The organism is Thermaerobacter nagasakiensis (assembly GCF_055396825.1).
In genome coordinates this window covers 287,934-345,604 of the sequence record NZ_AP043740.1, presented here as the reverse complement: position 1 = coordinate 345,604, position 57,671 = coordinate 287,934, and the positions used below count along the sequence as shown (strand labels likewise).

The following is a 57,671-nucleotide window of genomic DNA, read 5'->3' as shown; positions in this document are numbered from 1 at the left end:
GGCCGGTGCCCGTATCGTCCAGCCCACCCTGATGGACTTCCTGCGGTAACCGGGATGGACGTCGCGCGGTAACCTTCGGCCCTCCGTAACGGCGGCGCCGTGGAGTCCCCCGGCTGCGCAACCAGGTCTCCCCGGGAGGAACCCTAAGCCAGGTTGCGAAGGTTCCACCGAGGTGAGCACCGGGTGAGCGACGCGCAGCAGAAGGGACACGCAGACCGGAACCATTCCCAGTCCCAGCCCCAGCCCCAAACGGCATCGGTACCCGCCACGCCCATCCGCTTCGGCACCGACGGCTGGCGGGCGGTCATCGCGGAAGAATTCACCTTCGCCAACGTACGCCGGGTCGCCTGGGCCCTGGCGGATCACCTCGAGGCCACCGGCCGCGCCGGCCAGGGCGTGGCCGTGGGCTATGACTGCCGGTTCCTCTCCGACCGGTTCGCTGCGGCGGTGGCATCGGTGCTGGCGGCCGCCGGCATTCCCGTCCTCCTATCCCGCTCCGCCTGCCCGACGCCGGCGCTGAGCTGGGCGGTCGTGTCGCGAAAGCTTGGCGCCGGTGTCATGATCACCGCCAGCCACAACCCGCCCGAATACAACGGGTTCAAGCTCAAGGGCTGGTTCGGAGGCCCGGCCCTGCCGGAAGAAACCCGCCAGCTGGAGGCGATCCTGGCCCGCCAGGAAGCCGGGCGGGCCGGGGCCGCGCCGCCGGCCGGAATGGACCCGGAGGAAGCCCGGCGCCTGGGCCGGGTGGAAGAGGCCGACCTCGTGGGCCCGTACGTCCAGCAGCTGCGGAATCTGGTCGACTTCGAGAGGCTGCGGGCGGCCCGGCTCCGCCTGGTGGCCGACCCGATGCACGGGGCAGCCCGCGGGGTCTTGGCGGACCTTCTGCGGGAGGCCGGCGCCGAAGTGACCGAGATCCGGGGCGAGTTCAACCCCAGTTTCGGCGGTCTGGCCCCCGAGCCCATCGCCCGCAACCTGGGTCCGGCGGTGGAGGCCGTGCGGCGCCTGGGTGCCCAGGCGGCCCTGGTCACCGACGGCGACGGCGACCGGGTCGGGGCGGTGGACGCCACCGGCGAGGTGCTGGACGCCCAGCGCATCTTCGCGCTGCTGCTCCAGCACCTAGTGGAAGTGCGCGGCTGGAGGGGGTCGGTGGTCAAGACCTTCGCCGGCACGCGCATGGTCGACAAGCTGGCGGCCCGGTACGGACTGCCCTTCCATGAGACGCCCATCGGCTTCAAGCACGTCTGCGAATATGCCCTCAAGGAAGACGTCCTCATCGGCGGCGAGGAAAGCGGCGGCATCGGCATCAAGAACCACATGCCCGAACGGGATGGCCTTCTCTGCAACCTGCTGCTGGCGGAGATCATGGCGACCCGCGGCCGCACCCTGGGCGAGCAGGTGGCGGCCCTGATGGCGGAGATCGGGCCGCACTACTTCCAGCGCCGCGACCTCCACCTGACGCCGGAAGGGAAGAACCGGCTGATGGCCCTGCTGCGGGACGATCCGCCGGCCCGCCTGGCGGGCTGGCCGGTGGAGAAGGTCGACCCCCTGGACGGCTACAAGCTGATCTTCGGGCCGAGCCGCTGGATCCTCTTCCGTGCTTCCGGTACCGAACCCGTGGTCCGCGTGTATGCGGAGGCCGAATCGCCCGAGGAGGTCGGTGCCCTGCTGGACGACGGCCTCCGGCTGGTGGAGTCCGCGACCCGCTGACCGGCCGGTCTTGCACCGCGGGCACCACCGGTACCGCCGCCCCGCAGGCCCGTGGTCCGCGGCCTGCAGGCCCGTAGCCGGCCGCACGCAGGCCCGTAGCCCGCGGCCCGGGCGGGCACCGGCGGTTCTTCGAATGTTGCAGGGCGTGGTGGCCTGTTCGTCCGGAAAATAACGAAGAATGGATAGGCTCGGATGGTCCCTGGTAGGGAACGGAGGGCCGGTTATCCCCAGCCCAATGAACAAGGGGGTTCCGGCCCTTCGCCGCACAAAAGGGGCGAACTCGTACTTATCAACAGATCATCCACATTATCCACAGTGGCCCGGGGGCAGACTATCCACACAAGGAATCGCCGGGAGCGGTGATTGGTACCATACCTTGGAAGCGGGGCCCCGGCCGCAGGTACGCGGAGCGGGTAGGTTGAGTCCCCGCTGAGAACCGGGAGAGCCGGCCGCCCGCCGCCTTCGCCCGGTAGGAGGACGCCGGTCGGGTGCGGAACTACTGCAGTAGTTCAGGGGAAGGAGTGAGGGCTGTTGAACATCGCCATCTACGGCAAGAACATCGACGTCACCGAAGCCCTCAAAGAGTACGCCCGCAGGAAGGTTGGCAAGGTGGCCCGCTACTTCAACGGCGAACCCCTGCAGGCGCAAGTCACCCTGAGCATCGAGCGGGACCGGCACATCGTCGAGGTCACCATCCCCGTACCCACCAACGGCCTCCTGATCCGCGCCGAGGAAGAATCCGACGACATGTATGCCTCCATCGACATGGTGGTCGACAAGCTGGAGCGCCAGATCCGCAAGTTCAAGACCCGCCTGAACCGCAAGGCGCGTCGCCTCGAGGCCACCACCGGCCAGGTCGTGACCGAGCTGGACACCGCCGTGGACGAACCGGCGTGGCCGGAGGGAGAGGATGAAGGCCGGGTCGTCCGCACCAAGCGTTTCGCCGTCAAGCCCATGACGGTGGACGAAGCCATCCTCCAGATGAACCTGCTGGGCCACGACTTCTTCGTTTTCGCCAATGCCACCACCGGCCAGGTCAACGTGCTGTACCGGCGGCGTGACGGGCAGTACGGCTTGATCGAGCCGGAGTTCTAGGCCGGGGGAACGGGTCCAACGCGGCCACGGGCCCGGCGCCCGTGGCCGCGTTCGCTTGCGCCCGCGCCGCGGCCCCGCGGCCGATCCCGGATCGGACGGCCGTCTTCTGGTCCCCAGTTGCCGGGTTCTGGCTCGCGCCACCGATTGACCTCGAATCTCGCTCCCTCCGCTGCTCGCCCCGGGCCGCTGGCTCCCGGATGGGATGGGTGAGGTTGGATGCGCGCTGCGATTTCCAATTTCGACACTTCTCGTCTCCGTACGGGAAGGAGAAACCCGTATCCGCGGGTTCCGCTGGGGGAGCAGGGATTTTGGGACTATACCGGACCCGTGGGGGAGGTTAAGGTGGAGAAAGGCAGAATCGTCTATTCCTGACACCAGGGGCCGTCACCGCGGCCGGCGGGAGGATGCTACGGGTGTCGCAGCAATCGTCGTGGTCCGATCAGACCGCCCGGGCCATGGAGTCCGCGCTCCTCGGTCTGCCGGGCGTGCTCTCGTCCCATGTGGAGGTCGACGCCGGCGGCCGTGTTCAGGAAATCCACCTGCTGGCAGGACCCGGACGGGCCGAGCACCAGCTGTTTCGCGATGTCCAGTCCCTGATGGCCATCAGCTTCGGTCAGGACGTGGAGACCGGTGCCATTCACCTCACCCGGGTCGGTGCCGGTGACGAGTACGGGGAGTCCCGCTTGCGCCTTCTCCGTCATCGCCTGGAGACCGAGGGGACCCAGGTCGGCGTCGTGGTGGAACTCGGCAACGGCGAGCGGATCTTCCGGGGCGAGGCCCGCGGCACGCGAGGCCCCACTTCCGTCCTGCGGATGGCCGCCGCGGCAACGGCGCGAGCCGTCGTCGCCGCCCTCTACCGCATGGTGGAGGTTGAGGTGTTTGCCGTGCAGCGGGTACGGCTCGGTCACCGGGCGGTGGCCCTGGTGGGCATCACGGCCGGGGGCGGCATTCTGCCCGTGCAGGAATACGTGGGCGCAGTCCTCATCAAGCTGGACGAGACGGAGGCCACGTGCCGGGCGGTGCTGGACGGCGTGAACCGCTTCTTTGCCCTGGCCGGTCAGCTGGCACCGGAAGGAATCGGCGGTAAGACAACGAATGTGTGAAGCACGCCCGCTGGCACGGATTACCGGCCCCTGTTAGGACACGGACTTCCTGGGCGAATCCACCGTGCCGCGGCGATGTTTGTCGATACGAAGTTTTGACAACAGGTTTCGGTTACTGTGGCCGGGTTTTACGCAGCGTGGCCATGAGCGGAGCTCGCTTCCCGGCGGTCGAGTGACCGCCGCGGGGGCAGATCGAGCGGAGTGATTCTTCATGGCCCGCGTGATCAAGGTTCTGCTTCTTCTGGCGACCCTGGTTCTGGCTGCCGGTTCGAACGTCCAGGTTAGCTGCTGACCCTGGTCCGGCCACAGTAACCAGTCACTTTCAAAGGGGTGTGAACATGCTCTCCCTTAACCGTTATCCAACATTTCGCTACATAATTTATGTCCTAATAACAACATGCTTGGTTACTTGGGCCTCAAGCATGCTAGGTGAAGCTAAGCCATATCATGCCTTATTTTTATATCTTTTCACTCTTTTAGCAGAGGCTTTTCCTATCCAGATCCCTGCGATTCGCGGATCGGTATCGCTGAGCTTCATTCCTACTTATGTGACCATTATGTCGCAAGGGGTTTTACCAGGTGTCCTGGTTGCGACCCTTGGTACTGTTCGCCCGGCGGACTTTGCGGGTATGCCAAAGCGTGCCGTTCTATTTAATAGGGTCCAACTAGGTTTAGCAGCGGCCATCAGCGGGACTGTTTTTCACTGGCTGGTTAACGAGGAATCTATTACGGAGCCTTGGGTCGTATTTACTTTCGCGATAGCTGCTGCCGTATATTTTGCGACGAATATTGGGCTCTCCATCTTGTATTTAAAGAAGTTCAGCCAAACAAGTCTTGGAAAATTGGTCCACCAATTTAAAAACACGGTCGCGCTAAATTATCTTGCCTTAATGCCCCTAGCATATTTAATTGCCGTTATCGAAGAGCGGGTCGGCTTGTTCGGAGTTCTTCTCTTTATGTTGCCGCTCGTCATTGCTCGATTCTCCTTTCAGAGATATGTTGACATTCATCAGATGTTTCTTGGAACCATTCGTGCCCTTGCTCTTGCTCTTGAAGCCAAGGATCGGTACACGTATGGCCACGCCGACAGAGTGGCCAGGTTGGCTGTAAATATCGGGCGCCAGCTCAACTTGAACGATATTGAGTTGGAACAATTGCAGTATGCCGGAATCCTTCACGACATTGGCAAGATTGGTGTCCGTGACGAGATCTTGAACAAACCAGGCAAGTATTCTCCGGAAGAATACGAGGAGATGAAGAAGCACCCTGTTATTGGTGCCCGTATCGTAAGTGGTGTCAATTCCTTAGAGACAGTTGCCTACTGGATTCGCCACCATCACGAAAGATATGACGGTACGGGCTATCCGGATGGACTCAAGGGAGAGGAAATTCCTTTGGGTTCACGGATCATCGCTGTTGCTGATGCATTTGATGCTATGCTTTACGATCGTCCCTACAAGGCAGGTCGGCCCTTGCCCGAGGTGATTGATGAGTTAAAACGTTGTTCTGGAACGCACTTTGATCCAAAAATCGTGGATGTGCTGCTTGATCTGATATCGAACCCTGAACGGGTTGCCGATCTAACACGTCCTCCGGAGCTTCAATTCATCCAGTATCTCGCAACACTATACGGCTGGGTTCCCAGGTCGCCCAGGGATTATGTGGATGATGTCGCAGTAGCTGCCGAAGAACCCCTCTTGGTAGTGGACGATGATGCCTCGCATGATGCATACGTGCCGAGGCAGTGAGGGCCGGAACCGGGGTGATGGGTGCCGATGTTCCTTTTTGCCTTGGCTTTGGCCATGCTTGTTGGCTGGTTGCGAGGCGGCACCATTGTTAATGTGGCAAGACTCCCGTTGCGCTGGGGGCTGGCCGTGCCTGTGCCCTTTGCCATTCGCGCCGTGCTGCTGCACACCGAGGCTTCGAGCAATCCATGGCTCCATCATTGGTCACCCGTACTGCAGGGAATAGCTTATGGGTCAATGGTCATTCTTGCTCTGGTCAATCGCCACCTCCCCGGGGCAGCCTTCCTGATTACGGGAACCCTCGCCAATGCCCTCGTCATCATGGCCAACGGTGGGCGGATGCCGGTCAGTGAATGGGCGGTTCGGGTTGCCGCCGGGGGGGCGGACCGGGCTACGGCCCTCACCCTTCTGCGTATGGAGGACAGCCTCACCCACCAGCTGCTGGGACCGGGGACGCGGCTTCCCTGGCTGGCGGACATCATCCCTTTGCCTCGACCCTTCCCCTTCCCCTCCGTCGCAAGTGCGGGAGATGTAGTGCTGGCAATCGGCCTGATGTGGCTCATCCTGGCGGCCATGGGGAAGCGGGCCGGGACGGCCGTTGATGAATCGGGCCACCCTGACCCGGGCGCAGGTCCGGCGAAGCGGGCACTGGATCGGTGTGGCTCGCTATGACGAGGGTAGGCCAAACCGCCGGCCCAACCAGCGCCGGGCGCTTCCAGGCGTCGGGTGCTCTTCGGGCGTGGAGGGGGCCCGGGCACGTGGTAAAATAACTAGGACGTACAGGACGACGGGTGGACCGCGCCAGCCGGGTTCAGCCGGCCCTGCGGGGGATCCGGATCTGCGACCGGGCGTGACAGCATCCCCGCACAACGGCGTCCCCGCACATCGGGGCGCGCGCCGTGGCACCGGGTGACCGGGTTGAGCCGTGCCGCCCGCCATCCGTTCGGGCCGCAGGTAGCCCGTGGCGAGGAGGCCAACAAGGCAAACGATTGAGACGGGCTTACGAAAAGGCTGGGTCGGGCTTTAGAGGATACTGCAACCCGCAGTGAATCCGGCTCGATGGATCCGGCGCGATGCACGGTGCGGCCGCATTCCCCTATGCCGGTCGACCGGCTCAGGTGTTTGGGCCCGCTGAGGTGGACGCGGGCCGGATTCCGCGGCGTGAGAAGCTAGCGGCGGGTGGAGCGTCCAACCAGCGGGCGGTGGCGTGGTGCCGACCGACCGTGCCGGCGCGACTCCAGACGCCGGTTTTTTCTTCAGGAGATGAGAACGCCATGCTGGGGCTCTTGCGCAACCTGTTCAACTACAACGAGCGGGAGATCCGGCGCCTGTCGCGAGAGGTCGAGCGGATCAACGTCCTCGAGCCGGAGATGGTGCGTCTCACCGACGCCGAGCTGCGCGGCAAGACCGGCGAGTTCCGCCAGCGCCTGGCCGCCGGGGAGACGCTGGACGATCTTTTGCCCGAGGCTTTTGCGGTCGTCCGGGAAGCGGCCCGGCGCACGCTGGGAATGCGGCCCTTTGATGTGCAGCTGATGGGCGGCATTGTCCTCCACGAAGGCAAGGTCGCCGAGATGAAGACCGGCGAAGGCAAGACTCTGGTGGCGACCATGCCAGCCTACCTGAACGCCCTGCTGGGACGCGGCGTCCACATCGTCACCGTGAACGACTACCTGGCGCGGCGCGACGCCGAGTGGATGGGCCGGATCTACCGCTTCCTGGGCCTGACGGTGGGTGTCATCGTCCACGGGCTGAGCTTTGACGAGCGCCGCCGGGCCTATGCGGCCGACATCACCTATGGCACCAACAACGAGTTCGGCTTCGACTACCTGCGGGACAACATGGCGCTGTACCCCGACCAAATCGTGCAGCGCGAGCTGTATTACGCCATCGTCGACGAGGTGGATAGCATCCTGATCGACGAGGCGCGCACGCCGCTCATCATCAGCGGCATGGCCGACAAGCCCACCGAGCTCTACTACCAGTTCGCCCAGATCGCCCGCAAGCTGGAACGGGACCGGGATTACACTGTCGACGAGAAGGCGCGCACCGTCGCACCGACGGAGGAGGGCGTCCACCGGGTCGAGCAGATGCTGGGCGTCGAGAACCTCTACGCGCCCGACAACCCCGTGGACTACGCCCACTACCTGATCAACGCCCTGAAGGCCAAGGAACTGATGCGGCGCGACGTGGACTACGTGGTGAAGGACGGCCAGGTGATCATCGTCGACGAGTTCACCGGCCGCCTGATGTTCGGCCGCCGCTACTCCGACGGGCTGCACCAGGCCATCGAGGCCAAGGAGAACCTCAAGATCGAGCGCGAGTCCCAGACCCTGGCCACCATCACCTTCCAGAACTACTTCCGCATGTACCAGAAGCTGGCCGGGATGACCGGCACGGCGGCTACGGAGGAAGAGGAGTTCTCCAAGATCTACGGCCTGGACGTCGTGGTGATCCCGACGAACAAGCCCATGATCCGGCGGGACCTGCCCGACGTGATCTACAAGACCGAGGCGGCCAAGTTCCGGGCCGTGGTGGAGGAAATCGCGGAGTGCCACCGGCGCGGCCAGCCGGTGCTGGTCGGCACCATCTCCATCGAAAAGTCCGAGCGCCTCAGCGAGATGCTCAAGCGCCGCGGCATCCCGCACCAGGTGCTGAACGCCAAGTACCACGAGCGGGAAGCGGAGATCATCGCCCAGGCCGGCCGCGTGGGCGCGGTGACCATCGCCACCAACATGGCCGGGCGCGGCACCGACATCCTGCTCGGCGGCAATCCCGAGTTCCTGGCGCGCCAGCGCATGCGGAAGCTGGGCTATGAGCCCGACGTGATCAGCGCCGTCTCCGGACAGCTGGACCCGGACGACCCGGAGCTGGCCGAGGCCCGCCGCGATTACCTGCGCCTCCTGGAAGAGGCCAAGCGCGAGACCGAAGCGGAGCATCAGCGGGTGGTCGAACTCGGCGGCCTGCACATCATCGGGACCGAGCGGCACGAGTCCCGGCGCATCGACAACCAGCTGCGGGGCCGCGCCGGGCGCCAGGGAGACCCCGGCTCGTCCCGGTTCTACCTTTCCTTGGAAGACGACCTGATGCGGCTGTTTGGCTCGGACAGCATCCGGAGCATCATGGACCGCCTGGGTGTGGAAGAAGACGAGCCCATCGAGCATCCCCTGATCACCCGCGCCATCGAGAACGCCCAGCGCAAGGTGGAGCATCGCAACTTCACCCTGCGCAAGCAGGTGCTCGAGTACGACGACGTGATGAACAAGCAGCGCGAGGTGATCTACGCCGAACGCCGGAAGGTGCTGAGCGGCGAGGACGTGCACGAGCACATCCTGGGCATGATGGACGACATCATCCAGCATGCCCTGGACAACTACTGCAACGAGCACGCCCACCCCGAAGAGTGGAACCTGGAAGGGCTCGTGGAGTACCTGGAGGGCAACTATCTGCCCGCCGGCACCCTCAAGGCGGAGGAATTGGCCGACCTGGGCCGCGATGCGCTGGCCCAGGAGATCAAGGCCGCGTTCCTCCGGATCTATGAGGAGAAGGAGAAGGCCATCGGCAGCGCACTGATGCGCGAGCTGGAGCGGGTCGTGCTGCTCCGGGTGGTGGATCAGAAGTGGGTCGACCACCTGGCGGCCATGGACGATTTGCGGGACGGCATCGGCCTCCGGGCCTACGGCCAGCGGGACCCGCTGCTGGAGTACAAGTTCGAAGCCTTCGAGATGTTCCAGCAGATGATCGAAAGCATCAAGGAAGACGTGATCCGCATCCTGATGCACATGGAGGTCCGGCCGGGCCAGGCCGAGCTCCAGCGCCGGCGAGTGGCCGTGGGGGCCCGGGAGGAAAGCGGGCGGGTGCCGGTGTTCGCCCTGGCGGCGGGTGCCGGCGGAGAGCACGAGGGCGGTCAGGGCTTGGCCCCTGCCCGGGCCGGTGCCGGTCCCATGGGCGCGGCGGCCTCGCCGGCCCAGGGCCCGCGGGAGCCGGTGCGGGTGCAAAAGGTGGGGCGAAACGACCCTTGCCCTTGCGGGAGTGGGAAGAAGTATAAGAAATGTTGTGGCCGGACGGCCTGATGGCCGGCCCCGGCGGCGCCCGCCGGCGCGAGCGGGACCTGCAGGGGCAGGTGCAACGGCATCGCAGGTGCAACGGCATCAGGGGAGGATGAGAGCATGTGGGATGAGGTGCTGCGCCGCATCCGGGCCCTGCGCCCGCGGCTTGACGAATTGAGGGATGATCTTTGACCTCGCCGGGAAGCGGCGGGAGATCGAGCGCATCGAGCAAGCCATGACGGAACCCGGTTTCTGGGATGATCCGGAGCGGGCCCAGCACCAGGTCCGGCAGTTGAAGGTCCTCAAGGGGCCCGTGGAGCGCTACGAGGCCCTGGACCGCCAGCTGGAGGACCTGCAGGTGCTGGCCGAACTGGCAGCGGAGGAGGCCGACGTCTCGGTCATCCCGGAGCTGGAAGAAGGCATCGCGCAAGTGGAGGAGGGCCTGCGGCAGCTGGAGCTGGAGCTGCTGCTGACGGGGCCGTACGACGGGTACGACGCCATCGTCTCCCTGCACCCCGGTGCCGGCGGGACCGAGTCCCAGGACTGGGCCCAGATGCTCTGGCGGATGTATACCCGCTGGGCGGAAGACCGGGGCTACCAGGTGGAGGTCCTGGACCTGCTGGAGGGCGAGGAGGCGGGCATCAAGAGCGTCACCTTTGCCGTCCGCGGGCCCAATGCCTACGGTTACCTGCGTAGCGAGCACGGGGTGCACCGGCTGGTGCGCATCTCGCCCTTCGACGCCGCGGGGCGGCGCCATACCTCCTTCGCTTCGGTGGACGTCCTGCCCGATCTGGGGGACAGCCCCGAGATCGAGATCCGGCCGGAGGACCTGCGCATCGACGTCTTCCGGGCGGGGGGTCACGGGGGCCAGCACGTCAACAAGACCGAGTCGGCGGTGCGCATCGTGCACCTGCCTACGGGGATCGTGGCCACGTGCCAGAACGAGCGCTCCCAGCACTCCAACCGGGAGACGGCCATGAAGATCCTCAAGGCCCGCCTGGCCCGCTACTACGAGGAACAGCGCCTGAAGGAGATCGCAGCCCTGCGGGGTGACGTGGGCGAGATCGCCTGGGGCAACCAGATCCGGTCCTACGTTTTCCAGCCCTACACCCTGGTCAAGGACCACCGCACCGGGGTGGAAGTCGGCAACGTCCAGGCGGTGATGGATGGCCAGCTGGACGTGTTCATCAACGCGTACCTGAAGTGGGAGGCCGCGCGGAGCGGGAAACTGGGGGCGCGCAGCGGGGAGGGGCCCGGCCAGGCCCGGGATGCGGCGGCCGCCCGGGGTCAGGGCGAGTAGCAGGCTCCCGGCCCCCCGGGGGTGCCGGTCCACGGGCCGTCCATTCCCACAAGCGAGCCGGCCTCGGGAGGCGCGCCGCTGCCCGAGGTCAACTCCGGGCGGCGTCATACGATAACTGTACGGGAGGTCCACCGCCGGCCTCCCCTTTTTGCGTCTCCGCAGGACGCCGGGGATACCGATTTTCGGCCATGGTGGCGAATTCCACCCATCAGCGGGGAGGGTTTGACCCCGTAAGGTCGAAGTACGCCGGGCGCGGGAATTGTCGAGAGGTGGCACCCCCCGTGATCGAGTTCATCAATGTCAGCAAGGTCTACCCCAATGGCGTCACGGCGCTTCAGGACGTCAGCCTGCACATCGAACGCGGCGAGTTCGTGTTTCTGGTGGGGCCCTCGGGGGCGGGCAAGTCGACCCTGGTTCGCCTGATCTATCGCGAAGAGGTGCCCACCCGGGGCATCGTGCTGGTGGACGGCCTCAACGTGGGGCGGATGCGCCGCCGGGACGTGCCGTACCTGCGGCGGCAGATGGGCGTGGTCTTCCAGGACTTCAAGCTGCTGCCCAACCGGACGGCCTACGAAAACGTGGCCTTTGCCATGTTCGTCACGGGGCACACCCAGCGCCAGATCCGGCGCCGGGTGCCCGAGGTCCTGGAGCTGGTGGGCTTGCGGGACAAGGCCGGTGCCCTGCCGTCGGAACTGTCGGGCGGCGAGCAGCAGCGGGTGGCGGTGGCCCGGGCTGTGGTCAACCACCCCAAGATCCTGCTGGCCGATGAGCCGACGGGCAACCTGGACCCCGAGACGGCGTGGGGCATCATGGAGCTTCTGGTGGAGATCAACCGGCGCGGGACCACGGTGGTGGTGGCGACCCACGCCCACAACATCGTGAACGCCCTCAAGCGGCGTGTGGTGCGGGTTGAAGCCGGCCGCGTCATTGCCGATCAGACCCAGGGGGTGTACGAGCGTGCGATTTGAGACGCTCGGGTACTTCCTGCGCGAGGCGTTGACGGGGATCCGGCGCAACGGGTTCATGAGCTTTGCGTCGGCATCCACGGTGTTCGTTTCCCTGGTGGTGCTGAGCCTGCTGCTGGTGGTGGCGGCCAACGTCCGCCACCTGGCGGCCTACGTCGAGTCGCAGGTCGCGGTGGTAGCCTTCCTGGCGCCGGGTACCGGCCGCGCCGAGGGCCGGGCGCTGGAGCAGCGCATCGCCGGCATGGAGGGCGTGGCCGGCACCCGGTTCGTCACCCGGGAAGAAGCCTTGCAGGACCTGAAGGCGATGTTCGGCGACCGCGCCGACCTGCTGGAGGGCGTGGAGCAGGAGAACCCGCTGCGCGACTCCATCGAAGTCCGCCTGGCGGATCCGCGCTATGGCGAGAAGGTGGCCGCGGCGCTGCGGCAGTCGGCCGGGGTGGAAGACGTCAAGTACCGCCGCGACCTGGCGGACCGCATCCGCCGCGTCGGTGACGCGGTGCGGACGGGTTCCGCCGTGCTGGTGGGCTTGCTGGCGGTCACCACCCTGTTCCTCATCTCCAACACCATCCGGCTGACGGTGTACGCCCGCCGGCGGGAGATCCAGATCATGAAGCTGGTCGGGGCCACCGACTGGTTCATTCGCTGGCCCCTGATCATCGAAGGCATCCTGCTGGGGCTGGCCGGGGCAGGGGCGGCGGCCGCTCTGGCCTGGTGGGGATATGACCGGCTGCTGGTCGAGGTGACCCGGGCGATGCCCTTCATCCCCCTGGTCCCGCGGGAGCCGCTGCTGCCGCAGGTGGCGCAGGTGGTGGTGCTGGGCGGAGCCCTCCTGGGAGCCCTGGGCAGCTCCCTGTCCCTGCGCCGGCACCTGCGGGTCTGAGCCGGGGCAACGTCTTGGCCGGGCCCGAAGGGCTCTGGCCGTAAGGGGACCGCCGCAGGCGGAGGCGACGGCCGGGCCGGGTGCGACGGCGCGCGTTGCCCGGTCGGGCAGCCCGGCCTAGACCGCGTCCATCGGCCCTGTCACGGCGAGTCCGGCAAGTCGAGTCCGTTGTGTCCGTTGTTCAGAGGGGACGAACCGGCCACGGGCGCGGCCGCTCCGGGGGTGGGCACCCCGGGCCGGCGGCCGCGCGGGTTCGCCGCGGCCGGGGTTCATCCGGGGAGGGCATTGCGCATGGCGTGGTGGCGAGGGCCGTGGTTTGCGCGCTGGGGGGAGGACGAGCCCTGGGCCGGAAACGTGCAGCCCCGGGGTGTTCGCAAGCTCCTGGGGCGGGCGGGCGCGAAGAGCGGCCGGCCGGGGACCGGCGCCCTCGAGGGGTGCCGCGGCGGGTGCCGTGGCGAGGGGGCGCCGGCCGGCGGGGGTGCGCCGGAAAGGCCGCTGCCGGTTCCCAACGCCGGGTCGTCCCCGGCCCGTGACGCTGGGGGCGGGACCGCCGTCCGGACCAGGACAGGGGAGGCTCCGGGCCGGCCGGGTCGCAACCGGAGGGCGGTGCGGCGCCGGGGGACGCGGGCCGTCACGGTGCTGGTGGCGGCCGCCCTGGCGGCGGGGGTGCTGTCCGGGGTGGCCGGGCCGGCGCCGGCTCCGGTACGGGCGGCCAGCTCCATCAGCGAGCTGCGCCAGAAGATCAACGAGGCCAACGAGACCCTGCGCCAGCTGGAGCAGCGCCAGGCGGAAGCCCAGCGCAAGCTGAAGGCGCTCAAGCAGGACGAGGCCTCCATCGCCGAGCGGGTGCGGATTCTGGAGGCCCAGATCCGTGAAACCCGGGTGAAGCTGGCCGAGCTGACGGAGAAGGTGCGCGAGGCCGAGGCCCGGGTGGAAGCGAAGCAGCAGGAGATCGACGAGGCCACCCGCCAGCTGGAGCAACGGGAAGATTACGTGGCCCGGCGGATTCGGGCGATTCAAGAGAACGGCACCGTGGGCGTGCTGGAGGTTCTCTTCGAGGCCAACAGTTTCTCCGACTTCTTGACCCGCCTCGACCTCTTGAGCCAGATCCTGCGCCACGACCTGGACGTGATGGCCCAGGTGCAGGCGGAGCGGGAGCGCCTGGTGGCCGAGAAAAAGGAGCTGGACGCCGAGCGCCAGAAGCTGGTGGCGCTGAAGGCCGAGGTTGAGCGGCAGCAAAAGCAGCTCAACGCCACCGTTGCCAGCCACAAGGACGAGCTGGCCCGGCTGGCGGAACAGCGGCGGCGCATGGAAGAGCACCTGGAGGCCCTGGAGGCCGACTCCAAGGAAGTGGAGAGGCTGCTGAAGAACCTGCAGGCGGATCTGAAGCGCCAGCTGGAGGCGCTCAACCGCAACCGGGCGCCCCGGAGCGGGGGCCGCTTCCTGTGGCCGGTTCCCGGCGAGTACACCATCACCTCCGGGTTCAACCCGGCCCGCCGCCATCCCATCTACGGGACGGTGCGGCCCCACACGGGGATTGACATCGACGGCCAGGGGCCGCCGGACCCGAATCCCAGCACCTGGGATGAGATCGTGGCGGCCGACGACGGCATCGTGGTGGCCTCGCGCTACATGTCGGGTTACGGCAACACCATCATCATCGCCCACGACGAGACGTACTCCACCCTGTACGGCCATCTGAGCCGCCGCTACGTGGAGCCGGGCCAGGTGGTGCGGCGGGGGCAGGTCATCGGGCTGATGGGCACCACGGGTGCGTCCACCGGAACCCACCTCCATTTTGAGGTCCGGGTCAACGGCCAGCCCGTCAACCCCATGCCGTACCTGCGTTGATGTCGCGGCATGGACGGGTGGGCCTGCGCGGACGGTGCGGTACGGTGGCACCGGTGTGCGGCGGCGGCGGGCGCCACGCTGCCGGCGGGGACGCCGGGGCCTGCAAGCCGCCGGGTAGGAGCGAGCAGGGCCGGGAAGCCGGAGCCGGGTTCATCGCTGGGTTCTTCCGCGGGAACCCGGCCCGCTTGTCCTTGAGGGGGGCCGGACCTGTACCCTCACCGGCTGCGAACCCGGGGAACTGCCGGGGCCGGCCACGGCGCCCGCCGGTTCGACCGGCGGGCGGCTCCAGCGCCGCCGCTGCTGCACCCGGGACCGGCCCCCGCGCCGGGTGCCCCTGGCCCGGCAACCGCCCCGCCACCCCAGCCCTCCCACCCCGGCCCCGCCGCCCCGGAGCCGCCCCCGGACCCGCTGTCCCGCACCAGCCGGTTGCCGGCCCCGGCCCGGGCCTGCCGGTGGGGCCGTCGGGCGATGTGCTATCCTGAACTGAGTGAATCGAGATGGCCCTGCTGGCGTGACCCCGCCGGCCCTGGCCCTGCCGGCGAGGCCTTCGGGTACGCATCCGGGGGCTTCGCTCTCCGGCCCTCGACAGTGGGGGCGGAACGGCCGGGGGCATAGGCTGGTGGAGGCACGAGCCTCGCACCGGCTGGGAGGATCGGAACCACCATGACGTCCTTCGGCCATTCCTTCGACACCGGACCGGCCGGGCGGCAGGGGGACCGCCCGGTCTTGACCTTGCGCCAGGCGCTGGCCGGCGCGCTGGTCCTGGTCGTCCTGACGGCGGTGGTGACCCTGGCCGTCTCCGACCGGGTGGAAGGCTTCTGGCTCCGCCTTTTCCCCCAGAGCGTGGCCCTCACCGATGCCGAAAAGCAGCAGCTGCTGGACGAGCTGGTGCGCTCGCCCAACTTCGACCGGTTCCTCACCGTGTTTCAACTGGTGAGGAACCAGTACGTCGACCCGCTGCCTGTGGACCAGCTGCTGGAAGGCGCCACCCGGGGGGTGGTCGAGGCCACGGGGGATCCCTTCTCCGCCTATTTCGATCCGCAGGAGTTTCGCGAGTTCCAGATCGACGTGTCGGGCCACTACAGCGGGATCGGCGTGGTGGTGTCGGAGGGGAAGGATGGGGGCGTGGTCGTCCAGACCCCCTTCGAAGGCTCGCCGGGGGCCACCACGCCCTTCGAAGGGGCGGGGCCGGACGATCCCGTGGGCCTGCGACCGGGGGACGTGATCATCAGCGTCGACGGGCAGGACGTCACCGGGGAGAGCGTGGAGGCGGTGGCCCGGCGCATCCGCGGCCCCGAGGGAACCCAGGTCACCCTGGAGGTGCTGCGGGAGGGCTATGACAAGCCGCTGAAGTTCGTCCTGACGCGCCGCAACATCGACGTGCCGTCGGTGCAGGCCCACATGCTGGACGGGAAGATCGGCTACATCCACCTGACCCAGTTCCTGCCCGATACCCCCGACGACTTCGATGCAGCGCTGGACGAGCTGCGCCGGCAGGGCATGCAGGGCCTCATCCTGGACCTGCGCAACAACCCCGGGGGCGAACTCCAGGCGGTGGTGCGCATCGCGGACCGGCTCCTGCCCCGGGGGCCCATCGTCCACATCGAGTACCGCCATCGCGGCCGGGAGACGCACTCTTCCGACGCCGCGGCCCTGGGCCTGCCGCTGGCGGTCCTGGTCAACCAGGGGAGCGCCAGTGCCTCGGAGATCCTGGCGGGTGCCATCCAGGATTACGGCGTCGGGGTGCTGGTGGGCGAGCACACCTTCGGCAAAGGCACCGTGCAGACGGTGTGGCCGTTGGACGGCAAAGGCCGCGCCGGCCTGGGCCGGCAGGAGGAGGCGGGGGCGGGCGTCAAGCTGACCGTGGCCCGTTACCTGACACCGAAGGAACGACCCATCGTCATGGGCAAGGGGATCGAGCCCGACGTGCACGTGCCCTTCGACCTGGAAAACCTGGAGGGGATGGGCGACCTGCGCCGCGACCCGCAGCTCCGGGCAGCCTACCAGCGGGTTGAGCAGATGGTCGCCGGCGGCGCATGAAGGGGTCTCTCGAGCTCTGGGGATTGCCGCTTGGGGAGCTGGCCCGGCTGCTGGCCGCCGACACCCTGCCGGCGGCCCTGCTCAACCCGGGCACGGCGCCCCTCTTCCTCCTGGTCCTGGGGCTGGTGGCCTTTCAGTACGCCCGCATCGGGCAGATGGAAGCCCGGCTCTACGGCCGGTCGCTGGTGCCGTTGTGGCACCGGGTGCTGACGGCCGTCGCGGCGGGCTTGCTGGGCGGGTTCATCGGGGGGCTGGTGATCACGGCGGCCGGCGTGGTGCTCGAGCCGCGGGACGTCACCCCGCTGTGGCCCGTGGCGCTGGGGCTGGCGCTCATCCGGCCGCGCTTCCTTTGCTTTGCCTACGCCACCGGGCTGATCGGGGCCAGCCACCTGCTGTTGGGGTGGCCCCAGGTCCATGTGCCGGGGCTGGTGGCCCTGGTGGGGGCGTTGCACCTGGCCGAGGCCGTGCTGGTGTACATCGACGGGGCCGAGGGGGCCACGCCGGTCCTGGCGCGCAACGGTCGCGGCGAGGTGGTGGGCGGGTTCCTCCTGCAGCGGTTCTGGCCGGTGCCGGCGGCCATCCTGGTGCTGGTCAACCTGACGGCGCCGGGCGGTGGCATCGAGATGCCCTCCTGGTGGCCGCTGGTCGGACCCGCCGATCCTGCGCGGTTGAACGCTGCGGGCTGGATCGTGGTCGCGCTGCCCCTGGTCGCGGGCCTTGGCTACTCCGACCTGGCCCTGACGGCCACCCCGGGCTCCCGCTCCCGGCAGACGGCCCTGGTGATGGTCCTGTACAGCGCCGCCCTGATGGCCATGGCGGCCCTGGCGGAACGGGATCCCCGGTGGCTGTGGCCGGCCGTCCTGGCGTCGCCGCTCCTGCACGAGGGAATGATCCAGCTGGGAATTGCCCGCGAGCGGTGGGGGCGCCCCCTCTTTGGCCCGCCCGCCCAGGGGGCCCGGGTGCTCTGGGTCTGGCCGCGGTCGCCGGCATCGGCGCTGGGCCTGCAAGCGGGCGACGTGATCCTCACGGCGAACGGGCGGCCCGTGCGCCGGGAGAGCGATCTGCGGGCCGTGTCCATGGACCTGTGGGAGGGGCCGCCGCGGGTCGTCGACCTGGAGCTGGAGATCCAGCGGGGCAACCGGCGCCTGACCCGGCGGCTGAAGCGTTTCGACCCCGGGGCACCCTTCGGGGCGCTGCTGGTTCCTCCGCCAGGGGACGCGGTGTCGCCGCTGATCGACCTGAGTCGCGGCAAACACTTGTTTGGCGCTTGACAACAGGGGTACACTGGAAGGCGCACCGGCTGGCCCACTGCGGCGGCTGCAGGGGCCCTGTGATCCGGCGGGCCCCGTGCCCGGGCCTCGGTGTCCGGGGACAGGGCTCCCGTGCCAGCAGCAGGGATGGGGAGGCGGAAGCATGCCTGCGTTCAAGGTGGTGGCCGAATTCGAGCCCCGGGGGGATCAGCCCAAGGCCATCGAGGCCATCAGCCGTGCCTTCCGGGAGGGGGCGCAGGTGGTCACCCTGCTGGGTGCCACGGGCACGGGGAAGACGGCCACCATGGCGTGGGTCATCGAGCAACTGCAGCTCCCCACCCTGGTCATCGCCCACAACAAGACCCTGGCGGGCCAGCTGGCCGCGGAGTTCAAGCAGTTCTTCCCCCATAACGCGGTGGAGTACTTCGTCAGTTACTACGACTACTACCAGCCCGAGGCCTACGTGCCCCAGACGGACACCTACATCGAGAAGGATGCGCTCATCAACGACGAGATCGACAAGCTGCGCCACTCGGCCACCAGCAGCCTGTTCGAGCGCAAGGACGTCATCGTGGTGGCCAGCGTCTCCTGCATCTACGGCCTGGGCGCGCCGGAAGACTACCGGGACCTGGTGCTGTCGCTGCGGGTGGGCAACGAGATGCCGCGGGAACAGATCCTGCGCAAGCTGGTGGACATCCAGTACGCGCGCAACGACGTGGACTTCCAGCGGGGCACCTTCCGGGTGCGGGGCGACGTGATCGAGATCTTCCCGGCGTCCATGGCCGAGCGGGCCATCCGGGTGGAGCTCTTCGGCGACGAGATCGACCGGCTGACGGAGATCGACGCCCTGACGGGAGAGGTGCTGGCCTACCGGGACCACGTGGCCATCTACCCGGCCAGCCACTACGTGACCCACGAGTGGAAGCTCAAGCGGGCCATCGAGTCCATCGAGCGGGAGCTGGAGCAGCGGCTGGCGGAGCTGCGGGCCCGGGACAAGCTGCTGGAGGCCCAGCGCCTGGAGCAGCGCACCCGGTACGACCTGGAGATGCTGCGCGAGGTGGGCTACTGCAGCGGCATCGAGAACTACTCGCGCCACCTGACCGGGCGGGCGCCCGGCGAGCAGCCCTATACCCTGCTGGACTACTTCCCCCGGCCCTTTCTGTGCATCATCGACGAATCCCACGTGACCATTCCCCAGCTGCGGGCCATGTACGAGGGGGAGATGTCCCGCAAGGACTCGCTGATCGAGTACGGCTTCCGGTTGCCGTCCGCCCGGGACAACCGGCCGCTCAAGTTCGAGGAGTTCTGGGAGAAGGTCGGGCAGGTGCTCTTCGTCTCGGCCACGCCGGGGCCCTTCGAGCGGGAGCACTCCGACGTGATCGTGGAGCAGATCGTCCGGCCCACGGGCCTGCTGGATCCCGAGATCGAGGTGCGTCCCACCCGGGGGCAGATCGAGGACCTGCTGGGGGAGATCCGCCAGCGGGTGGAACGCGGCCACCGGGTGCTGGTGACCACCCTGACCAAGCGCATGGCCGAAGACCTGACGGACTACTTGCGGGAGATGGGCGTCAAGGTCCGCTACCTCCATTCGGAGGTCGACACCCTGGAGCGGATGGAGATCATCCGCGACCTGCGCCTGGGCGTGTTCGACGTGCTGGTGGGCATCAACCTGCTGCGGGAAGGGCTTGACCTGCCCGAGGTCTCCCTGGTGGCCATCCTGGACGCGGACAAGGAAGGGTACCTGCGGTCGACCACCGCCCTGATCCAGACCATCGGGCGGGCGGCGCGCAACGTGGAAGGCAAGGTCATCATGTACGCCGACACCATCACCGATTCCATGCGCCAGGCCATCGAGGAGACCTACCGGCGGCGCAAGATCCAGGAGGAATACAACCGCCGGCACGGGATCACGCCCCAGACGGTGCGCAAGGCGGTACGGGACGTGATCGAGGCGACCCATGCCGCGGAGCGGCCGCCGGAGTACCTGGCGGGGAAGCGACTCTCCGACCTGCCCCGCCACCAGATTCCCGAGATCGTCAAGAAGCTGCGCAAGGAGATGGAAGAGGCGGCGCGGGATCTGGAGTTCGAGCGGGCGGCCCTCCTGCGCGACATGATTCTGGAGCTGGAGGCGCGCCGCTTGGGCCAGCCGGTCGGCCGGGACACCCTGCGGGCGGCGGCCACCGCCGGCGCTGGGGGCGGCCCATCCCCCGCCGCCCGGCGCCGGGGCCGGGCCGGGCGCGCCGGCAGGTGAGAGCATGGCACAGGACCGGATCGTCATCCGCGGGGCGCGGCAGCACAACCTGAAGAACATCGACCTGGAGCTGCCCCGGGACAAGCTGATCGTCCTCACCGGCCTCAGCGGCAGCGGCAAGAGCTCGCTGGCCTTCGACACCCTCTATGCCGAGGGCCAGCGGCGGTACGTGGAATCGCTGTCCGCCTACGCCCGCCAGTTCCTGGGCCAGATGGACAAGCCGGACGTGGACATGATCGAGGGGCTGTCGCCGGCCATCTCCATCGACCAGAAGACCACCACCCGCAACCCCCGCTCCACCGTGGGCACGGTGACGGAGATCTACGACTACCTGCGGCTGCTCTTCGCCCGGGTGGGGCATCCCCATTGCCCCCACTGCGGCCGGCCCATCAGCCAGCAGACGGTGGAGCAGATGGTGGACCGGGTGCTGGAGCTGCCCGAAGGCACCCGGGTGCAGGTCCTGGCGCCCCTGGTCCGGGGGCGGAAGGGCGAGCACGAGAAGGTCTTCGACGAGGCCCGGCGGGCCGGGTTCGTCCGGGTGCGGGTGGACGGCCAGGTGCGGGAGCTGGCCGAGCTGCCGCCGGGTTTCAAGCTGGAGAAGAACAAGAAACACACCATTGAGGTGGTGGTCGACCGCATCGTGGTGCGGCCGGGGGCCCGGTCCCGGCTGGCCGACTCCATCGAGACGGCCCTGGGGCTGGCCGACGGGCTGGTGCTGATCGACGTGCTGGACGGGGAGGCCATGCTCTTCAGCCAGCGCTTTGCCTGCCCCGAGTGCGGCACCAGCCTGGAAGAGCTCAGCCCCCGCATGTTCTCCTTCAACAGCCCGTACGGGGCTTGCCCGGAGTGCTCCGGGCTGGGCAGCCGGCTGGAGATCGACCCCGAGCTGGTGATCCCCGACCGCCGCAAGTCCCTGGCCGACGGCGCGGTGGTGCCCTGGAGCCGGGGAACCTCCAACTACTACCCGCAGCTGCTGATGGCGGTGGCGCGCCACTTCGGGGTCGACTGGGAGGCGCCGCTGGAGGAGGCGGGGGAGGAGTTCATCCGGGTGCTGCTCTACGGCACGCCGGAGCCCATCCGCTTCCGCTACGAGAACCGGTACGGGCGGGTGCGGGACCGGTACGTCCAGTTCGACGGCGTGGTGGCCAACCTGGAGCGGCGCTACCGGGAAGCCACCACCGACTTCCAGCGGGAAGAGATCGAGCAGTACATGAGCGCCCACCCCTGCCCGGCCTGCCGTGGGGCCCGCCTGCGGCCTGAATCCCTGGCGGTCACCGTGGGAGGCAAGAACATCGCCCAGGTGACGGCCATGTCCGTGCGCCAGCTGCTGGGCTTCCTGGACCAGCTGCGGCTGACGGAGCGGGAGGCGGTGATCGCCCGGGAGGTCATCAAGGAGATCCGGGCGCGGCTCCACTTCCTGGCCGACGTGGGGCTGGATTACCTCACCCTGGACCGCCCGGCCGGCACCCTGTCGGGCGGCGAGGCCCAGCGCATCCGCCTGGCCACCCAGATCGGATCGGGCCTGGTGGGCGTGCTCTACATCCTGGACGAACCCAGCATCGGCCTGCACCAGCGGGACAACGCGCGGCTGATCGCCACGCTGCAGCGCCTCCGGGACCTGGGCAACACCCTGGTGGTAGTGGAGCACGACCAGGACATGATGGAAGCCGCCGACTTCATCGTCGACATCGGACCGGGCGCCGGCGAGCACGGCGGCCGGGTGGTGGTGGCCGGTACCCTTCAGGATGTGATCCGCTGCCCCGAGTCGGTGACGGGCCAGTACCTCTCGGGCCGGCGGTCCATTCCGGTGCCGGAACGGCGGCGGCAGCCCAACGGCCGGTGGCTGGTGGTGAAGGGGGCGCGGGAGCACAACCTCAAGGGCATCGACGTGCGCTTCCCCCTCAACCTGCTGGTGTGTGTAACGGGCGTGTCGGGCAGCGGCAAGTCGACCCTGGCCAACGACATCCTCTACCGGCGCCTGGCCCAGCACGTCTACGGCACCAGGACGCGGCCCGGCGAGCACGAGGGCATCGAGGGCCTGGAACACGTCCGCAAGGTGGTCAACGTAGACCAGTCGCCCATCGGGCGGACGCCGCGGTCGAACCCCGCCACCTACACCGGCGTCTTCGACTTCATCCGCGAGCTCTTCGCGGCCACCCCCGAGGCCCGGATGCGGGGTTACACCAAGGGACGGTTCAGCTTCAACGTGCGGGGCGGCCGCTGCGAGGCCTGCAAGGGCGACGGCATCATCAAGATCGAGATGCACTTCCTACCCGACGTCTACGTGCCGTGTGAGGTGTGCAAGGGCAAGCGATACAACCGCGAGACCCTGGAGATCAAGTACAAGGGCAAGTCCATCGCCGACGTGCTGGACATGACGGTGGAAGAGGCGCTGGAGTTCTTTGCCGCGGTGCCCCGGGTGCAGCGGAAGCTGCAAACCTTGTACGACGTGGGGCTGGGGTACATCCGGCTGGGCCAGCCGGCCACGGAGCTGTCCGGCGGGGAAGCCCAGCGGGTCAAGCTGGCCACCGAGCTCTCCCGCCGGTCCGACGGCGGGACGGTCTATATCCTGGACGAGCCGACCACGGGGCTGCACTTCGCCGACATTCACCGGCTGGTGGACGTGCTGCAGCGGCTGGTGGACGCCGGGGACACGGTGATCGTCATCGAGCACAACCTGGACGTGGTCAAGGTGGCCGACTGGGTCATCGACCTGGGGCCCGAGGGGGGCGACGGCGGCGGCCGGGTGGTGGCCGAGGGGCCGCCCGAGGCCATCATGGCCGAACCCGCCTCCTACACGGGCCGGTTCCTGCGCCAGCATCTGGAGCGCCAGGCTCGCCGGTCGGGCACGGGCGGCCAGCTGCCCGGGGCGGTCCCGGCGGAGGGGATGGTCGCCGCGGACGGCCTGGCCGCCGGGGATCGCCCGGCCTCGCGGGACGGTGGCGCGGTGGCTCAGGCGGCAGGGCGATAAACCGGCCGCCCTCAGGCGGGCCGGCGGGTGATGACGACCCGCGGGCCGCGGGCGGGGGGCGGCGGGTCTTGCCCCTCGCGGGCCGGTTCCTGCTCGCGGCGTTCCGGGGGCAGGGGCCCGGACGGCCCAGCACCGGCCGGGCCGTGCGGCTCCCCGCCGGGGTTGCGGTCACCGTTCCCGGACGGGTCCGGAGGTTGCGCCCCCACGGGGCGGGGTGCCCGGCTGGGGCGGCGCGGCCGGCGCCGGTTGTCCCCAGCGCCGGGCTCGCCGGGGTCCGGGTCGGGGGGGTTGAACTCCCGCAGCAGCGCCTGGGCGACGGCGGCCACGGGCACGGCCAGGATCGCCCCCAGGATCCCGGCCACCTCGTATCCGGCCAGCAGGGCCAGCAAGGTGGCCAGGGGGTGGAGCCCCACGGCCTGGCCCGTGATGCGGGGCACCAGCAGGTTGCCCTCCACTTGCTGGACCACGATGAAGAACAGGGTCACGTAGAGAACGGCGGGCCACGGCTGGAACAGGGCCACCAGGATGGCGGGGATGGCCCCTAGGACGGCGCCCACGATGGGCAGCAGCTCCATGACCCCCGCGATGACGCCCAGCAGGGCCGGGTAAGGAATGCCCAGAAGGCTGAGACCGATGCCGACCACCACGCCGATGATCAGACCCAGCAGCAGCTGGCCCCGCAGGTAGCCGCCGAAGACGCGCAAGGCCACCGCCTGGGCGCGGCGGACGGGCCGGCGGTACCGGGCGGGCAGGTAACCTAGCATCTGCCGGTTGAGCCCGGAACCGTCGACCACCAGGTAGATGGAGATCACCAGGACCAGCACGGCGTTGGCCAGGGTGGTGCCGATACCGGTCACAACGGCGGTCAGGCCGGCCAGGATGCGGTTGGTGCTGCCGGCTACCCGCTGCAGGAACTGGCCGGCGAGATCCTGGGGCTCCACGCTGACCCCGTAGCGTGCCAGGAATTCCCGCAGGAGTTCCATGTACTTCTGCAGGACGGGAACCGCTTCCGCCACCTGCTGCCGGTAGCGCGGCACGGACCAGAACAGCTCCTGGGCCTGCTCCTTGATAGGGCCGGCCAGGTAGACCACGCCCAGGGCCAGGAGCGCCACAAACGCCAGGTAGAGCAACAGGGCGGCCAGGGCCCGGCTGCGCATGCCGCGCTCCAGGAAGCTGACGGCCGGTTCTAGCAAAAACGCCAGCACCCCCGCCAGCCCGAGCAGGGTCAGGGTGCGCCCAAAGTGGGAAAGCACCCACCAGACGAGCCAGAGCACACCCGCGCCGGCGAGGATGTTGAGGAGCCCCACCAGGGTGGACCAGGCCGGTCCCGCAGGCCCCGGCGGTCCCGCCGGGGGTGAGGCCGGCTGCTTGGGCGGTTCCGTTGCCAACGACCATCCCTCCGCCGCCCGAGATGACCCGCATCCGAGTGCCCGGCGCCGCGCCCGGGTGCACGCACCAACCGGATCCTTGAGCGCCACCGGCCCATCTTCGACGGCAGCGCCGCCGGTTTCCTTCTTTCTCGATGGACGGTATGGTCGCCAAGCCGGTCGTTTATTTCCCCTTCATCCTGCGGGGGACCGGCGCTGCAGGCCGGCTTCAAACGCCGGTCAACGGCAGGGCGATCTGGCCGGGAACCCCGCGGGAACGCCGGGTCCCGTGCCCGGGGAGGCCCCGGCGACCGGCCACAGGGGCACGGCCCGATGCGCCGGCCGGGTTCCTGTCGCGGGTGGCGGCGCGGGCAGGCTGTTCGAATGCGCCGCCGGCGGCGGGGAGCGGGGCGGCGGCGGGCTGGCGGCCGGCAGGCCTGGGCCCTGCCGGCCGGTTCGCCGGCGGGAGCATCGGGAACATGGCCGTCACGCCCGCCATGGCGGCGACGGGCACCGTGGCGACCGGGGCAGGGGGCCTGGACGGAGCAGCCGCCCGGCTGGCGTCGCCGCCAGCGGAAGGGGAGGTCCCAGCCGGCGGGGTCGCCCGCTGTGCCCGCTCCGGTCGCGGTCCGGCCAGACCCCACCGGGTTTTCAACTCTTCGACCCGCCGGAGCACGCTTTCCCGGTAGAACGGTGCCGCCTCCCTCCCCCGATAGAGGGCGCGGTACATGGGCATCAAATCGGGCCGCAGGCGGGCCAGGGCCGGGAAGACCCACTCCCGCACGCCGGGCCCCAGGTGCATGACCCCTGGCCACAGGAAGGCCGCCCCGTGCTGCGCGGCCGCTTTCACCACGGCGTCCAGGTGGAGCCGGTCGTCGGTGATGCCGGGCAGGATGGGGGCCAGGAAGACACCAGCCCGGATACCAGCGGCCCGCAGCCGTTCCAGGACCCGCAGCCGCTGGGCAGGGTGGGGGGTGCCGGGCTCGAGCTGGCGCCACAGGCCGGGATCGACCGTCGGGATGGAGATGTTCACCGTGCAGCCGGCCCGGCGGCTGGCCTCGACCAGCAGGTCCAGGTCGCGCAGGACCAGGGTGCTCTTGGTGGTGATGGAGAAGGGGGTCTCGGCGTCGATCAAGGCCTGCAGGATGCCGCGCATTAGCCGGTACTTCCCCTCGATGGGCTGGTAAGGGTCGGTGGCGGTGCCGATGGCCACCAGCTCCCGGTTCCATCCCGGCCGGGCCAGGTCCCGGCGCAGGGCTTCCACCGCACCCTGCTTCACGAAGATCACCGATTCGAAGTCCAGGCCGCCGTCGAGCCCCAGATAGGGATGGGTGGCCCGGGCATAGCAGTACACGCAGCCGTGGGTGCACCCGCGGTAGGGGTTGATGCTCCACTGGAAGGGCATTCCCGAGACGCGGTTGATCAGGCTCTTACAGGGCAGCCAGCGGTACTGGATGCGGCGGGTGCGGGGACGCACGAGACCACCACCTCCCCGGCAACCTGGATCGGTTGCGAACACGTGTTCCCTACCAGACATTGTAGGAGGGAATGGGTGTTCGGTCAAGGGCTCCGGATCGTGCTATGATCAAATCTGCGGCGTGAGAAGCCCGCCGGGAGGTGGGCCCTACCGGGTGAAAGGAGGCGGGATGGTGCCGAACGGGCGACGGCGCGGCGATCCCCAAACCCCAGCCCCGCCCCCGCCTGGGGTTGGGGCGGCGCCTACAAGCCAGCTCGAGCCCGCAGGCGAGCGCGGCCCCGCAGGCGGGTTGGGGACTGCCGGCCGGCGCGGTCCCGCGGCCGGACCGGATCCCTCCGGCTCGCCCGTTCCCCCCGGGGACCTGGGACCCGCTCTCCCCCCGGATCCCCCCGCCGGGACGGGGGTACCCGGAGGGGCCCTTCGCCAGCGGGCTGCCGACCTGCCCGAACAGCCCGGCGTCTACCTTTTCAAGGACGCCCAGGGCCAGGTGCTCTATGTGGGCAAGGCGCGCTCCCTGCGCCAGCGGGTCCGGTCGTACTTCCAGTCCTCCCGCCACCTGCCGGCCCGCATCCAGCGGATGGTGGAGCGGGCGGCCGCCCTGGAGTTCATCGTGACCCGCAACGAGGTCGAGGCCCTGGTTCTCGAGAACACGCTGATCAAGCGCTACCGCCCGCGGTACAACGTCCGGCTGCGGGACGACAAGACCTACCCCTACCTGAAGGTCCACGTCCATGAGGACTGGCCCCGGGTCAGCATCGCACGGCAGGTGCAGGACGACGGCGCCCGCTACTTCGGGCCCTACACCCACTCCGCGTCGCTGCAGGAAGCCCTGCGGCTGATCCGCCGGGTCTTCCCCTACCGCAGCTGTTCCGATCACCGGCTGCGGCGGGGCGGCCGGCCTTGCCTGCACTACTACATCGGCCGCTGCCTGGCTCCGTGTGCCGCCCTGTGCGACCGGGACCGGTACGACGCCATGATCCGCGACCTCATCGCCTTCCTGGAGGGCCGGTCGCGGGAGGTCCTGGAACGGGTGGAGGCGGAGATGCAGTCCGCCGCCGCCCGCTGGGAGTTCGAGCGGGCCGCCGAGCTGCGTGACCAGCTGCGGGCCCTGCACCAGGTCCTGGAGCAGCAGCAGGTGGCCAGCCCCCGCCGGGCGGAGGAGGATGCCATCGGCATCGCCCGCCAGGGCGACCGGGCCCACGCCCAGGTCTTCTTCGTGCGGGAAGGACGGATCATCGGTCGCGAGCAGCTGTCCATGACGGGCGTCGACGGCCTGGACGACGGGGAGCTGCTGGCGGCGTTCCTGACCCAGTACTACGGGCGGGCGACCTTCGTTCCGCGGGAGATCCTGCTGCCCGCCGAGCTGCCCCCGGGCGAGGCGGAGGTCATCGGCCGGTGGCTCAGCCAGCGCCGGGGCGTTCAGGTGCGCCTGCACCGGCCCCAGCGGGGCACGAAGCGCCGGTGGGTCGAACTGGCCGAGCACAACGCCCGCCTGCTGCTGGCCCAGGCGGAGACGGACGACCAGGTGCGCCAGGACCGGGCCCGGCGGGCCCTGGAGGAGCTGGCCCGCTACCTGGACCTGGACGAGCCGCCGCGGCGCATCGAGTGCTACGACATCTCCAACTTCCAGGGTGCCCAGCCGGTCGGCTCCATGGTGGTGATGATCCGCGGCGAGCCGGCCAAGGCCGAGTACCGCCGCTTCCGCATCCGCACGGTGGAAGCGCCCAACGACTTCGCCAGCATGCAGGAGGTGCTCTACCGCCGCCTGCGACGCGGCCTGGAGGCGCAGGGGGTGCCCGTGGAAGGCGACGTGCCCTCCACGGCCGGCGCCGGGGAAGGCGACATGCCGGCCTCCGGGGCCCCGGCCGGGGAGACCCCCACGGCACCGCCGCTTGCGCCCGGCCAGGCCGGCGCGGGTGAGGCAGGGGCGGGACAGGCCGGGGCCGACCGGGCCGGGGCGGGTCTCTCCGGGACCGCCGTCGGCGGAGCCGGCCGGACTCCCGCCGGCGATCCCGGCGCCGCGGAGCTGCGGGGCTTTGCCGACCTGCCGGACCTGATCCTGATCGACGGGGGCAAGGGGCAGCTGTCGGCCGCCCAGGAGGTCCTGGACCGCCTGGGGCTGGTGGACATTCCCGTCTTCGCCCTGGCCAAGCGGTTCGAGCTGGTTTACGCTCCGGACCGGCCGGATCCCATCGTGATCCCGCGGGACTCCCCCGCGCTGCACCTGCTGCAGCGGATCCGGGACGAGGCCCACCGCTTCGCCTTGAGCTACCACCGGCAGCTGCGCCAGCGGGCCGGGTTGCACTCGGTGCTGGAGGAACTGCCGGGCATCGGGCCCCGGCGGAGGAAGGCGCTGCTGGAGGCCTTCGGCTCCCTGGAGGCCATCGCCCGGGCAAGCGAGGACGAGCTGGCGGCCGTACCGGGGATGAACCGGGCGGCGGCCCGCACCGTTTACCGGGCCTTCCACCGCCTTCCCACACCGGACACCGGCCCGCCCGGTGGCGATGCCGGGGAAACGGCCACCGGCGGTGGTGGCGATCCCGCCTGAGGGACGGGCTCCCTGCCCGCCCGGCGGGATGCCGGGCCAGGGGTGAGCCGGGACCCGCAGGGTGCCGCCGGGGCCGGTTCCGCCAACCGTGGGCCCCGAGCGCCCCCGCTCGCCAATTCGGAAACGTGAGGAAGTGAGGACCATGGACCGCTTCTGGGAACAAGGGCTCATCAGCCGCCTGCGCCCCTATGCGCCGGCTCTGGTGGTGACGGCCGGGGAGCCCCTGCCCGCCCCCCTGGCGGCCGCCGCCGCCGACGGTGCCGCCCGAGCCACGGGGCGGCCGGCGGTGCTGGTGGCCGGGTCGGGCGCGGAACTGAACGGGATGCTCCCGGCCCTGGCCGTGGCCGACGCCGATTCCGTCCCCCTGGTGGTGCTGGTCCGGGGCGGCACCGCCGCTGACCTGGAGGCCGGCCGGGAGCGGGCGGGTGCCCTGCCTGACACCCTGCGCCTCACCGAGCCGGTCACCGGCTGGAACACCCGGGTGGACCGGCCGGAGGACCTGGACCTGGTGCTGGAGGCCGCCTTCACCGACCTTGCCCGGCGCCGCCCCCGCCCGCTGCTCATCGAGCTGGCCGTCGAGGCCTTGCCGCGCCTGACCGCCGTCCCCCCGTCGGGGACCGCTTCAGGACCGGCTGCCGCCCGGCGGTGGGCCGGCGCCCCGGGCCCCGCCGTTGGGGAGGAACCGGCCGGGGACCCGGCCGCGGGTCTGGCCGGGGGCCTTCTTGCCGGCCTGTCCGGCCCGGGCGACGGTGGGGGCGATCCGGCCGGTGGCCGGGCCGGCCAGACTGGTGCGGACGGTACGTACGGTGACCCGGCCGGACCCGGAGGGCGGCGGGACGGCACGGCCGGGCCCGGGACCTTCGTCGACCGCCGCTGGATCGACCAGGTGGCGGCAGCCCTGGTGCGGGGCCGGCAGCCGGCCATCATCGCCGGGGGCGGCGCTGCAGGGGCTGCCGAAAGCCTGCGGCGGCTGGCCGAAACCCTGGGTGCGCCCGTCTTCCTGACCCTGGCCGGCCGGGGGCTGCTCCCGGCGGAACACCCCCTGGCCGTCGAGGGACTGGGTGCCGCCCCTGCCCGGCGCTGGCTGGAGGAGGCCGACGTGCTGCTGGTGGTGGGCACCACCCTGTCCCCGGCCGAGCACGGCGACCTGCAGCTGAAGGGGCGGGTGGTGCACATCGACCGGGATGCCGAGCGGCTCGGCCGTAACACGCCCGTCTGGCTGGCCCTGCCGGGCGATGCCGCCCCCGTGCTGGCTGCCCTGGCCCGGCGGGTCGAAGCGGAGCAAGCCCGGCCGGGCGGGCCCGAGGTGTACCTGGGCGCCACGGGGCCCGAGCAGCGCCGCCGGGCGGTGGCCCGGCTCAAGGACGACCTGGCCGCCGCACCCCCGGCGGTGGCGCAGGCCATGGCCGGCTGGCTGGCCGGCCTGGAACCCCGCCTGACGGCGGCCGAACCCGGCGCCCTGAGCGTGGCCGAGGCGAACCTGCTGCCGGTCCCCGGGCCCCGGTCGCTGCTGGTGCCGGTGCGCCTGGGCCAGCCCGGTTACGCCATCCCGGCCGCCTGGGGGGCCGTACGGGCCACCGGGCGACCGGCCCGCGCCATCACCTCGCCAGCCGGCCTGCTGGCGGCGGCCGCGGTGCTGCCCTGGATCACCTCCCTGGACGCCGGCCTGGAGATCCTGATCCGGCTGGACGCGGGGGACGAGGGCGAGGAACCGGGCGTGCCGCTGGACGGCCGGCCCGGCCTGCCGGGTGGGGTGACGGGGCTGCCAGGAGCCGGTGGCGGGCAGGGCCTGGGCTCCGCGGTGGCAGAGTTCTTCCGCCGGGCGGCCGGGGCATTCCGGCTGGAGTGGGACGAACCCGGCCCCCGCGGGGCCGTCCCCTTTGCCCGGCTGCGCCCCGCGGGGCCGGCCGGCCAGGGGCCGGGGGGTTTCTAGCGGCCCGGTAGGGGCCGGAAGGGCCTGCGGCGAAGCCTCTTCCCGGTGCACAACCTGCGCCTGCCAGAGCCGGTGCGGCGGGGCACGGGGCGCCCCCACGCCCCTCGGCGCCCCGGCGCCCCTGGGCGTGCCCCGTGGCCCGCCCGGCGGTAGCGGAGCCTGGCTGGCGGGCGGGTAGGAACAGGGAAGGCTCGGGAGAGGCCGGCGGGGCGGCAGCCCGCGCGCCCGTGCTTGGGGGCTGCCCGCCGGCCGCCGGGATGGAGGCATGTCATGCTGGCCCTGACCGCGTTCTTTGCCGGGGCCGTCCTGATGGCCCTCGAACTGCTGGGCAGCCGGCTCCTGGCGCCGAGCCTGGGGAGTTCCATTTTCGTCTGGGGCAGCCTGATCGGCGTGGTGCTGGCCGCCCTCAGCGCCGGTTACGCCCTGGGCGGCCTGGCGGCCGACCGCTGGCCGGCCCGGGCGGGTCCGGCCCTGGTGCTGGTGCTGGCCGGCGCCTGGACCCTGGTGCTGGCTTCCCGCGGCGAGGCCTGGGTCGCAGCCCTGGCGGGCCGGGTGGCGGACCCCCGCTGGGGGGCGCTGCTGGCCTCGGCGGTCCTGTTCCTCCCGCCGGGGCTTCTGCTGGGCAGCATCTCGCCCTGGCTGGTGCGGCTGGCCGCCCCGGCCACCCACCGGCTGGGCCGGGTGGCGGGGAACCTCTACGCCGTCTCCAACGCCGGGAGCATCGCCGGGACCCTGGCCACCTCCTTCTGGCTGATCCCCTGGTTGCCGGCGGCCACCATCCTCAAGGCGCTGGCGGCCATCCTGGCGGGTGCCGCCGTGCTGCTGGCGGGGCGGCGCCATCTGGCGGTGGCCCTGCCGGCGGCGGCGGTGCTGGGGATGGCCGTGGTGCCCGTCCGGGCTCCCGCCGAGGTGACGGCGGACGGGGCCAGGGTGGTCTACCAGCGCAACACCCTCTACCACCACCTGCGGGTGGAAGACCGCGGCGACAGCCGCTTCTTGCGGTTTGACAACTCGTGGCAGAGCGGCATGTACCTCCACGACCCGGTGACCGCCCGCTTCGCCTACACGGACGTGATGCACGCCGGCTGGGCGCTCAACCCCGGCGCCCGGCGGGTCCTGCTGGTGGGGCTGGGGGCGGCTCGATCCCCAAGCGGGTGTTGGCGTCCTATCCTGACGTCACCATCGACGTGGCCGAACTGGACCCGGTGGTGGTCGACGTGGCCCGACGGTTCTTCCACCTGCCCGGCGACCCGCGGCTGCGGGTGTACGTGGAGGACGGTCGCCGGTTCATCCGGCGGGCGCCCCAGCGGTATGACCTGGTGCTGCTTGACGCCTACTACGCCGATGCCATCCCCTTTCACCTGACCACCCGCCAGTTCCTGGAGGAAGTGCGGTCCCGGCTGGCGCCGGGGGGCGTCGTGGTGGCCAACGTCATCGGGGCGCTGGAAGGGCCGCGCAGCGCCCTGCTGCGGGCCTTTTACCGCACCTACCGGGAGGTCTTCCCCGAGGTGTACCTGATGCCCGTTCTGCCGGTGGAACCGGCGGAGCTGCAGAACGTGATCCTCCTGGCCCGGGACGACCAGGGGGAGCCCGGCCCCCTGGACAGGGAGGAACTGGCCCGGGCGGTGGAGGCGTGGGCGGCCCGCCACCCGGAACTGGAGGCGCTCGCCGCGGCGGCCCGGTGGATCTATGACCGGCCGGTGCCGGTGGACGATGTTCCGGTGCTGCAGGACGACTACGCGCCCGTGGACGCCCTGCTGCACTTTGAGCGGGACAACCCGCTGCCGGATGGGCTCCGGCCGGGCGGCGGGAGCTGAGGAGCGCGAGGCGGCGCGGAGCGGCGGTTGGAGGCGCACGGAAGGAGGCCGGCTGATGAACCTGCTGCTGCGCTGGCTGATCAGCGCCGGATCCATCCTGCTGGTGGCCTGGCTGCTGGAGGGGATCGACGTCGCGGGGCCGGGGGCGGCGCTGGTGGCCGCCCTGGTGCTGGGCCTGGTCAATGCGGTGATCCGGCCCGTGGTCCTGTTTCTGACCATGCCCATCGGCTGCCTGACCCTGGGCCTTTTCACCTTCGTGGTCAACGCCCTGATGTTCTGGCTGGTGGCGGCGGTGGTGGACGGCTTTGAGGTCCAGGGCTTCGTCCCCGCCCTGATCGGCTCCCTGCTGGTCAGCGTGATCAGCACGGTGGCCAGCCGCCTGTGGGCCGACCGGGGCGAGCGGTGACGGCAGCGGGGGCGGCAGCGCCGCGGGCGGCGCCGGCGGTCGGGGCGAGGGCTGAAGGCAGCACCGGACCGGGACGCCGCCGCAAGCGGTGACGGCAGAGGCGGCCGGTCATGGCACCGGCGCCGGTGACAGGCTGCGGCGGGCGGGTCATGGCAGCGGCTGCCGGTGACGGGCCACGGCCCGCGGTCACGGCCGCCGTCCCTCAGGGCCCCTCGGCAGTTCCGGCCCCGGGCCCGGGCGCCAGGCCCGCCAGGGCCAGCAGTCCCTCCAGGGCCAGCAGGTACCCCGTCACCCCCAGCCCGCTGATCACGCCGCGGCTGGCACCTGCCGTCAGCAGCCGGTGGCGGAAGGGCTCCCGGGCGTGCACGTTGCTGAGGTGCACCTCGATCACCGGCACTCCCAGACCGGCGATGGCGGCCACTGCGTCCCGCAGGGCCACGCTGGTGTGGGCGTAGCCGCCGGGGTTGAAGATCACGCCCAGGTACCGGCCGGGCGCCTGGTGCAGCCGGTCGATCAGCGCGCCTTCGTGGTTGCTCTGGAAGCATTCCACGGCCACCCCGTAGCGGGCGGCCCGCCTTTGCAGCAAGGCGTCCAATTCCGCCAGGCTGGTGTGCCCGTAGACCTCGGGTTCCCTGCGACCCAGCAGGTTGAGGTTGGGCCCGTGCAAGACCAGGACGGCCGGGACCGGGGCAGGTTGCGGGCTGCCCCCAGGGCTGGGCCCATCCGGCGCGCCGCCGGGGGATCCGTCCGGCCGGGCCGGGCCGGGCGTGCCGGCCGGCCCGGGCTGAAAAGGGGTCGTCACCGGTTCGTCCACCTCGCCATCTTCCGGATCTGCCGTTTTTCGGGCCGTATCGGGCGGCTTTCTGCCGCCGTCCCGCCGGAAGACCGGCCCGGCGGCCATCCGGACAGGCCGCCACGCCGCACCGCCGGCCCCACCGCCGGCGCGAAGATGCCAACCTTCAGGCCGGGGCACGCCCGGCACCTGCAGCCGGCGACCGGCCGGCCAGCGACCAGCGAACCAGATCCTCGACCACCGCCTCCGGCACGTCGTCCCGCAGGGCGACCTGCCCCGGCGCCCCGAGCAGGACGAACCGCACCCTGCCCTGCCGGTTCTTCTTGTCATGCTGCAGGCGGCCCAGCAGCTCGGCGGCGGTGGGCGGCTCCGCACCCCACTCCCGGCAAGCCTGGGCCAGGGTGACGGGAAGGCCGAGGCGGGCCAGCAGTTCCTCCACCCGGCCGGCCAGCCCGGCGGGGGCCATGCCCAGCCGCTCGGACAGGGCCAGGGCCAGCACCAGGCCGGCGGCCACGGCATCGCCATGGGGCACCCGGTAGCCGGCGGCGGCCTCCAGGGCGTGGGCAAAGGTGTGGCCCAGGTTGAGGAAGGCGCGGGGGCCGCGTTCTTCCGGGTCCTGGGCGACGATCCGCGCCTTGACGGCCACCGAGCGGGCGATGAGGGGCGCCAGCCCGTGGGGGTCGCGGTCCAGCAGCCGGGGCACGGCGGCCTCCAGGGCGGCCAGGTGGCCTTCCCCGTCCAGCAGGGCGTGCTTGACCATCTCCGCCAGGCCGCCCCGGTAAGCGGTCTGGGGCTGGGTGGCCAGGGTCGCGGGGTCGGCCACCACCAGCCGCGGCTGGTGGAAGGCCCCGATCAGGTTCTTGGCCCGCGGGTGGTTGACGGCCACCTTGCCGCCGGTGCTGGCGTCTACCTGGGCCAGGAGCGTGGTGGGCAGCTGGGCGAAGGCGATGCCCCGCATGTAGGTGGCGGCGACGAATCCCGCCAGGTCGCCTACCACCCCCCCGCCCAGGGCGAAGACCCAGGCGTCGCGGCCCGCACCGGCTTCCACCAGCCGGTCGTAGAGGTGGGAGGCCCACTCCAGGGACTTGGCTTCCTCCCCGGCGGGCACCACGGCGCGGACCACCCGGAACCCGGCCCGCTCCAGGGCGCGGGCGACCCCCCGGCCGTAGAGGGCGGACACCACGGGGTCGCTGGCCAGCAGGGCCACGGGCGCCCGCCCGCCAGGCTGGGCGGCCGGGCGCTCTTCCGGCAGGGGACCGGCCGCCAGGGGGCTCGCCAGAGGGCCGGAAGGGCCGGGCGCTGCCTGGGGAGCCGCCGGGCCCGGCCGGTCCGGATCCCCCCGGGGCGGTGTTCCGCCGGCGGGGACGCCACCGGTCCACGCGGCGGCCAGCAGCGCCTCCAGCCCCACCTCCCCTGCGGTGCCCGCCAGCGTGCCCGCCACGACACCGGGACGCACCCAAAGAGGGTAGCGTTCGGCCCCCGCCTCGATCACCAGGTCCGGTTCCGCGACGGCGGCCGGCGCCGCAGGCGCGGAAGACGCCCCGCGGGGGGCCGTCGCGGCGGAAGGCACGGTGCCGGGACCGGTGGGGGGAGGCGCCGCGGCAGCATCCGGGGCGGAGGAAGGTGCGCGGGCGTGCGGCGGGACGCCGGGCGGCAGGGCGGCGGCCACCGGACCCGGGGCAGTGGTCACGGAACCCCAGGGGCCGTGGGGGCCTAAGGCGGTCGTGCCGGTCCCCGGGCGGGCAGCGGGGCCGGGGACGGGTACCGGCAGGAGGTGTTCGAGGACCGCCTCCGTGACCGCCGCCACCGGCCGGCCGGCGGTGCGGATGCGGTACCGGGCCACGGCCGCGTAGGCACCGGCCCGCTCCTGGAGCAGCTGGGCCAGGCGCTGCGCCAGGCCGGCCGGCGGCTGCCCCGCCGGCCCGCCGGCCGGGGAAGCGCCCAGCTTCCGAGACGCACCCACCATTGAGACAGCTTCTTCTGCGGCAGCTCCAGCCACCGCGCCCGCCAGCAGGGGCCGGCCGGCGGCCTCCGGCCCGGCCAGCCGGCGGGCCAGTTCCTCCGGCGGGGCCTCCAGCCAGACCACCCAGGGCTCGGCGGCCAGCTTTGCCCGGTTGGCCTCCGAGAGCACCACCCCGCCTCCCGTGGCGATGACCACCCGCTCCAGGGCCAGGGCCCAGGCCAGCGCCTGTTCCTCCCGGCGCCGGAATCCCACCTCCCCCTCCTGGGCGAAGAGGGCGCCGATGGTGCAGCCCGCCGCCTGTTCGACCAGGTCGTCCAGGTCGAGAAAGGCCCAGCCCAGGCGGGCCGCCAGGTCCCGTCCCACGGTGGTCTTGCCGGCGCCCATCATGCCGATCAGTACGAGCCGCAGGGGCCTTCCCGTCACCGGGGGTCCCTCCCCGGGATGGCGGTGCCGGCGTGGTCGCCTTCCGCCTCCGCAGGGGAACCGGCCGCATGGCCCGCCTCCGGTGCCGGGGAGCGGTCGACCCAGGCCGCCAGCCGCTCGCAGTAGGCGACGTAGTTGCGCAGCATGTCGTCCACGCTGTCGCCGCCGAACTTGTCGATCCACGCCGCGGCCAGCTCCAGCGCCACGATGGCCTCGCCCACCACCGCCGCCGCCGGCACGGCACAGATGTCCGACCGCTCGTGGTGGGCGGCGAAGGGTTCCCCCGTGAGCAGGTCGGCCGAGGGCAGGGGCCGGCGCAGGGTGGCGATGGGCTTCATCGCCGCCCGCAGGACCAGGGGCTCGCCGTTGGTGATGCCGCCTTCGAGGCCGCCGGCCCCGTTGCGGTACCGGAAGAACCCGGCCGCCGGGCCGCGCCAGCCGTCGGCCCCGGCCCGGGCTGCGGCGGCCCGGGCCGCCGGGTGGGCGGGACCGGGCGCCGCCGGGGCGGGTTCCGTACCCTCGCTGCGGGGCGGGCGGAACCCGATGGGGTCGTGGACCCGGGAACCCGGCAGGGCGGCGGCGGCGAAGCCCAGGCCCACCTCAACCCCCTTGATGGCGTTCAGCGCCATCAAGGCCCCGGCCAGCCGTCCCTCCAGCCGCCGGTCGCCGCTGGAGTGGCTGCCCAGCCCCACGGGCACCCCGGTGACCAGGATCTCGAACACGCCCCCCAGGGTGTCCCCGGCCTGGCCGGCGGTCCGGATGGCCTCCACCATCCGCTCCGACGCCGCCGGATCCGGGCAGCGGACCGGCGAGGCTTCGGTGGCCTCCTCCAGGGCCGCCGGGTCCACGGGCGGGCGGCCGTCCTCGCCGTAGTCCAGGACCGGCGACGGGATGGCCACCTCGCCGATGCGCAGCACGTAGCTCTGGATGCGGACCCCGAACAGGCCGAGCAGCTTGCGGGCCACGGCCCCCGCGGCCACCCGCGCCGCCGTCTCCCGGGCGCTGGCCCGCTCCAGGATGTCCCGGATGTCGCGGGCGCCGTACTTCAGGGCGCCCGCCAGGTCGGCATGGCCCGGGCGGGGGCGGGTGACGGGTTCCAGGCGCCAGTCGCCGTCCGCAGCGGCCTGGGCGGCATCGTCCGGGGGCTCCGGCGCCATGGCCCGGCTCCAGTTCTCCCAGTCGCGGTTGGGAATCCACAGGGCGATGGGGCTGCCCAGGGTGCGGCCGTGGCGCACCCCGCCCACGATCCGCACCCGGTCCTGCTCGATCTTCATGCGGCCGCCCCGGCCATAACCCCGCTGGCGCCGGGCCAGGTCGCGGTCGATGTCGGCGGCCGTCAGGGGCAGCCCGTGGGGCACGCCTTCCAGGACGGCCACCAGGCCGGGTCCGTGGGATTCGCCGGCGGTCAGCAGCCGCAGGGCCACGGGATTCACGCTCCTTGCTCCGGAGATGACGCCTCCCGGCCCATGCCGTCCCAGGCCCCCGCCGGAACGTCCCGGGCCTCGGGGGCGCCCGGGTCGCCGGCGGCCAGGGCCGCCTGCAGGGCGGCCCGCATGGCGGCCAGGGGGGCGGGCCGGTTCGTCCAGAGTTCAAAGGCGGCGGCCCCCTGGTGCAGCAGCATGCCCAGGCCGCCGATGGCCCGGGCGCCGGCCGCCGCCGCCCGGGCCAGGAAGGGGGTGACGGCTGGCCGGTAGACCAGATCGTAATACACCTGGTCCGGCCGGGGGCGGCAGGCTGCCGGCAGCGGGTCCACCCCCAGCTGGGGCGCCATGCCGGCGCTGGTGGCGTTGACCACCAGCAGGCAGCCGGCGGCCACCTCCGGCAGGGCCGGGTCGTCCAAGGAGAGAGCTTCCACGGGCGCTACCACGGGCGCCGGGTCCGGGGAAGGCCCGCAATCTTGGTCCCGGGCGCCGGCGGGCCCCCCCGGTTGCGGGGACCGGTCCGCGCCGCCGGACCCCGCCGGGCCCGGGATCCCGTGCCGGGGGTGGGGCCGGGCCGGAGGCCCGCAGGCCGCGCCCGGATCCATGGGCGCCTGCGCCAGCTCCCGGGCCAGCGCCCGGGCCCGAGCGGCCGTCCGGTTGGCGATCACCACGGCCATGCCGGCTTCCAGCAGGGCGAAGACCACGGCCCGGGCGGCACCGCCGGCTCCCAAAACCAGGGCCCGCCGGCCGGCCAGGCGGCCGGGGGGGAGGCCGTGCTCCTCCAGGTCCCGGAGGAACCCGGTCCCGTCGGTGTTGTACCCCACCAGCGCCCCGCCGTCCTCCCGCACCACGGTGTTGACGGCGCCGATGCGGCGAGCGGCGGGATCGATCCGGTCCAGCAGGGCGAGGGCGGCTTCCTTGTGGGGGATGGTGAGGTTGACCCCGGCCCACCGGGGATCGGCCCGCACCTGGGCCAGGGCGGCCTCCAGGTCCCCGGGCGGCACGTCCCAGGCCTGATACGACCAGGGCAGGCCCGCCGCCCGGAAGGCGGCCGACTGCAGGGCGGGCGAGAGGCTGTGGCCGATGGGATGGCCCAGGACCGCCAGCCGCCGCGGCGGCGGCGAGCCGGGGGTGGCCGGGGGGCGGCTCATGCCGGTTCATCCCCCGCGGCCGGGGCCGGCAGGGAGGAGGGTGCCGCACCCGCACCGCCTGCTTCCGGGAACATCGGGCCTGCCCCCAGGGGCACCGGACCTGCCGGCTGGGACTCCGGGCCCCCCGGCAGGCCATCCGGGCCCTCCACGGGAGCGCCCAGCCGGCGGAGGTTGCTGAAGAAGCCAGGGTCCGACACGGCGGCGCTGGCGGCGCCGGTGATCACCGTCTCGCCGGCCGCCACCAGCCCGGCCACGGCCAGGGCCATGGCCATGCGGTGGTCTCCCCGGGAAGAGACCACGGCGCCCCGCAAGGGGGTGGGGCCGTGGATGTCCAGGCCGCCGGGGTGCTCGTCCACCCGGGCGCCCAGCCGCCGCAGCTCCTCGGCGATGGCCGTGAGGCGATCGGTTTCCTTGACCCGCAGTTCCGCGGCGTCGCGGATGCGGGTGGTGCCCCGGGCCTGGGTGGCCAGCACCGCCAGGATGGGGATCTCGTCGATCAGCCGGGGGATCAGGTCGCCGCCCACGTCCACGGCCCGCAGCTCGGAGGTTTCGGCGGTGAGGTCCGCCACCGGCTCACCCGGCCCGCCGGCGGTGGCGGAAGAACCGGCGGGACCGCCGCCGGGCTGCAGTTCCCGCACGGCCTCCACCCGCACCCGGGCGCCCATGGCCTGCAGCACCTCCAGGAACCCCGTCCGGGTGGGGTTGACCCCCACTCCCTGCAGGGTGATCCTGCTGCCCGGGCAAAGGAGGGCGGCGGCCAGGTAGAAGGCGGCCGCCGACGGGTCGCCGGGGATGGCCAGCCGGGCCGGGGCGGCCAGGATCTGGCCGCCGTTGACGGCCACCAGCAGCCCGTCCCGCTCCACGGCGACGCCGAAGAGGGGCAGCAACCGCTCGGTGTGATCGCGGGAGAGGGCGGGCTCGCGGACGCTGGTTCGTCCCGCGGCAAACAGCCCTGCCAGCAGGATGGCGCTCTTGACCTGGGCGCTGGCCACGGGGCTGTCGTGGTGGATGGCCCTGAGGTCCCCGCCCCGGATGGTCAGGGGGGCCCGGCGGCCGCCCTCCCGGCCGCTGATCAGGGCGCCCATGCGGCGCAGGGGCTCGACCACCCGGTCCATGGGCCGCCGGCACAGGGAGGCATCCCCGGTCAAGGTGGCGGTGAAGGGGCGGGATGCCAGCAGCCCCAGCAAGAGGCGCATGGTGGTGCCCGAGTTGCCCGCGTCCAGGGGAGCTGCGGGAGCCTGCCAGCCGGCGATGCCCGGCCCCTCCAGCACCACCTGGTGGGGCGCCGGACGCCGCACCGTGACCCCCAGGGCGGCAAGGCACGCCAGGGTCGAGGCAGCGTCCCGCCCCGGGGCGTAACGGTCCAGGACGACCCGGCCCCCGGCGGCGGCGGCCAGCAGGGCCGCCCGGTGGGCGATGGACTTGTCCCCCGGCACCGGCAGCGTACCGCGCAGGTCCCGGGCGGGCCGCACCCGTACCAGGCCGGAGTCCAGGGCGGGGTGGCCGGCGGCCGGTTGCGGGGCCGCCCCGGGGAGCCCGGCCGGTCGGGCGGCTGCGGCCGGGACAGGCGCGCCGGCGGGTCCGGGCGCCGCTCCGGGCAGGGCCCTTCCAGGCGCTCTGCCCGCCCGGTGGTGCCGGCCATCGGATTCAGGTTCAGGCGTCGGGCTGTGCATGGGCGTCACCCATCCTCGCTGGAGCCTGGCCGGGCGGTCTCCGCGGACGGCCCGGGCCGGTGCAGGATGGCCTCCCGGAAGCGGCGGGCCGCGTCCAGATAGCGGAAGAGGGGATCGCCCCCTTCGTCCCCCTGGGGCAGCGCGGTGAGGTCATCCCCTCCGGCGCCGGTCCCCCCGGCGCGGCCTTCCGGACCCGCCGGTCCTTCCCCGGGCCCGGCCGGGCTCACCGCCCGGGCCAGCCGGTCAAGTTCTTCCTTCAGAATCTCGAGCCACGGGGCCAGATGGACCCAGTTGGCGCGCAGCATGTCCCGCCCCAGCACGGGGTGGCCGCCGGCCACCCGGGTGGTGTCGCGAAAGCCGCCGGCCACCAGGCCGGCCAGGTGGGGGAGGCTTCCCGCGCCCCGGCGGGCGGTGCCTGCCAGGGCGGCGGCCACCAGCAGGGGCAGGTGGCTGGCCAGGGCCACGTGCCGGTCGTGATCCACGGGATCCATCAGGAGGACCCGGGCACCGGCGGCCTCCAGCAGCGGGATCCAGGGCCGGGCCGCCTCGTCGCCCCAGGGGGCGGCGGGGGTGAGGACCCAGGTGCACCCCCGGAAGAGCCCGGGATCGGCCGCGGCGGCGCCCCACCGCTCGGTGCCGGCCATGGGATGGCCGCCCACAAAAGCCACCTGGGCGGGCACGTGCTGCCGGGCGGCGGCCACCACCGGCCCCTTGACGCTGCCGGTGTCGGTGAGCAGCACCCCCGGCCGCAGGAAGGGCCGGGCCTGCTCCAGCACCGCCGGCATGGCGCCCAGGGGCACGGCCAGCACCACGGCATCGGCCTCCCTGAGCAGGTCCAACCCGGCGGACGAACCGGCGTCGACCCACCCGGCCGCCAGGGCGTGGTCCAGGGCGGCCGGATCCCGGTCGAACCCCAGCACCCTGCCCACCAGGGGGCGGGCGGCGGCGGCCAGGGAGCCGCCGATCTGGCCCAGGCCGACCACAGCCAAAACGCGCCCCCGCCAGCGCTCCAGCCGGTCGCCGCCCGGACGGCCGCCCGGCTCGGAGGCCGCGACGGGCCCGTCCCCTCGCGGCCCTGGCAACGGATCAGGAAGCCTCCGGGATTCGAAGGCGGGGTCGCAGGCCGGGCCGGGGGCCTCGGGGCACACCGGTCAGTTGCCCCCACCGGCGGCGGCCCGCCTCGGGGAGGGTGCCGCCGCCACCGCCGCCGGCCCGACGGGTACGTCCGGCTCGCCGGGGCGGGGAAGGCCGGGTTGGCCGTCGCCCCGGCCTTCGCGGCCGGCACCCGCCCGTCCTTCCCGGCCTGCCCCGGTGACGGTCCCGTCACGGGCCGCCTGCCGGCCGGGTTCGTCCCCGTGGCGGAACAGCCGGCGGCCGAGGGCCCGGGCCACGGCTTCGACCTCTTCCACCAGCTGCTGGAACTGGGCGAAGTCCAGGCTCTGGTTGCCGTCGGACAGGGCCTGGTCGGGCCGCGGGTGCACCTCCACGATCAGCCCGTCGGCCCCCGCGGCCACGGCCGCCCGGGCCAGGGGGATCACGTACTCCCGGTGACCGGTGCCGTGGCTGGGATCGACGATCACCGGCAGGTGGGTCAGGCTCTTGGCCACGGCCACGGCGTTGAGGTCCAGGGTGTTGCGGGTCGACGTCTCGAAGGTGCGGATGCCGCGCTCGCAGAGGATCACGTGGGGATTGCCCTCGGCCAGGATGTACTCCGCGGCCAGCAGCCACTCTTCCACCGTGGCCATGAAGCCCCGCTTGAGGAGCACCGGCTTGCGGGTCCGGCCCACCGCCTGCAGCAAGGGGAAGTTCTGCATGTTGCGGGCGCCGATCTGAAGGACGTCGGCGTAGGCAGCCACCTGCTCCACCTGCTCCGGGGCCATCACCTCGGTCACCACGGGCAGGCCCGTCACCTGCCGGGCCTGCGCCAGCAGCCGCAGGCCCTCCTGGCCAAGACCCTGAAAGCTGTAGGGGGAGGTGCGGGGCTTGAAGGCACCGCCGCGCAGGGCCGCGCCCCCCGCCCGCCGGAGGAACCCGGCGATCTCCAGCAGCCCGGCCTCGCTCTCCACGGAGCAGGGCCCGGCGATGATGGGGATGGCATCGCTGCCGAAGGGCACGCCGCCCGCCGTCACCACCGTCGGCTCGGGCCGGAACTCGCGGCTGGCCAGCTTGTAGGGCCGGCTGACGGTGACCACCCTCTCCACCCCCCGCAGGGTCTCCACCTGCTGGCCGTCCAGAGCGCGGGGATTGCCGTGGCCGTGGATCACCACCCGCTCGTCGCCCTGGGCCACGTAGGGCCGCAGCCCCGCCTGGCGGAGGCGCTCCTTGACCTGCTCGACGTCGTCGGGTGTGGCGTGGGGATGCATGATGACGATCACCCTCGATTCCCTCCCGCCAGGGCCTGGGCGACGGCCAGGCCGTCCAGGACGCCGCCGGGTTGCCAGGCGGCCAGGTCGGGCCGCAGGCAGCGGGCCTGGCCCAGGTAGACGTGCCGGATCTCCCGGGGCGACCGGTCGGTGTTCACCAGCACCAGGGCACGGATGCAGCGGGGCAGGTCATCGTCCACCGGCGGCGCCATGGCGTCCAGCAGCGGGACGTGGGCCCAGCCCAGCTCCCGCACCGCGGAAGCGGGGAAGGCACGGTCCAGGTCCCGGGTCACCGTGAAGAACACCGCAACAATATCATCGACTGAAGCTTCATTCAGCGCAACCATGGCCTGCAAGAGCTCGCGGGTCGCCCGGCGGATCGCCTCGGGACTGTTGTCCTCGGCGACTACGGCACCCCGTATCCCGCGCACCATCCTTCCCTCCTTGCCCGGCCCCTGCGCAGCGAGGACAGAAAGGAAAAAGCCACCGAAGGGTGGCGGGAGGAATCCGCCCCTACCGTCCTGCCGTTCTACGCAGCGGCTGCCGATGGATTCGAAACGTAGTCGGGAACCGGCCGCGTCCTACCGTGAAGCCTACCGTCCTGCACCGGCTGCGGCCGGTTGTTATTCGCGAATTATACAAGGCGCCCGGGCGTCCGGCAAGACCTTGTAGCGCTGGTCGGCAAGGCCGGCGGGTTGCCGAGGCCCGCGGGTTGCCAGGGTCCGCGGAGCAGGTAGCGGGTGCCGCCGCCGGATCCGCCGGACCGCCGCCGGTCACGGCAGACCCGCCGGTCACGGCAGACCCGCCGGTCACGCCGGACCGCTGCGGGGCGCCACGTCAGGCACGGCCCGGTGGGCCAGGCCCACGGCCACATCGTCCAGGTGCACCAGGCCGACCCCTACGAAGACGGCACAGGCCAGGTGCTCCCCCAGCCGGGCGATGGCCACCTTGCCGCCCACGTTGAATCCCAGCGCCCGGCCCGCCAGCTGGGCCAGCGCTTCCCTGGCCGCCCCGGCCACCGCCCCCTCGTGGGGGTGGATGGGTGCGATGACGGCCTCGCGCCGGGCGGCGACGATGGCCCTCTGCACCATGCTGCCGATGGACTCCACGTACGGTCCGCCGAAGTCCACCGCCACGCCCCGGATGCCCTGGCGCAGGAGCTCGTCCTTGATCCGGCCCTCGTCGCTGCGGGTAGCCGAGGTGGCCAGCCGCAGGGCGGCCCGCGCCACCGCCAGGTTGGGACCTTCCGCTTGGGTCATGGCCTGATCATCCTTCCGGGTGCGTTCCCTGCCGGTTGTGCATCCCCTGCCGGTTTCGTCCCGCCTATGCCTTCGGCCGGCCCGGCGAGCTTCCCTGTCGGGCCGGGTCCTCTCCCTTGGGAGAGGAGGCCGGTCCGGCCACCAGCCGCCAGCGGGCTCCCGCCTGGACCGGGTAGAGCTGCACCGCCCACCAGCCCAGCCGCCCCAGGTCGCGGGCGACCCGGCGGGCCGCGCCGCCGTCGCCCGCTCCCGCAGGAGCCAGCCACAGGGCCCAAACGGGCCAGGCCACGTGCCAGGCCGGCCAGGCGGGGGGGCTTCCCGGCCCGCCGGGGTCCCAGCCCAGCTGCCGCAGCGCGGCCTCCAGCCGCTCGCCGGCCGTTGCCACCGCCGGCGGGACCAGCCCCTGGTCCCGGACGAACCGGCCCAGGGCCGCAGCCTCCCGCAGCAAGGCGCCCAGGACCCGGTCGGGATCGCCGGCGGCAGCTGCGGGCCGGCCGCCGCCCCCCGCCGGGTCCGTTTCCGGCCCCGGTGCTCCCCCCGTGGGGCGGCGGGGGCGCGGGTCGGTGGGAAGGTCGGCAGGCAGCCGGCGGCGCCAGCCCGCCAGCCAGCGGGCTTCCCGCTCCAGCACCCGGACCAGGACGGGGTCGGGGCCCTGGGACCAGCGGGCAGCCCAGCACCACTCCGGCGGCGGCGGCAGGTCCGGCCAGGTATCATCCGGCCGGGAAGTCGCCGCGGGAAGGGGGCCGGCCAGCAGCAAGCCCCGGCTCAGGGGTTCAAGCCAGCCGGCGGGCAGGGCGGCAAAGGCCCGAGCCCGTCCGGCCGCCAGGGGCGACGGCCAGCCCCCCTCGTCTCCCGGAGGGGGTCCGGAGGGGGCGCCGGTCCCGGCCCCTTCAGGGGGGTGTCCCGCCGGGCCGCCCGTGCCCGCGCCCCCGGCCGGCCCGCTTCCGGCCACCCGGCCTCCTGGCCTTCCCCCTGCGTCCCCGGCGACCGGGGCCGGGCCGGGCGGGCCCAGACCCGCGACGGAGCCCAGGTCCGGCGGCGGACCGGCCCAGCGCAGCCCGCCCAGGGCCATGGCCACCGCCCGTGGCCAGGCACCCAGGGCCAGCGCCGCCTCCCGGGCCAGGGCCAGGACGGAGGGCGGGGGGCCGGGGCGAAGGGCTGCGGCCTCCAGCAGCCGGCCCATTCGCTCCCGCAGCGGATCCCTAGGAAGGAGCGGGCCCTTGCCCGGTTCGGGATCCGTCCCACGGGCGGTGCCGGGGCGGCGGCAGGGGCGGGTTGCCACCGCCAGGCCGAGACCTAGAGGCGGAGGGCCGGGCAGGTCCGCAGGGACCGCGGCCCGCCCTCCTGCCAGCCAGAGGGGTAAGGCCCCCAGCACGTGACCGCCCAGGAGGATGGCGCCGGGCACCCGGGGTACGGCCGTCATGGCCAGGCCGGGGGCAGGCGGGTCCCCCTGGCGGCCCGGCCTGTTCGTCCCGGCAGGGTAAGGGCCGGCGTCCGGTCCGCAGGTCACAGCCGTGGGCCCCCTAGCTCAGGTTGAGAAGCGCGCGGGCCACGGAAAAGTAGATGAAGAGTCCCGTCCCGTCCACCAGGGTGCTGATGAAGGGACCCGACACCACCGCCGGGTCGACCCGCAGGCGGTGGAGCAATAGGGGCAGCACCGCCGACACCATGGACGCCCAGACCACGATGAACAGGGCCGTCACCGCCACCACGGGACCCAGCTGGTGGCCCACGCCCAGCATGTAGGCACGGATCAGGGCAGCGGCGGCCATCACCGCGCCCAGCAGCGCCCCCGTGGCCACTTCCCGGGCCAGGACGCGCAGCATGTCCCGGAAGGTGACCTCGCCCACCGCCAGGGCCCGGACCAGGGTCGCCACCGTCTGGCTGCCCGTGTTGCCACCCGTGCCGATCAGCAGCGGGATGAAGAAGGTCAGCCCGACCACCTGGGCCAGCAGGCCCTCGAAGTGGTGCAGGACGGTGCTGGTGTAGGCGCCGGCGATGAACAGGGTCAGCAGCCACCCCACCCGCTTGCGGAACAGCATGGGCACGGGGGTCTTGAAGTAGGACTCGGCCAGGGGCACGCTGCCGCCCAACCGCTGGATGTCTTCCGTCGCCTCGCGGTGGATCACGTCGACGATGTCGTCGATGGTGATGATGCCCAGCAGGCGATGCTGGTCGTCGACCACCGGCAGGGCCACGAAGTCGTAGTCGGTCAGCAGGCGCGCCGCTTCTTCCCGGTCCGCCGTGGCCCGGACGGTGATCACGTCCGCCCGCCCCACGCTGGTCAGCGGCGCGTGGGGATCGGCCAGGATCAGCTCCCGGAGGGATGCCACCCGTACCAGCCGGCCGCGGGCGTCCACCACGTAGACGTAGGAGACCACCTCGGCGTCGTGGCCCACCTTGCGCACGTGGTCCAGCGCCTGCTGGACGGTCCAGCCTTCCCGGGCGGCGATGTACTCGATGGTAGCCAGGCTGCCTGCCGTGTTCTCCGGGAAGGTCATCAGGGTGTCGATGCGCTCGCGGTAGGCGGGCGGCAGCCAAGCCTTGAGCCGGGCCGCCTGCAGCGGGTGGAGGGCGAGCAGCAGGTCGACCACCGTGTCGCTGGACATTCCCTGCAGCAAGGCGGCGGCCCGGGGCTCGTCCAGGTGATCGAGGATGCGGTACTGGGTTTCGGGTTCCAGGTATTCCAGGGTCTCGGCGGCCAGGGGCACGGGCATGCTCCGGACCAGGCGCAGGCGGTCCTGGGGCTCCATGTGGGCCAGGACCTGGGCCCGGTCGAAGGGCTGCAGGCGGGCCAGCCGTTCCAGGGCGCCCTGCTCGTCCTGGCCGTGAAGGATGTCGGTGATGTCGCGAGCCCACTCGGCGGCCTGCACGGCGGGAACCCCCTTTTGGGCCGCTGGCCCAGTGTGGTGCCCGTGGTCCCGATGCCTTGCCCATTATAGTGCGGGCCGGGGAGGTGGCGGAAGACGCCGCTTCCGGCCGAAAAGCGGCTTCCACCTGCCAGGAACGGGCGGGAAAACGCCGTAGTACCGTTGCAGCCGGGCCGGCCCGCAGCCCCGTGCCGGGGCTGGTCCGCTGCAGCCGGGCTGATCCGCTCCAGCCGGGCCGCAGCCCCCTTCCCGAGCGGCTCCGGTTCTGCCGCAACCGGCCTGCCCGGCCGGCCCGGCGCCGAGGAGGTGTGGGAGTGAGGGAGCGACCCCGCGTCTTCGTCACCCGGCAGGTGCCTGAGGGCGCCCTGGCGCCCCTCGAAGGCTGGGCCGAGGTGGAGGTGTGGCCCGAGTTCCTTCCGCCGCCGCGGGCCGAGCTGGCCCGCCGCCTGGCCGTGGCCGACGGGGTCATCACCATGATCACCGACCGCATCGACGACGGGCTGCTGGCCGGAGCGCCCCGGCTGCGGGTGGTCAGCAACTGCGCCGTGGGCTACGACAACGTGGACGTCCAGGCAGCGCAGCGGCGGGGCATCCTGGTGACCCACACGCCGGGGGTCCTGACGGAGGCCACCGCCGACCTGGCCATGGCCCTGATCCTGGCCTGCGCCCGGCGCCTGCCCCAGGCGGAGGCGGACCTGCGGGCCGGCCGCTGGACCACCTGGCACCCCCTGCAGTGGCTCGGCCTCGAGCTGGACGGGGCCACCCTGGGCATCGTCGGCCTGGGGCGCATCGGCCGGGCCGTGGCCCGCCGCGCCCGGGCCTTCGGCATGCAGGTCCTGTATTCCAGCCGCCGGCGCCATCCGGACGCGGAGGAGGAGCTGGGCGTCGCCTATGCCGACCTGGACTCCCTCCTGGCCCGCTCCGACATCGTCACCCTCCACGTGCCCCTCACCCCGGAAACCCGCCACCTGCTGGACGGGCGGCGGCTGGCCCGGATGAAACCCGGGGCCATCCTGATCAACACCGCCCGGGGCGGCGTGGTGGACGAACAGGCCCTGGTCGAGGCGCTGCGCCAGGGGCACCTGGCCATGGCGGGCCTGGACGTGTACGGCCAGGAGCCGGTCCCACCCCATCACCCGCTGCTGCAGCTGCCCAACGTGATCGCCCTGCCCCACATCGGCAGCGCCACCCGGCGCACCCGCTGGCGCATGGCCCGGCTGGCGGCGGAGAACTGCGCCGCCGTGCTGCGGGGGCTGCGGCCGCCCCACCCGGTGCCGGAGATGGCGTAGGCGTGCAGCGCCTGGCCCGGCCTGGGCTGCCATGTCCCACGCCTTTCCTGCCGGGGCGGGCGGCGAAAGCCGCATGCCAGGCCCGGGCAGCGGTGACCGGCCCGGGCCGCCCGGAGGCCGTGGCCGGCCGGGGATCCTGATGGCGGCGGCATCGGGAGGGCGGCCAGGGGGTCCAGTCCAGGGGGTCCCGTATGGTCCAGTATAGTGGGGGCGGGCGGTGCGGGCGCGATACCCGCGCAGGCGCCGCCGCCAGGGCCACACCTGCAGCCGGGGCCCCGGAGACCTCGGGCCCCGGAGGGTGGGAAGGAGGCCGGAGATGGGCGGAGTCCTCGACATCCTGATCCTGATCGGCAAGGTGCTGATCAGCGTCGCGACCATTGCCCTGGGCATCTCCTGGGGGGTGCGGGGGGAGATGCGCACGGCGCTGGCGGTCTGCGCCGTGTTGCTGGCCGTAGGGATCTTCTGGACCAACTTTGCGGGTCTTCTCATCCCGACGATCCTGCTGGCCTACATGGCCGGCGTCCTGATGGAGCGCGGCTGGCACCGGGCCGCGCGCCAGCGGCGGCAGGACCAGGAGGACGGCTCCGCCGCAGGCTAGCAGGCCGGAGCCCGCAGGAGACGGGCGGCCCGGCCCGCGCGCGGTCAGCAAGGCCTCTGGGGCCGGACCGGGGTGGCCGGGCGGTTTGGCCCTGCAACCGGCCGCAACCGGCTGCCGCGCGGCCCGGCGGGGAACGGCGCGCCGCGCGGGTGACCGGCGCGCGTGCAACGGAGGGAGCGGCCCTGGCGCACCGGGCAGGCATGCTCTGGCGCATTGCCACCTTCAACATCCGCCACGGGCGGGGACTGGACGGCCGGGTCGACCTGGAGGGCATCCGGCGCGTGCTGGAGCGGGCCAGCCCGCACTGGGCCGGCCTGCAGGAGGTGGACGGCGGCCGCCGCCGCAGCGGCCGAGTGCACCAGGCCCGGTGGCTGGGCATGGCCCTGGGCCGCGCCTGGTTCTTCCACCCCACCCTGCACCGGGGCGGCGCCTACGGCCTGTGCTGGCTCGGACCGCCGGTCCCCCCGGCGGGGAGCGGGGTGGTGGCCGTGGAGGCCCAGCCCCTGCCTTCCCGCTGGGAACCCCGGGCCTGCCTGTGGCTGCGGGTGTCCGGCTTCGGTCCCCAGGACGAACCGGCCTGGCTGGGGGTGACCCATCTGGGGCTCGGCGCGGCGGAGCGCCGGGCGCAAGCCCGCGCCCTGGCCGAGCAGGCGGCCCGGCTGCGGCAGGAGGGGCCGGTTGTCCTGGTGGGGGACTTCAACGCGCCGGCGGAGGCACCGGAACTGGCGCCCCTGCGGGCCGTTCTGGCCAGTGCCGCGGCGGCCCGGGCGCAGGCGCCGGCGACCTACCCGGCCACCGGTGGTGCGGGAGGCGAGCCCTGCTGGGTCGTGGCGGCGGGCGGCGGGAGCTCAAGGGGTGCCGGAGGCTCCGGGGGCGGGCCGCGCCGGGGGGACCGTGAGGGGGCGCCACAGTCCGGGCCGGCCATCGACCTGATCTGGGTGGCCGGCCTGCGCGTGGTGGAGCTGCAGGTCCTGGACCACGGGGCCTCCGACCACCGGCTGGTCCAGGCGGTCCTGGGATGCCTGTGAGGGCCGGCGGCGGGCCGGTACAGGAGGATCGTTCCTTTTCCCGGCGGAAGATTTGAAGGATAAAGGGGTCTGGGATTCGGTGGGGGTCCGGGATCCGGTGCCGCCCCCCGAGGGTGCGGCATACAGGCCCGGGCCCGGGGCCGGGCAGGGAGGTGGGGGCGATGGAAAAGGCGCCGGAAAGGAACCCGGCGGGACCGGCCGGACAGCCGGACCCGGCTGCAGGGGACGGCGCTCCGCGCGCCGGGGAAGCCAGCGACGGGGTCGCCGGCGGAGGGCCAGGGGGGCCTGCGCCGGGGGTGGCACCGGCTGTCGCGCCCGGGGCGCCGCAGGCCGCCGTGCCGGCAGTGCCGCAGGCCGCTTCGCCGGCGGTACCGCAGCCTGGCGTACCCGTGGCCGCGCAGGCCGCCGCGCCGGCGGGCCAGGGCCAGGAGGCGGGTGCCGGGCGGGACCTGCAGCTGGTGGTGGTCACCGGGCTGTCCGGCGCGGGCAAGACCCAGGCCATCCACGCCCTGGAGGATCTCGGCTTCTTCTGCGTCGACAACCTGCCCCCGGCCCTGCTGGCGCCCTTCGCCGCCCTCTGCCGCCAGCCCGACAGCCCCGTGCGGCGGGTGGCGGTGGTGATGGACGTACGCGGCGGGGACTGGTTCGACCAGGCGGTGGAGGCGCTGCAGGAGCTGGACCAGGCCGGCGTGTTCTACCGAATCGTGTTCCTGGAGGCCTCCGACGAGGCGCTGGTCAAGCGGTTCAAGGAGACGCGGCGGCGCCATCCCCTGGCCCCCCAGGGCCGGCTGCTGGAGGGGATCCGGGCGGAGCGGCAGCGGCTGGGCGCCCTGCGCGGCCGCGCCCACGTGATCCTCGATACCAGCGAACTCTCGCCGCGGCAGCTGCGGGAGCGCATCGCCCAGCTGTGGGGCGGGCCGGAGACGCCGCGCCTGATCGCCCACGTGGTGAGCTTCGGCTTTCGCTACGGGCTGCCGGCCGACGCGGACCTGGTCTTCGACGTGCGCTTCCTGCCCAACCCCCATTACGTGCCCGACCTGCAGCCCCTGACGGGCCTGGACGACCGGGTGCGGGATTACGTGCTGCGCTGGCCCAGTGCGCGCCGGCTGCTGGAGCAACTGCAGGACCTGCTGGATTTCCTGCTGCCCCAGTACATCAACGAGGGCAAGACCCAGCTGACCGTGGCCGTGGGCTGCACCGGCGGCCAGCACCGCTCGGTGGTGATCGCCGAGGCGCTGGCGGCCCACCTGCGCAACCAGGGGCACCGGGTGCTGGTCGAACACCGCGACGTGGAGCGCTCCCTGGCGGAGCGGGCCCAGGGGAAGCGAGGGTGACGGATGAAGCTGGCATACTGGCTCTTGCCGGGCCTGCGGATCAAGCGATGGCTGGTGGTGTTCGCCGCGGGCCTCTACCTGGTGGCCCTGGGCGGCGCCATGGCCGCCGGGGCCGACCTGTGGGCGGCCGCCGAGGGGTGGCTGCGCCGCCAGGTGCTGGCGGCCACGGGCCGGTTCGTCCCCGAACCCTGGCCGGGGGTCGCGGTGATGGCGTTGGGGGCCTTGCTGGCCGTGGGGGCCACCTACCGCGTGCTGCGGGTGGTGGCGGAACTGCTCACTCCGGCCGGCGGAGCCAACGGCGCCGCCATGGACCGGCTGGTGCTGCGCCGGCGCCTGGACCGGGGGCCGCGGGTGGTGGCCATCGGCGGCGGGACGGGGCTGTCGGTGCTCCTGCGCGGCCTCAAGGAGTACACCGGCAACGTGACGGCCATCGTCACCGTGGCCGACGACGGCGGCAGCTCGGGCCGCCTGCGCGGCGAGCTGGGGATCCTGCCGCCCGGCGACATCCGCAACTGCCTGGTGGCCCTGGCCGACGCCGAACCGCTGATGGCCCAGCTCTTCCAGCACCGCTTCACCCAGGGCACCCTGGCAGGCCACAGCCTGGGCAACCTTTTCATCGGCGCCCTGGCGGAACTGCTGGGCGACTTCGAGCAGGCGGTGTACGAGTCCAGCAAGGTGCTGGCGGTGCGGGGGCAGGTGCTGCCGTCGACGCTGACGCCCGTGACGCTGGTGGCCCGCATGGCCGACGGCCGGATCGTCCGGGGGGAGTCGGCCATCGCCGCCGATGCAGCGCCCATCGACAAGGTGTGGCTGGAGCCCTCGGGGGTCGAGCCGCCGCCGGCGGCCGTGGAAGCCATCGAGTCGGCCGACCTGGTGGTGCTCGGCCCGGGGAGCCTGTACACCAGCATCCTGCCCAACCTGCTGATTCCCGGCATCCGAGACGCCCTGCGCCGCTCCCGGGCGGTCAAGGTGCTGGTGGTGAACGCCATGACCCAGCCCGGGGAGACCACGGGCTACACCGCCGCCGACCACGCCCGGGCGCTGATCGACGCCGTGGGCCCAGGGCTTTTCCACCACGTGCTGGTCAACGTCCAGCAGCCGCCGGCTGCGCTCCTCCAGCGCTACCGCCAGCAGGGGCAGGACGTGGTGCGCCTGGACCGGGAGCGGCTGCGCCAGATGGGCCTGCAGGTGCATGCGGCACGCCTGCTGGCGGGGGACGACCTGGTCCGGCACGACCCCCAGCGGCTGGCCCGCGCCCTGCTGCGGGTGCTGCTGGCTGCCCGGCCGCGGGTGAACCCGCGCCGCCGGCTGGACTTCTTCCTTTTGGGCGAGCGCCTGTGGCGCGAGGAGACCGGGGCGGACGAACCGGCCCGCGTGGTGCGGGACGCCTGAAGGCGGCCCGCGGGGCGCGGGGCGGGCCAAGCCGGCCTGCCGCGACCGCCGCTTGCGGTTCCGCCCGCTGGCGGCGCTTCCCGGATGGGGTTCTGGACCCCGGCGGCCCGGGTGCTCGAGCGGGGCCCGCCGGCGTCGCCGCTGCGGTTCCTGGAGGGATGCCGTTGATCCGGGACACTTTCTCGGGCCAGGTCAAGGACGAGCTGGCCCGGCTCTGGCCGGCCGACGGCGCGGCCCTGGCCTGGGAGCTGGCCGGCCTGTGCCTGGGGTGCGGGATGCCGGTGGAGGGGAAGGGCTGGCGCTGGCGTACGGAAAGCGCCGCCACGGCGCGCCTCCTGGTTCGCCTGGTGCGGGCCCGGTACGGGGTCACGCCGCGCCTGGTGGTCGACCGGCGGGGCAAGCTGGGCCGGGGCAACGTCTACGAGCTCTGGCTGGACGAACCGCCCGAGCCCGCCGGGGCCGGCGGCTCGGGCCTGGTGCTGGCCGGCCTCCCCGATCCGGGTGCCGGGGAACAGCCGCGGCGCCGCCAGGACCGGGAGGCGTTCCTGCGGGGCCTCTTCCTGGGGGCAGGCAGCGTCAGCGGGCCCGGGCACGGGTATCACGCCGAGGTGGTGGTCCCGGGGGCGGCCGCCGCGCGGCGGGTGGCTGCCGAACTGCGCCGCTGGGGCTTGCGGCCCGGCCGTGCCCGGCGCCGGGGCCGGGTGGGGCTCTATCTCAAGGAGGCCGACCAGATCGCCGAGTTCCTGGGGCGCCTGGGAGCCCACCAGGCGGTCCTGGCCCTGGAGAACCACCGGGTGGTCAAGGGCATGCGCAATCAGGTCAACCGCCTGGTCAACGCCGAGACGGCCAACCTGCGCAAGGCCGTGGACGCCGGGTTGCGGCAGGTGGCGGCCATCCGCCGGCTGGTCGAGGCGGTGGGATGGGAAGGTCTGCCCCCATCGCTGCGGGAGGTGGCCCGGGTCCGGATCGAGCACCCGTCGGCCAGCCTGCGGGACCTGGGCCAGTTGCTGGATCCGCCCCTGAGCAAGTCCGCCGTGGGGCACCGCATCCGCCGGCTCCAGGCGCTGGCGGCCCGGTACCAGGAAGGGTAAAATGAATCATGTCCCGCGTGTTGACGGAATCTCCTGCCCCGGGGAGCGCCGCAGGCGCCGCGGGTGCGCCGGGGGAAGATGCATGGCAGGCGAAGGGCAAGCATCGGTGACCGTCTCGGCGGGGGCGGTCTTCGAACCGATCCGCAACGACCTGGCCGCGGTCGAGGTGGCGATCCGGCGGGCCCTGGACGGTCCTGATCCCCACATCGTCGAACTGGCCACCTACCTGCAGCGTGGCGGCGGCAAGCGGTTGCGCCCCGCCCTGGTCCTCCTGGCCGCACGCAACTTCCAATACGATCGCGAGCGGCTGCTGCCGGTGGCGGCGGCGGTGGAACTGATCCACATGGCGACCCTGGTCCACGACGACATCGTGGACGGCGCCACCGCCCGCCGGGGGCTGCCCACGGTCAACGTGCGGTGGGGTACCGGGACGGCGGTGCTGACGGGCGACTTTCTGTTCGCCCGGGCCTTCTCCCTGCTGGCCGCCGACGGCGACAACCGCGTGGTGCAGGTCATGGCCGAGGCGGTCTACGAGATGTCCACGGGCGAGATCGAGCAGCAGGCCCAGCTCTTCGACCCCAGCACCGGGGAGGAGGGCTACTACCGCCGGATCTACAAGAAGACCGCCCACTTCATCAGCCACTGCTGCCTGATGGGCGGCCTGATGGGCGGCGCCACCGAGCAGCAGGCGGAGGCCCTGCGGCGCTACGGGTACGGCATCGGCATGGGCTTCCAGGTCATCGACGACATCCTGGACTTGACGGGCACTCCCGAGCAGCTGGGCAAGCCCCGGGGAACGGACCTGCGCAGCGGCGTCCTCACCCTGCCCGTCCTGTTCGCGCTGGCCCGGGATCCCCAGCCCTGGCTGCTGGAGCGCCTGGAAGCCCGGCAGGTGGACGATGCCACGGTGGAGCGGGTGACCGGCTGGGTGGAGGCGGTGGGCGGGCTGGAATATGCCCGCCGCCGGGCGGAGCAGTTTGTCGGTGATGCGCTGGAAGCCCTGGATGAGCTGGCCGGTGCGCCGATGGAGCCCAATCTGAGGGCCCTGGCCCGGTTCATCCTGGATCGGAAGCACTAGGCGTCGCGGGACGAACCGGTGCCGCCGGCGGCCGGAGGCCGGGCAGGGGGCGGCGCCGCCCGGGGCCGGGTGCCCGGGTGGGCCGGAGGGGCCGGTTGGCGGCAACCGTCGCCGCGATCGGGAACCCAGGGGAGGCGGGCATGGCGGTCAGGCCAGGGGATGGGGAGCCCAGGCTGTCCGGCCGGGCGCCAGCGGCGGGCAAAAAGGCGGGGGCCGAACCGGAGCCGGCGGTCGTCCCGGACCAGGAGACCGGCGGCGCCCCCGCCCGCGTGCCCGACGTGGCCATCCGCCGGCTTCCCGTCTACCTGCGGGCCCTCGAGGAATTACGGGCCGAGGACCACGAGATCGTCTCCTCCGCCGACCTGGCTGCCCGTACCGGTTATTCTTCCGAGCAGATCCGCAAGGACCTGGCGTACTTCGGTGCCTTCGGCACCCGGGGCGTGGGCTACCGCATCGATGTGCTGGTGGACCGGCTGCGGCATATCCTGGGCTTGGACAGGGAAGTGCCCATCGCCCTGGTGGGGGCCGGGCACCTGGGTACGGCGCTGGCGCGGTACAACCGCACCCGCCACCGGGACGTCCGGATCGTCGCCATCTTCGACAGCGACCCGGCCCGCATCGGCGAGCGCATCGAAGGCCTGGAGATCCAGCCGGCCGACGCCATGGAGGCGGTGATCCGCCGCCTGGGGATCCGGCTGGCGGTGATCGCCGTTCCGGCGGGGGCGGCCCAGGCCGTGGCCCGGCGGCTGGTGGCCGCCGGCGTCGAGGCGATCCTCAACTTCGCCCCGGTGACCCTCCAGGTGCCACCGGGGGTGGTGGTGCAGAACATCGACCTGACGCTGGAGCTGCAGAGCCTGGCGTACTACATCCGGCCCGAGCCGGCCACGGGGTAGCCGCCGGCCCGGCGCCGGGTCGAACCAGGGGGCGGTCCGGATCCGCCTGCCGGCCGCCGGCCCGCAAGCCGCGCCCTGGGGCGGAGGGTCCGGTGCCGGGGTCCGGGGGGCCGGCTTCCCGTGCCCGTGCTCGCCTGGGGACGGGGCCGGGGACACGGGGCCGGCCACGGTGGATCCGGCCGGGGTGAGAGCCTGCTGCCGCGCGGGAGCCGTTGCCGGCCGGGCGCGGCAGTCCCGGGAGGGAGGCCTGAGGTGCCGCTGCCCGCGTTCCTCTTCACCATGACCTGGGTCGACTGGCTGATCTCCCTGGTGGACATCGCCCTGGTCGCCTACCTGTTCTACCGGTTCTTCCTCTTGATCCGCGGGACGCGGGCCGTTCCCATCCTGAGCGGCATCCTGGTGCTGGTGGTCTTCACCAGCATCAGCGGCTGGCTGCGCCTGGACACCATCCACTGGCTGCTGCGGCAAGCCCAGCTGGCGCTGATCGTCGCCCTGCCCATCGTCTTCCAGCCCGAACTGCGCCGTGCGCTGGAGCAGCTGGGACGGGGGCGCTTCTTCGCGAGGCCGCTCTTCGCCCTGCCCCAGCAGGACGTGGCCCGCATGATCGACGAGGTGGTGCGGGCGGTCGAACAGCTGTCCCGCAACAAGGTCGGCGCCATCGTGGTGATCGAGCGGGAGACGGGCCTCAACGAGATCATCGAGACGGGGATCATCATCGACGGCATCGTCTCCGCGCCCTTCCTGGTCAACGTGTTCATCCCCAACACGCCCCTGCACGACGGGGCGGTGATCATCCGCGGCAACCGGGTGATGGCCGCCGGCGCCTTCCTTCCCCTGACCGAGGAGGCCGGGCCGGGACCCGAGCTGGGCAGCCGCCACCGGGCGGCCCTGGGCATCAGCGAGCATTCCGATGCCGTGGCCATCGTGGTCTCGGAGGAGACGGGCCGCGTCTCCCTGGCCCAGGGCGGCAAGCTGATCCGCAACCTGGACGAGGCCACCTTGAAAGAGCTGTTGACGTCCCTGCTGGCGCCGGAGGAGACGCCGTCCCTTTTGCCCTGGATGCGGGGGTCGTCCTGATGGAGCGGCTGTTCGAGAGCGAGACGCGTTTGAAGGTCCTGTCCGTGATCCTGGCCATCATCCTCTGGTTCGGCGTGATGAGCAGCCAGAACCCCGACCAGGCGCGGACGGTGTATGACGTGGAGGTCGTCCCCGAGGGCCTCGACCCGGGGCTGGCGGTGCTCTCCCTGGAACCCCACGCGGTGGACGTCACCTTGAGCGGCCCGCCGGAGTTCCTCGAGGATCTCGGCGCCCGCGATGCCCGGGTGACCGTGGACCTCAGCGGTGCGGGGCCGGGCGAGACCACCCGGCCGGTGACGGTGATCCCCGCCCGGGGGCGGTTGCGGGTGGTGCGGGTCAGTCCCCAGTACGTGACGGTGCGCCTCGAGCAGCGCATGGAGAAGACGGTGCCCGTGGAGCTGCAGCTGAACGGCGAGCCGGCACCGGATTACATCATCGAGAACCCGGCGGTCTCGGTGGAGCAGGTCACCGTCAGCGGTGCCCGCAGCCTGGTCGAACGGGTGGCCAGGGTGGTGGCCTCTGTTCCCGTCAGCGGGATCCAGAGCACCATCGCCCACTCGGTGACCCTGGTCCCGGTGGACGCGTCGGGGCGTCCGGTGGAGGCGGTGTATCCCCAGGCCCTGGTGCTGGAGCCCCAGACGGTGCAGGTGACGGTGCCGGTGGTCTTCATGCCGCAGAAGGTGGTGCCGGTCCAGGCGCGGCTGGAGGGAACGCCGGCCGAAGGCCATGAGATCGGCAACATCACCATCGAGCCTGCCGAGGTCACCGTGCGGGCGCGCGAGGAACGGTTGCTGCAGCAACTGGAGTTCCTCCAGACCGAACCGGTCAACATCGGCGGGCTGAACCGGACGGTGACCCGGGAGGTGGGCCTGGCGCTGCCGGAGGGAGTCGTGCTGTCCGGCAGCCCGCGGACCGTGCGGGTCACCGTCGAGATTCGCCCGGCTGAACCGGCGGCCCGCGCAGGCGGCGCCGGGAACGCTCCCGGGGCCGGGACCGGAGCCGGAGGGAACGGCGGGACTGCGGGCGATGGAGAAGGCGCCGGGGGACGGTGACGGCCCGGAGCGGAGGGCCGGCGGCGGGGGCGCCGAGGCGGACGCCCCCGAGAGTTCCTGAATGTCTTGGAGTAGTCGAACAGGAGGACCGGTATGGCGCGCTTGTTTGGAACCGACGGCGTCCGCGGCGTGGCGAACACCGAGCTCTCTGCGGAGCTGGCCCTGGCCCTG

43 protein-coding genes and 1 pseudogene (2 of these 44 cut by a window edge) are annotated in these 57,671 nt (G+C 72.3%); 31 read left to right on the top strand and 13 right to left on the bottom strand.

Annotation, left to right across the window (positions count from 1 at the left end; all coding sequences use genetic code 11):
• The 15 genes from flgL to uvrA all read left to right on the top strand — a co-directional run.
• On the top strand, positions 1–49 hold the end of the coding sequence (gene flgL, locus ACZ5T9_RS01415) for a flagellar hook-associated protein FlgL (protein WP_464833547.1). The gene continues 839 nt to the left of window position 1, outside the view; 49 of the gene's 888 nt are visible here — the last part of the coding sequence; its start codon lies off the left edge, out of view; its stop codon occupies positions 47–49.
• 134 nt (positions 50–183) lie between these two features.
• Complete coding sequence (locus ACZ5T9_RS01410) at positions 184–1,707, top strand: phosphoglucomutase/phosphomannomutase family protein (protein ID WP_464833546.1); 1,524 nt, start codon at positions 184–186, stop codon at positions 1,705–1,707.
• Positions 1,708–2,238: 531 nt separating this feature from the next.
• Entirely contained in the window at positions 2,239–2,802 is a 564-nt protein-coding gene (hpf, locus tag ACZ5T9_RS01405; protein WP_464833545.1) for a ribosome hibernation-promoting factor, HPF/YfiA family, read from the top strand.
• Positions 2,803–3,215: 413 nt separating this feature from the next.
• Entirely contained in the window at positions 3,216–3,905 is a 690-nt protein-coding gene (locus ACZ5T9_RS01400) for a hypothetical protein (protein WP_464833544.1), read from the top strand.
• A gap of 338 nt (positions 3,906–4,243) precedes the next feature.
• Entirely contained in the window at positions 4,244–5,653 is a 1,410-nt protein-coding gene (locus ACZ5T9_RS01395) for an HD-GYP domain-containing protein (RefSeq protein ID WP_464834467.1), read from the top strand.
• 27 nt (positions 5,654–5,680) lie between these two features.
• Positions 5,681–6,322, top strand: a complete 642-nt coding sequence (locus tag ACZ5T9_RS01390; protein WP_006904650.1) for a DUF5317 domain-containing protein — start codon at positions 5,681–5,683, stop codon at positions 6,320–6,322.
• A gap of 602 nt (positions 6,323–6,924) precedes the next feature.
• Positions 6,925–9,720, top strand: coding sequence for a preprotein translocase subunit SecA (gene secA / locus ACZ5T9_RS01385; RefSeq protein WP_464833543.1), 2,796 nt, complete (start codon positions 6,925–6,927; stop codon positions 9,718–9,720).
• 96 nt (positions 9,721–9,816) lie between these two features.
• A protein-coding gene (gene prfB / locus ACZ5T9_RS01380; RefSeq protein WP_156821787.1) for a peptide chain release factor 2 occupies positions 9,817–10,996 on the top strand; the annotation gives its coding sequence in 2 pieces (ribosomal slippage) (positions 9,817–9,885 and positions 9,887–10,996; 1,179 coding nt in all).
• Between the two features lie 281 nt (positions 10,997–11,277).
• Complete coding sequence (gene ftsE, locus ACZ5T9_RS01375) at positions 11,278–11,964, top strand: cell division ATP-binding protein FtsE (RefSeq protein WP_006904648.1); 687 nt, start codon at positions 11,278–11,280, stop codon at positions 11,962–11,964.
• A complete protein-coding gene (gene ftsX, locus ACZ5T9_RS01370; protein ID WP_464833542.1) occupies positions 11,954–12,841 on the top strand; it encodes a permease-like cell division protein FtsX in 888 nt (295 codons plus the stop codon). The genes ftsE and ftsX overlap by 11 nt, the downstream gene beginning before the upstream one ends.
• Positions 12,842–13,132: 291 nt before the next feature.
• Positions 13,133–14,692, top strand: coding sequence for a murein hydrolase activator EnvC family protein (locus ACZ5T9_RS01365; RefSeq protein WP_464833541.1), 1,560 nt, complete (start codon positions 13,133–13,135; stop codon positions 14,690–14,692).
• 663 nt (positions 14,693–15,355) lie between these two features.
• Positions 15,356–16,732, top strand: coding sequence for a S41 family peptidase (locus ACZ5T9_RS01360; protein ID WP_464833539.1), 1,377 nt, complete (start codon positions 15,356–15,358; stop codon positions 16,730–16,732).
• Positions 16,729–18,003 (top strand): PDZ domain-containing protein, encoded by a 1,275-nt coding sequence (locus tag ACZ5T9_RS01355; protein ID WP_464833538.1) that lies wholly within the window; start codon positions 16,729–16,731, stop codon positions 18,001–18,003. Before ACZ5T9_RS01360 ends, ACZ5T9_RS01355 begins: the two co-directional genes overlap by 4 nt.
• 142 nt (positions 18,004–18,145) lie before the next feature.
• Positions 18,146–20,233, top strand: coding sequence for an excinuclease ABC subunit UvrB (uvrB, locus tag ACZ5T9_RS01350; protein WP_464833537.1), 2,088 nt, complete (start codon positions 18,146–18,148; stop codon positions 20,231–20,233).
• Between the two features lie 4 nt (positions 20,234–20,237).
• On the top strand, positions 20,238–23,204 hold the full coding sequence (uvrA, locus tag ACZ5T9_RS01345) for an excinuclease ABC subunit UvrA (protein ID WP_464833535.1): 2,967 nt from the start codon (positions 20,238–20,240) through the stop codon (positions 23,202–23,204).
• 11 nt (positions 23,205–23,215) lie between these two features.
• On the opposite strand, the gene ACZ5T9_RS01340 is transcribed toward uvrA, so the two are convergent.
• Both ACZ5T9_RS01340 and ACZ5T9_RS01335 read right to left on the bottom strand, forming a co-directional pair.
• Positions 23,216–24,592: an AI-2E family transporter gene (locus tag ACZ5T9_RS01340; protein WP_464833534.1), complete on the bottom strand. Its 1,377-nt coding sequence runs from the start codon at positions 24,590–24,592 to the stop codon at positions 23,216–23,218.
• A 208-nt stretch (positions 24,593–24,800) separates the two neighbouring features.
• Entirely contained in the window at positions 24,801–26,048 is a 1,248-nt protein-coding gene (locus ACZ5T9_RS01335) for a radical SAM protein (protein WP_464833532.1), read from the bottom strand.
• Between the two features lie 289 nt (positions 26,049–26,337).
• Here ACZ5T9_RS01335 and uvrC point away from each other — a divergent pair, with 289 nt between their 5' ends.
• From uvrC to ACZ5T9_RS01310, 5 genes and pseudogenes are all read left to right on the top strand, one after another.
• Entirely contained in the window at positions 26,338–28,596 is a 2,259-nt protein-coding gene (uvrC, locus tag ACZ5T9_RS01330) for an excinuclease ABC subunit UvrC (RefSeq protein WP_464833530.1), read from the top strand.
• Between the two features lie 142 nt (positions 28,597–28,738).
• The gene (locus ACZ5T9_RS01325) at positions 28,739–30,529 is read left to right on the top strand and encodes a thiamine pyrophosphate-binding protein (protein WP_464833529.1); all 1,791 of its coding nucleotides are present in this window, start codon (positions 28,739–28,741) and stop codon (positions 30,527–30,529) included.
• A gap of 270 nt (positions 30,530–30,799) precedes the next feature.
• Positions 30,800–31,447: pseudogene (locus ACZ5T9_RS01320) on the top strand (fused MFS/spermidine synthase); the annotation flags it as partial.
• Positions 31,448–31,542: 95 nt separating this feature from the next.
• Positions 31,543–32,346 carry a spermidine synthase gene (locus ACZ5T9_RS01315; protein ID WP_464833527.1) on the top strand — a complete coding sequence of 268 codons (804 nt, stop codon included), beginning with the start codon at positions 31,543–31,545 and terminating at the stop codon, positions 32,344–32,346.
• Between the two features lie 55 nt (positions 32,347–32,401).
• Entirely contained in the window at positions 32,402–32,752 is a 351-nt protein-coding gene (locus ACZ5T9_RS01310) for a phage holin family protein (protein WP_006904636.1), read from the top strand.
• 202 nt (positions 32,753–32,954) lie between these two features.
• Here ACZ5T9_RS01310 and aroQ read toward each other — a convergent pair whose 3' ends face one another.
• From aroQ to mgtE, 11 genes are all read right to left on the bottom strand, one after another.
• Complete coding sequence (aroQ, locus tag ACZ5T9_RS01305) at positions 32,955–33,554, bottom strand: type II 3-dehydroquinate dehydratase (protein WP_464833526.1); 600 nt, start codon at positions 33,552–33,554, stop codon at positions 32,955–32,957.
• Positions 33,555–33,711: 157 nt separating this feature from the next.
• Entirely contained in the window at positions 33,712–35,931 is a 2,220-nt protein-coding gene (aroB, locus tag ACZ5T9_RS01300) for a 3-dehydroquinate synthase (protein ID WP_464833525.1), read from the bottom strand.
• The gene (gene aroC, locus ACZ5T9_RS01295; RefSeq protein WP_464833524.1) at positions 35,928–37,355 is read right to left on the bottom strand and encodes a chorismate synthase; all 1,428 of its coding nucleotides are present in this window, start codon (positions 37,353–37,355) and stop codon (positions 35,928–35,930) included. Before aroC ends, aroB begins: the two co-directional genes overlap by 4 nt.
• Positions 37,356–37,360: 5 nt before the next feature.
• Positions 37,361–38,503 carry a shikimate dehydrogenase family protein gene (locus ACZ5T9_RS01290; protein ID WP_464833523.1) on the bottom strand — a complete coding sequence of 381 codons (1,143 nt, stop codon included), beginning with the start codon at positions 38,501–38,503 and terminating at the stop codon, positions 37,361–37,363.
• A complete protein-coding gene (gene aroA, locus ACZ5T9_RS01285; RefSeq protein WP_464833521.1) occupies positions 38,500–40,176 on the bottom strand; it encodes a 3-phosphoshikimate 1-carboxyvinyltransferase in 1,677 nt (558 codons plus the stop codon). The genes ACZ5T9_RS01290 and aroA overlap by 4 nt, the downstream gene beginning before the upstream one ends.
• 5 nt (positions 40,177–40,181) lie before the next feature.
• Entirely contained in the window at positions 40,182–41,258 is a 1,077-nt protein-coding gene (locus ACZ5T9_RS01280; RefSeq protein ID WP_006904630.1) for a prephenate dehydrogenase, read from the bottom strand.
• A 69-nt stretch (positions 41,259–41,327) separates the two neighbouring features.
• Complete coding sequence (aroF, locus tag ACZ5T9_RS01275) at positions 41,328–42,551, bottom strand: 3-deoxy-7-phosphoheptulonate synthase (protein ID WP_464833520.1); 1,224 nt, start codon at positions 42,549–42,551, stop codon at positions 41,328–41,330.
• Complete coding sequence (gene aroH, locus ACZ5T9_RS01270) at positions 42,548–42,973, bottom strand: chorismate mutase (protein WP_464833518.1); 426 nt, start codon at positions 42,971–42,973, stop codon at positions 42,548–42,550. The genes aroF and aroH overlap by 4 nt, the downstream gene beginning before the upstream one ends.
• 375 nt (positions 42,974–43,348) lie before the next feature.
• Entirely contained in the window at positions 43,349–43,798 is a 450-nt protein-coding gene (locus ACZ5T9_RS01265; protein WP_464833516.1) for a HutP family protein, read from the bottom strand.
• 64 nt (positions 43,799–43,862) lie between these two features.
• Positions 43,863–45,308 carry a hypothetical protein gene (locus tag ACZ5T9_RS01260; protein WP_464833514.1) on the bottom strand — a complete coding sequence of 482 codons (1,446 nt, stop codon included), beginning with the start codon at positions 45,306–45,308 and terminating at the stop codon, positions 43,863–43,865.
• A 13-nt stretch (positions 45,309–45,321) separates the two neighbouring features.
• Positions 45,322–46,671 carry a magnesium transporter gene (mgtE, locus tag ACZ5T9_RS01255; RefSeq protein ID WP_006904625.1) on the bottom strand — a complete coding sequence of 450 codons (1,350 nt, stop codon included), beginning with the start codon at positions 46,669–46,671 and terminating at the stop codon, positions 45,322–45,324.
• A gap of 311 nt (positions 46,672–46,982) precedes the next feature.
• On the opposite strand from mgtE, the gene ACZ5T9_RS01250 reads away from it, so the two are divergent.
• The 11 genes from ACZ5T9_RS01250 to glmM form a co-directional block, all read left to right on the top strand.
• Positions 46,983–47,957: a 2-hydroxyacid dehydrogenase gene (locus ACZ5T9_RS01250; RefSeq protein WP_006904624.1), complete on the top strand. Its 975-nt coding sequence runs from the start codon at positions 46,983–46,985 to the stop codon at positions 47,955–47,957.
• 316 nt (positions 47,958–48,273) lie between these two features.
• Positions 48,274–48,555: a hypothetical protein gene (locus ACZ5T9_RS01245; RefSeq protein WP_116901237.1), complete on the top strand. Its 282-nt coding sequence runs from the start codon at positions 48,274–48,276 to the stop codon at positions 48,553–48,555.
• Between the two features lie 200 nt (positions 48,556–48,755).
• Positions 48,756–49,583, top strand: coding sequence for an endonuclease/exonuclease/phosphatase family protein (locus ACZ5T9_RS01240; RefSeq protein ID WP_464833512.1), 828 nt, complete (start codon positions 48,756–48,758; stop codon positions 49,581–49,583).
• A 449-nt stretch (positions 49,584–50,032) separates the two neighbouring features.
• The gene (rapZ, locus tag ACZ5T9_RS01235; RefSeq protein WP_040827522.1) at positions 50,033–50,917 is read left to right on the top strand and encodes an RNase adapter RapZ; all 885 of its coding nucleotides are present in this window, start codon (positions 50,033–50,035) and stop codon (positions 50,915–50,917) included.
• Positions 50,918–50,920: 3 nt separating this feature from the next.
• Complete coding sequence (locus tag ACZ5T9_RS01230) at positions 50,921–52,309, top strand: gluconeogenesis factor YvcK family protein (protein WP_464833511.1); 1,389 nt, start codon at positions 50,921–50,923, stop codon at positions 52,307–52,309.
• 164 nt (positions 52,310–52,473) lie between these two features.
• Positions 52,474–53,400, top strand: a complete 927-nt coding sequence (gene whiA / locus ACZ5T9_RS01225) for a DNA-binding protein WhiA (RefSeq protein ID WP_006904619.1) — start codon at positions 52,474–52,476, stop codon at positions 53,398–53,400.
• 82 nt (positions 53,401–53,482) lie between these two features.
• A complete protein-coding gene (locus ACZ5T9_RS01220; RefSeq protein WP_464833510.1) occupies positions 53,483–54,478 on the top strand; it encodes a polyprenyl synthetase family protein in 996 nt (331 codons plus the stop codon).
• 140 nt (positions 54,479–54,618) lie between these two features.
• Positions 54,619–55,371 (top strand): redox-sensing transcriptional repressor Rex, encoded by a 753-nt coding sequence (locus ACZ5T9_RS01215; protein ID WP_006904617.1) that lies wholly within the window; start codon positions 54,619–54,621, stop codon positions 55,369–55,371.
• A 252-nt stretch (positions 55,372–55,623) separates the two neighbouring features.
• Positions 55,624–56,448, top strand: coding sequence for a diadenylate cyclase CdaA (gene cdaA, locus ACZ5T9_RS01210; RefSeq protein WP_006904616.1), 825 nt, complete (start codon positions 55,624–55,626; stop codon positions 56,446–56,448).
• A complete protein-coding gene (locus tag ACZ5T9_RS01205; RefSeq protein WP_464833509.1) occupies positions 56,448–57,500 on the top strand; it encodes a CdaR family protein in 1,053 nt (350 codons plus the stop codon). Before cdaA ends, ACZ5T9_RS01205 begins: the two co-directional genes overlap by 1 nt.
• A 93-nt stretch (positions 57,501–57,593) precedes the next feature.
• A protein-coding gene (gene glmM / locus ACZ5T9_RS01200) for a phosphoglucosamine mutase (RefSeq protein ID WP_464833508.1) crosses the window boundary here: on the top strand, positions 57,594–57,671 show its 5' end (the start). It continues 1,284 nt past the right edge of the window; 78 of the gene's 1,362 nt are visible here — the first part of the coding sequence; its start codon is at positions 57,594–57,596; its stop codon lies off the right edge, out of view.

What these genes read in the sequence shown, in the direction of transcription:
- ACZ5T9_RS01395 (WP_464834467.1), top strand. Translation starts at nt 4,244, where the DNA reads ATGCTCTCCCTTAACCGTTATCCAACATTTCGCTACATAATTTATGTC.
- ACZ5T9_RS01390 (WP_006904650.1), top strand. Translation starts at nt 5,681, where the DNA reads ATGTTCCTTTTTGCCTTGGCTTTGGCCATGCTTGTTGGCTGGTTGCGA.
- secA (WP_464833543.1), top strand. Translation starts at nt 6,925, where the DNA reads ATGCTGGGGCTCTTGCGCAACCTGTTCAACTACAACGAGCGGGAGATC.
- ACZ5T9_RS01365 (WP_464833541.1), top strand. Translation starts at nt 13,133, where the DNA reads ATGGCGTGGTGGCGAGGGCCGTGGTTTGCGCGCTGGGGGGAGGACGAG.
- ACZ5T9_RS01360 (WP_464833539.1), top strand. Translation starts at nt 15,356, where the DNA reads ATGACGTCCTTCGGCCATTCCTTCGACACCGGACCGGCCGGGCGGCAG.
- ACZ5T9_RS01355 (WP_464833538.1), top strand. Translation starts at nt 16,729, where the DNA reads ATGAAGGGGTCTCTCGAGCTCTGGGGATTGCCGCTTGGGGAGCTGGCC.
- uvrB (WP_464833537.1), top strand. Translation starts at nt 18,146, where the DNA reads ATGCCTGCGTTCAAGGTGGTGGCCGAATTCGAGCCCCGGGGGGATCAG.
- uvrA (WP_464833535.1), top strand. Translation starts at nt 20,238, where the DNA reads ATGGCACAGGACCGGATCGTCATCCGCGGGGCGCGGCAGCACAACCTG.
- ACZ5T9_RS01325 (WP_464833529.1), top strand. Translation starts at nt 28,739, where the DNA reads ATGGACCGCTTCTGGGAACAAGGGCTCATCAGCCGCCTGCGCCCCTAT.
- ACZ5T9_RS01310 (WP_006904636.1), top strand. Translation starts at nt 32,402, where the DNA reads ATGAACCTGCTGCTGCGCTGGCTGATCAGCGCCGGATCCATCCTGCTG.
- ACZ5T9_RS01290 (WP_464833523.1), bottom strand. Translation starts at nt 38,503, where the DNA reads ATGAGCCGCCCCCCGGCCACCCCCGGCTCGCCGCCGCCGCGGCGGCTG.
- aroA (WP_464833521.1), bottom strand. Translation starts at nt 40,176, where the DNA reads ATGCACAGCCCGACGCCTGAACCTGAATCCGATGGCCGGCACCACCGG.
- aroH (WP_464833518.1), bottom strand. Translation starts at nt 42,973, where the DNA reads ATGGTGCGCGGGATACGGGGTGCCGTAGTCGCCGAGGACAACAGTCCC.
- ACZ5T9_RS01265 (WP_464833516.1), bottom strand. Translation starts at nt 43,798, where the DNA reads ATGACCCAAGCGGAAGGTCCCAACCTGGCGGTGGCGCGGGCCGCCCTG.
- ACZ5T9_RS01245 (WP_116901237.1), top strand. Translation starts at nt 48,274, where the DNA reads ATGGGCGGAGTCCTCGACATCCTGATCCTGATCGGCAAGGTGCTGATC.
- ACZ5T9_RS01240 (WP_464833512.1), top strand. Translation starts at nt 48,756, where the DNA reads ATGCTCTGGCGCATTGCCACCTTCAACATCCGCCACGGGCGGGGACTG.
- ACZ5T9_RS01230 (WP_464833511.1), top strand. Translation starts at nt 50,921, where the DNA reads ATGAAGCTGGCATACTGGCTCTTGCCGGGCCTGCGGATCAAGCGATGG.
- ACZ5T9_RS01220 (WP_464833510.1), top strand. Translation starts at nt 53,483, where the DNA reads ATGGCAGGCGAAGGGCAAGCATCGGTGACCGTCTCGGCGGGGGCGGTC.
- ACZ5T9_RS01215 (WP_006904617.1), top strand. Translation starts at nt 54,619, where the DNA reads ATGGCGGTCAGGCCAGGGGATGGGGAGCCCAGGCTGTCCGGCCGGGCG.
- ACZ5T9_RS01205 (WP_464833509.1), top strand. Translation starts at nt 56,448, where the DNA reads ATGGAGCGGCTGTTCGAGAGCGAGACGCGTTTGAAGGTCCTGTCCGTG.